The organism is Bacillus sp. LSHTCR4 (genome assembly GCF_057197025.1).
Genome location: NZ_JBXUNO010000004.1, coordinates 173,015 through 230,685, shown reverse-complemented (window position 1 = coordinate 230,685; position 57,671 = coordinate 173,015). Strand labels below are relative to the sequence as shown.

General features: G+C 32.6%; 47 protein-coding genes and 4 pseudogenes. 31 read left to right on the top strand and 20 right to left on the bottom strand.

Going from position 1 to position 57,671, the window contains the following annotated elements:
• Positions 1-49 precede the first annotated feature (49 nt).
• The 10 genes from AC2CGR_RS23275 to AC2CGR_RS23230 all read right to left on the bottom strand — a co-directional run bounded on the left by AC2CGR_RS23275 (position 50) and on the right by AC2CGR_RS23230 (position 13,271).
• Entirely contained in the window at positions 50-853 is an 804-nt protein-coding gene (locus AC2CGR_RS23275) for a CPBP family intramembrane glutamic endopeptidase (protein WP_484481239.1), read from the bottom strand.
• Between the two features lie 394 nt (positions 854-1,247).
• On the bottom strand, positions 1,248-1,844 hold the full coding sequence (locus AC2CGR_RS23270) for a hypothetical protein (RefSeq protein ID WP_042514480.1): 597 nt from the start codon (positions 1,842-1,844) through the stop codon (positions 1,248-1,250).
• A gap of 10 nt (positions 1,845-1,854) precedes the next feature.
• Complete coding sequence (locus AC2CGR_RS23265; RefSeq protein ID WP_484481238.1) at positions 1,855-3,066, bottom strand: bifunctional lytic transglycosylase/C40 family peptidase; 1,212 nt, start codon at positions 3,064-3,066, stop codon at positions 1,855-1,857.
• Between the two features lie 27 nt (positions 3,067-3,093).
• Complete coding sequence (locus AC2CGR_RS23260; RefSeq protein ID WP_484481237.1) at positions 3,094-5,601, bottom strand: CD3337/EF1877 family mobilome membrane protein; 2,508 nt, start codon at positions 5,599-5,601, stop codon at positions 3,094-3,096.
• Between the two features lie 31 nt (positions 5,602-5,632).
• Positions 5,633-6,115, bottom strand: a complete 483-nt coding sequence (locus tag AC2CGR_RS23255) for a hypothetical protein (protein WP_088298334.1) — start codon at positions 6,113-6,115, stop codon at positions 5,633-5,635.
• 1 nt (position 6,116) lies between these two features.
• Complete coding sequence (locus AC2CGR_RS23250) at positions 6,117-8,657, bottom strand: ATP-binding protein (RefSeq protein ID WP_088298333.1); 2,541 nt, start codon at positions 8,655-8,657, stop codon at positions 6,117-6,119.
• Positions 8,658-8,716: 59 nt separating this feature from the next.
• Complete coding sequence (locus tag AC2CGR_RS23245) at positions 8,717-9,121, bottom strand: TcpE family conjugal transfer membrane protein (RefSeq protein ID WP_000192358.1); 405 nt, start codon at positions 9,119-9,121, stop codon at positions 8,717-8,719.
• Positions 9,122-9,161: 40 nt separating this feature from the next.
• Positions 9,162-9,452, bottom strand: a complete 291-nt coding sequence (locus tag AC2CGR_RS23240; RefSeq protein WP_131370763.1) for a hypothetical protein — start codon at positions 9,450-9,452, stop codon at positions 9,162-9,164.
• A gap of 2 nt (positions 9,453-9,454) precedes the next feature.
• Entirely contained in the window at positions 9,455-10,561 is a 1,107-nt protein-coding gene (locus AC2CGR_RS23235) for a conjugal transfer protein (protein ID WP_484481236.1), read from the bottom strand.
• A 1,000-nt stretch (positions 10,562-11,561) separates the two neighbouring features.
• Positions 11,562-13,271: a hypothetical protein gene (locus tag AC2CGR_RS23230; protein WP_001118188.1), complete on the bottom strand. Its 1,710-nt coding sequence runs from the start codon at positions 13,269-13,271 to the stop codon at positions 11,562-11,564.
• A 1,826-nt stretch (positions 13,272-15,097) separates the two neighbouring features.
• Between AC2CGR_RS23230 and AC2CGR_RS23225 the strand changes: the two genes are divergently transcribed.
• Positions 15,098-16,795 (top strand): helix-turn-helix domain-containing protein, encoded by a 1,698-nt coding sequence (locus AC2CGR_RS23225; RefSeq protein WP_071680029.1) that lies wholly within the window; start codon positions 15,098-15,100, stop codon positions 16,793-16,795.
• 159 nt (positions 16,796-16,954) lie between these two features.
• The gene (locus AC2CGR_RS23220; RefSeq protein WP_001164454.1) at positions 16,955-17,113 is read left to right on the top strand and encodes a hypothetical protein; all 159 of its coding nucleotides are present in this window, start codon (positions 16,955-16,957) and stop codon (positions 17,111-17,113) included.
• Positions 17,114-17,261: 148 nt separating this feature from the next.
• Here AC2CGR_RS23220 and AC2CGR_RS23215 read toward each other — a convergent pair whose 3' ends face one another.
• The 4 genes from AC2CGR_RS23215 to AC2CGR_RS23200 all read right to left on the bottom strand — a co-directional run bounded on the left by AC2CGR_RS23215 (position 17,262) and on the right by AC2CGR_RS23200 (position 24,120).
• Entirely contained in the window at positions 17,262-17,852 is a 591-nt protein-coding gene (locus tag AC2CGR_RS23215) for a hypothetical protein (RefSeq protein WP_061402393.1), read from the bottom strand.
• A 252-nt stretch (positions 17,853-18,104) separates the two neighbouring features.
• Positions 18,105-19,238: an IS200/IS605 family element RNA-guided endonuclease TnpB gene (tnpB, locus tag AC2CGR_RS23210; RefSeq protein ID WP_042996137.1), complete on the bottom strand. Its 1,134-nt coding sequence runs from the start codon at positions 19,236-19,238 to the stop codon at positions 18,105-18,107.
• Positions 19,239-19,520: 282 nt separating this feature from the next.
• On the bottom strand, positions 19,521-22,598 hold the full coding sequence (locus AC2CGR_RS23205; RefSeq protein ID WP_484481235.1) for a type IV secretory system conjugative DNA transfer family protein: 3,078 nt from the start codon (positions 22,596-22,598) through the stop codon (positions 19,521-19,523).
• A complete protein-coding gene (locus AC2CGR_RS23200) occupies positions 22,570-24,120 on the bottom strand; it encodes a replication-relaxation family protein (protein ID WP_071680031.1) in 1,551 nt (516 codons plus the stop codon). Before AC2CGR_RS23200 ends, AC2CGR_RS23205 begins: the two co-directional genes overlap by 29 nt.
• A 537-nt stretch (positions 24,121-24,657) precedes the next feature.
• On the opposite strand from AC2CGR_RS23200, the gene AC2CGR_RS23195 reads away from it, so the two are divergent.
• The 3 genes from AC2CGR_RS23195 to AC2CGR_RS23185 all read left to right on the top strand — a co-directional run bounded on the left by AC2CGR_RS23195 (position 24,658) and on the right by AC2CGR_RS23185 (position 27,806).
• Entirely contained in the window at positions 24,658-25,344 is a 687-nt protein-coding gene (locus tag AC2CGR_RS23195; protein ID WP_061402396.1) for a hypothetical protein, read from the top strand.
• Between the two features lie 579 nt (positions 25,345-25,923).
• On the top strand, positions 25,924-26,358 hold the full coding sequence (locus tag AC2CGR_RS23190) for a hypothetical protein (RefSeq protein WP_001006721.1): 435 nt from the start codon (positions 25,924-25,926) through the stop codon (positions 26,356-26,358).
• Positions 26,358-27,806, top strand: a complete 1,449-nt coding sequence (locus AC2CGR_RS23185; RefSeq protein WP_484481234.1) for an FtsZ/tubulin family protein — start codon at positions 26,358-26,360, stop codon at positions 27,804-27,806. The genes AC2CGR_RS23190 and AC2CGR_RS23185 overlap by 1 nt, the downstream gene beginning before the upstream one ends.
• A 25-nt stretch (positions 27,807-27,831) precedes the next feature.
• Here the strand turns inward: AC2CGR_RS23185 and AC2CGR_RS23180 are convergent, their stop codons facing one another.
• A complete protein-coding gene (locus tag AC2CGR_RS23180) occupies positions 27,832-28,581 on the bottom strand; it encodes a MerR family transcriptional regulator (protein WP_071680032.1) in 750 nt (249 codons plus the stop codon).
• A 2,951-nt stretch (positions 28,582-31,532) separates the two neighbouring features.
• Here AC2CGR_RS23180 and AC2CGR_RS23175 point away from each other — a divergent pair.
• The 5 genes from AC2CGR_RS23175 (at position 31,533) to AC2CGR_RS23155 (ending at position 38,788) form a co-directional block, all read left to right on the top strand.
• On the top strand, positions 31,533-32,846 hold the full coding sequence (locus AC2CGR_RS23175) for a DNA primase (RefSeq protein WP_484481233.1): 1,314 nt from the start codon (positions 31,533-31,535) through the stop codon (positions 32,844-32,846).
• A gap of 496 nt (positions 32,847-33,342) precedes the next feature.
• Positions 33,343-33,573, top strand: a complete 231-nt coding sequence (locus tag AC2CGR_RS23170) for a hypothetical protein (RefSeq protein WP_000533687.1) — start codon at positions 33,343-33,345, stop codon at positions 33,571-33,573.
• A 22-nt stretch (positions 33,574-33,595) separates the two neighbouring features.
• Positions 33,596-34,567, top strand: coding sequence for a sigma-70 family RNA polymerase sigma factor (locus AC2CGR_RS23165; protein WP_484481232.1), 972 nt, complete (start codon positions 33,596-33,598; stop codon positions 34,565-34,567).
• A 313-nt stretch (positions 34,568-34,880) separates the two neighbouring features.
• A complete protein-coding gene (locus AC2CGR_RS23160) occupies positions 34,881-36,512 on the top strand; it encodes a hypothetical protein (RefSeq protein ID WP_484481231.1) in 1,632 nt (543 codons plus the stop codon).
• A 20-nt stretch (positions 36,513-36,532) separates the two neighbouring features.
• Positions 36,533-38,788, top strand: coding sequence for an adhesin (locus tag AC2CGR_RS23155; protein WP_484481230.1), 2,256 nt, complete (start codon positions 36,533-36,535; stop codon positions 38,786-38,788).
• A gap of 147 nt (positions 38,789-38,935) precedes the next feature.
• Here the strand turns inward: AC2CGR_RS23155 and lepB are convergent, their stop codons facing one another.
• Positions 38,936-39,490 carry a signal peptidase I gene (lepB, locus tag AC2CGR_RS23150; RefSeq protein ID WP_080333915.1) on the bottom strand — a complete coding sequence of 185 codons (555 nt, stop codon included), beginning with the start codon at positions 39,488-39,490 and terminating at the stop codon, positions 38,936-38,938.
• 269 nt (positions 39,491-39,759) lie between these two features.
• Between lepB and AC2CGR_RS23145 the strand changes: the two are divergent.
• The 11 genes and pseudogenes from AC2CGR_RS23145 to AC2CGR_RS23095 all read left to right on the top strand — a co-directional run.
• Positions 39,760-40,083 (top strand): annotated as a pseudogene (locus AC2CGR_RS23145) (peptide ABC transporter ATP-binding protein); the annotation flags it as partial.
• Between the two features lie 173 nt (positions 40,084-40,256).
• A complete protein-coding gene (gene tnpA / locus AC2CGR_RS23140; RefSeq protein WP_484481229.1) occupies positions 40,257-40,658 on the top strand; it encodes an IS200/IS605 family transposase in 402 nt (133 codons plus the stop codon).
• 5 nt (positions 40,659-40,663) lie between these two features.
• Complete coding sequence (locus AC2CGR_RS23135) at positions 40,664-41,743, top strand: RNA-guided endonuclease InsQ/TnpB family protein (protein WP_088015628.1); 1,080 nt, start codon at positions 40,664-40,666, stop codon at positions 41,741-41,743.
• A 150-nt stretch (positions 41,744-41,893) separates the two neighbouring features.
• A pseudogene (locus AC2CGR_RS23130) lies at positions 41,894-42,061 on the top strand (peptide ABC transporter ATP-binding protein); the annotation flags it as partial.
• A gap of 23 nt (positions 42,062-42,084) precedes the next feature.
• Positions 42,085-42,294, top strand: coding sequence for a hypothetical protein (locus AC2CGR_RS23125; RefSeq protein ID WP_484481228.1), 210 nt, complete (start codon positions 42,085-42,087; stop codon positions 42,292-42,294).
• A gap of 64 nt (positions 42,295-42,358) precedes the next feature.
• On the top strand, positions 42,359-42,706 hold the full coding sequence (locus AC2CGR_RS23120; protein WP_098364328.1) for a hypothetical protein: 348 nt from the start codon (positions 42,359-42,361) through the stop codon (positions 42,704-42,706).
• A 306-nt stretch (positions 42,707-43,012) separates the two neighbouring features.
• Positions 43,013-43,354, top strand: a complete 342-nt coding sequence (locus tag AC2CGR_RS23115) for a DUF4257 domain-containing protein (protein ID WP_017657949.1) — start codon at positions 43,013-43,015, stop codon at positions 43,352-43,354.
• A 93-nt stretch (positions 43,355-43,447) separates the two neighbouring features.
• Positions 43,448-43,642: a hypothetical protein gene (locus tag AC2CGR_RS23110; RefSeq protein WP_074593310.1), complete on the top strand. Its 195-nt coding sequence runs from the start codon at positions 43,448-43,450 to the stop codon at positions 43,640-43,642.
• Positions 43,643-43,728: 86 nt separating this feature from the next.
• Positions 43,729-43,896, top strand: a complete 168-nt coding sequence (locus tag AC2CGR_RS23105; RefSeq protein WP_484481227.1) for a hypothetical protein — start codon at positions 43,729-43,731, stop codon at positions 43,894-43,896.
• 190 nt (positions 43,897-44,086) lie between these two features.
• Positions 44,087-45,052 carry a hypothetical protein gene (locus tag AC2CGR_RS23100; protein ID WP_484481226.1) on the top strand — a complete coding sequence of 322 codons (966 nt, stop codon included), beginning with the start codon at positions 44,087-44,089 and terminating at the stop codon, positions 45,050-45,052.
• Between the two features lie 139 nt (positions 45,053-45,191).
• Positions 45,192-46,166, top strand: coding sequence for a hypothetical protein (locus AC2CGR_RS23095; protein ID WP_484481225.1), 975 nt, complete (start codon positions 45,192-45,194; stop codon positions 46,164-46,166).
• Positions 46,167-46,489: 323 nt separating this feature from the next.
• Here AC2CGR_RS23095 and AC2CGR_RS23090 read toward each other — a convergent pair whose 3' ends face one another.
• Complete coding sequence (locus AC2CGR_RS23090; RefSeq protein WP_086390294.1) at positions 46,490-46,822, bottom strand: DUF1904 family protein; 333 nt, start codon at positions 46,820-46,822, stop codon at positions 46,490-46,492.
• 676 nt (positions 46,823-47,498) lie between these two features.
• Between AC2CGR_RS23090 and AC2CGR_RS23085 the strand changes: the two genes are divergently transcribed.
• The 4 genes from AC2CGR_RS23085 (at position 47,499) to AC2CGR_RS23070 (ending at position 49,691) form a co-directional block, all read left to right on the top strand.
• Positions 47,499-47,696, top strand: a complete 198-nt coding sequence (locus AC2CGR_RS23085; protein WP_484481224.1) for a hypothetical protein — start codon at positions 47,499-47,501, stop codon at positions 47,694-47,696.
• Between the two features lie 155 nt (positions 47,697-47,851).
• Positions 47,852-48,154 (top strand): hypothetical protein, encoded by a 303-nt coding sequence (locus AC2CGR_RS23080; protein WP_484481223.1) that lies wholly within the window; start codon positions 47,852-47,854, stop codon positions 48,152-48,154.
• Between the two features lie 510 nt (positions 48,155-48,664).
• On the top strand, positions 48,665-49,147 hold the full coding sequence (locus AC2CGR_RS23075) for a tungsten formylmethanofuran dehydrogenase (RefSeq protein WP_484481222.1): 483 nt from the start codon (positions 48,665-48,667) through the stop codon (positions 49,145-49,147).
• Between the two features lie 58 nt (positions 49,148-49,205).
• Positions 49,206-49,691: a hypothetical protein gene (locus AC2CGR_RS23070; protein WP_484481221.1), complete on the top strand. Its 486-nt coding sequence runs from the start codon at positions 49,206-49,208 to the stop codon at positions 49,689-49,691.
• Positions 49,692-49,786: 95 nt separating this feature from the next.
• On the opposite strand, the gene AC2CGR_RS23065 is transcribed toward AC2CGR_RS23070, so the two are convergent.
• On the bottom strand, positions 49,787-50,074 hold the full coding sequence (locus AC2CGR_RS23065) for a DUF960 family protein (protein WP_484481220.1): 288 nt from the start codon (positions 50,072-50,074) through the stop codon (positions 49,787-49,789).
• Complete coding sequence (locus tag AC2CGR_RS23060; RefSeq protein WP_484481219.1) at positions 50,071-50,481, bottom strand: hypothetical protein; 411 nt, start codon at positions 50,479-50,481, stop codon at positions 50,071-50,073. The genes AC2CGR_RS23065 and AC2CGR_RS23060 overlap by 4 nt, the downstream gene beginning before the upstream one ends.
• A 303-nt stretch (positions 50,482-50,784) precedes the next feature.
• On the opposite strand from AC2CGR_RS23060, the gene tnpB (AC2CGR_RS23055) reads away from it, so the two are divergent.
• The 6 genes and pseudogenes from tnpB (AC2CGR_RS23055) to AC2CGR_RS23030 all read left to right on the top strand — a co-directional run bounded on the left by tnpB (AC2CGR_RS23055) (position 50,785) and on the right by AC2CGR_RS23030 (position 56,183).
• Positions 50,785-51,906: an IS200/IS605 family element RNA-guided endonuclease TnpB gene (gene tnpB, locus AC2CGR_RS23055; protein ID WP_484481218.1), complete on the top strand. Its 1,122-nt coding sequence runs from the start codon at positions 50,785-50,787 to the stop codon at positions 51,904-51,906.
• Between the two features lie 212 nt (positions 51,907-52,118).
• Positions 52,119-52,718, top strand: a complete 600-nt coding sequence (locus AC2CGR_RS23050; protein WP_484481217.1) for a hypothetical protein — start codon at positions 52,119-52,121, stop codon at positions 52,716-52,718.
• A gap of 63 nt (positions 52,719-52,781) precedes the next feature.
• Positions 52,782-53,236, top strand: a pseudogene (locus AC2CGR_RS23045) (hypothetical protein).
• Positions 53,237-53,418: 182 nt separating this feature from the next.
• Positions 53,419-53,580 (top strand): aspartyl-phosphate phosphatase Spo0E family protein, encoded by a 162-nt coding sequence (locus tag AC2CGR_RS23040; RefSeq protein ID WP_002004035.1) that lies wholly within the window; start codon positions 53,419-53,421, stop codon positions 53,578-53,580.
• 80 nt (positions 53,581-53,660) lie between these two features.
• Positions 53,661-54,984: pseudogene (locus tag AC2CGR_RS23035) on the top strand (hypothetical protein).
• 440 nt (positions 54,985-55,424) lie between these two features.
• Entirely contained in the window at positions 55,425-56,183 is a 759-nt protein-coding gene (locus AC2CGR_RS23030) for a DUF975 family protein (protein WP_000197715.1), read from the top strand.
• Between the two features lie 481 nt (positions 56,184-56,664).
• Here AC2CGR_RS23030 and AC2CGR_RS23025 read toward each other — a convergent pair whose 3' ends face one another.
• Positions 56,665-57,561, bottom strand: coding sequence for a DMT family transporter (locus AC2CGR_RS23025; RefSeq protein ID WP_484481216.1), 897 nt, complete (start codon positions 57,559-57,561; stop codon positions 56,665-56,667).
• Positions 57,562-57,671: the final 110 nt, after the last annotated feature.

Here is a 57,671-nt window from a genome sequence, read left to right as displayed (position 1 = left end):
TACATTGTGCATCCTCATACCTTTCTGCTAATCTATCATTCTCAGGACATCATAAAGCTTTATTCCCGTATAATACTTTCTTTGGATTTAAAACTATAATTAAAATTGCAACTATCAAATAAAAAATTGCATTATACATAATTAATTCAATTAATTGTCCATTTATTATGCCAATAAATAAATTAAAGAAAAAATGGATGATCATTGGAATAATTAAATTTTGATTTAAATTATAAAATGCTGTCATGATAATTGTAGTAGATATAATTGCAATCATAAAAAACAAAACATATTTGATTAAATTACTGCCTGTAAGACCTGTAGTAAACCATATAGGTAAATGCCACATTCCCCACCAAAAACCAATAATTATTGAAGATTTTAGTGGAGAATATTTTTTTTGAAGCTCCATTAGTGCAAACCCCCTCCACCCCAATTCTTCTCCTAGTGGTCCGGACACAATGGTTTTAACAAAGTAATAAATTAACACACCCCAAGTATTTCTATTAAAAATCGAGTTTGCTTCACTGTTAATCGACACGAGAAACAACATCGTCAAAAATATAATTATTTGAATCACACTTACAGTAAGAACTATAGGGAAACTAAGTTTATTTTTAAATCTATCTTTTACGAATTGAATAAAACTCTGTCCAGGATATAGTTTTTTAAATAGCAACACAAAAGCAAAAGTGGAAGACCAAGCTGATATACAAAGTGTTACATCAAAAATCCACGTTGGAAAATCTAATAATTTTGTGATTCCTACAAGAAGAAAAAGTGGCCAAAAAATAATGTTGGTTAATAATATAAAACTTACCACCGGTTTTTTCAGTCTTTTATCTCCATTCACATACAATCCCACCTTAAACTAAATTTTAAAAATCATATAATATACCTCTTCAGCAGATCAATATAATACAAAGAATTTCTTTTAACTGCTTATAATAGGATGCTATGTTAATTTGACATATATAGAATAAAGTTTGATTATTTTTATTTTTATTTTATGTTCTTCAACTAAGGCCCTCGCTAGTGTAAGTTCATACCTTCACATCCGATTGTGACAAATAAAAAAGAGCTACCTTAGTAGCCCTCAATAAAGTAATTAAAAATGAAATTAAAGTTACTCACCATTTGTTGCAATTACGTTTTTATATCAGATGAATGACCTTTTCTTCTTACTTCTCTCTTTCTAATGTACCTCTACCATCGTCATACTTATCCACATAAATAAGTACTTTGATTTACGGCATCTGATCTCTTAAATCAGCTAATGGTATAACCTTGTCAACGAGCCATAACTTCTTATTTCCATCATAAATTAGATTGATTTGCATCAATGACATATTTTCAGATGATACACCATTGATAATCATTTTACTTTTAACCTTAGCAAGTACGTTTGCTTTGGTAGTATCTATAAATGCATAGTACAATTCGCCACCAATGTACTCTGATTTAAAGGCTACCTTTTTCTTATCTTTTTCTTCTGCGGTACTTGAAGCAGGTGGATTAGGTGGGCCTGGTGGTGTCAATTCTTTCTTCGCATTTGGAGTTATATAAGCTTCAACATTCGTATGATAGGATTCCCCTTTACCAGTATCATATGTCCGGAATGCTTTCAAAAACCTCTCAGCAGCTTCCTTTACCTGTTGTTGGTTATTACTCTTTAAAGCTTGCAATTCTTTCTCGGTATCCTTATATTGTGATTCTACTTTTTGTATTTTCTTAGACAGCTTTACCTTTTCATCTTTGAGTTGGGCATTATCTGCGTTTATTTTTAAATTTAATCCTATGCTACCTATAAGCAATACGATTAAAAAAATTGTCACTTTTTTCATTTCACCCCTCCTATCTTGCCACTTTACCGTAACCGGCAAAATGCTGTTGCCAATAAGGATTACTTAAATCTGCGTAACCAATTGGATCTCCCGCATGATACATACGATTATTACCTACATAAATTCCAACGTGTGAAATACCTGGTTTATAGGTACCTTGGAAAAATATTAAATCTCCTGGTTGTGGATCATTGGTTCGCTGTGTCATTTTAAATTGTGTTTCTGCAGTACCAACTAAATTAACACCGGCTTGCCCATATACCCACTGAATGAGTCCACTACAATCAAATGATGATTGTGGTGTTCTTCCTCCCCAAACGTAAGGCCACCCCTGATATTTAATGGCTTCATCCATTACCTTTTTAAATAATTCATCTCCGCCTGCTACAGGTCCACCACCACTACCACCTTGATAATATCTTAGTACATGCGGAACATAGTCTGGATCACCATAACACCAATTATTGGCTACTGCTTCTGCACTTCGCCAAGAAGCACATTTATAACCAGTTTTTGCTGTCTGTTCTGCTGAAAATGCTCTTGCATTCGCGTGTGTATATCCACCGTTAGAAAGTGCATAGTTTGCATAACCAGTACCATAGTTATAACACTGTAGTGTAATATTTGGATCGCCGTTGGATTTTTTATGACAATCAGCAAAATGCATTAAACCATATTTAATACTTTCTTCTGGATCTGTAAAATATCCTGGACCATATCCTTGTGATTCCGAACTTTGCATTACATCCAATTGAGTCCCAGAACTTTCTTGTTGAATAAGAGCTAGTATTAATGGAGTCATCGCTTCAATTCCATGTTGCGCTGCATACTTCCTCACCAATGGTTCCCATCTCATTACTTCAGGACTAACACTTGCAGTACCTGGTGTAAAAGGACCACCAATTCCTCCAGGACTGACTTCATCCTCTCCCATTGTAGCAGTTAATAAAAATATGATTATTCCTAAACCTGCAACAACAGCCAGAATAACACCAGCTATTATTAATAATGGCTTTGCAACAGCTACTGTAGCTGCCTTCTGTGCTACTTTAACTGCTACTTTCTTACCTACTTGTGCAACTGCTTTACCCGCTATTTTGGATCCTTTACCAGCTGCCTTCCCTAAAGAATGGCCTGCCTTTTTCAAGGCAGGCTTAGCATTCCCTAGCTCAGCTTCAGGATGATGTTCATTTTCAAAGTCGCGATTTGGTTCCGCACTCAATGTATAAACCCTCCCTCACCAGCGGAATTATTTTGGTTTTATCGTTTCTTTTGCTTTTACATTTTTTAAAGCTTCTTGTTGTGTTTGCGCTTTTGCGTTAACTTTCTTAATATCTGCTCCTTCTTTTACATGTTGTTGATTAATTTGTTTTACCTCTACTTGTTTTGGTGGTGTACTCACATGGGAAGTAGTGACTGGCTTACTCTCAACCGGATTCGATGGTGTTGGTGTCGTTCCTGACTGTGGTGTTGTGATTGGTTTACTCTCAATTGGATTCGCTGGTGATGGTATCGTTCCTGACTGTGGTGTTGTGATTGGTTTACTCTCAACCGGATTCGATTGTAATGGTGTTGTTCCTGACTGTGGTGTTGTGATTGGTTTACTCTCAACCGGATTCGATTGTAACGGTGTTGTTCCTGATTGTGGTGTTGTGATTGGTTTACTCTCAACCGGATTCGATTGTAACGGTGTTGTTCCTGATTGTGGTGTTGTGATCGGTTTACTCTCAATTGGATTCGATTGTAACGGTGTTGTTCCTGATTGTGGTGGTGTGATTGGTTTACTCTCAATTGGATTCGATTGTGTTGGTGTTGTTCCTGATTGTGGTGTTGTGATTGGCTTTGTTTGACCCGTTGGCGTTTTAATTGGTGCTACTGGTTTTGCTTCCGTCTTTACATCTTCTTGCTTATTCTCAAGTCCACCATTATTTTGATTTGCTACCGGTCTAACATGAGCTTTCACATCTTCTTTATTATTTAGTTCATCGTTTGATTGCGCTACTGGTTTAACATCCGCTTTTACATCCTCTTCTTTATCTTTTAGTTCTGCTTGTTGTATTTCAGGATCATTATCTTGATGTTTCCCTCGTACTGCTAATTCTGGATTCTCCTTAGTTGCAGCTACTTCTTCCTTAACCCTTTCTTGCTCCTGATTTCCTTTTCTATCGCGAACACCCAAATTTTCTTCTTTTTTCATTTGATTTATATTTTTTTCTTTTTCTGCTTGCATTTGTTCTTTTTCTTTGCGTTTACCATCCGCTACCTTTTCTTTTCTATCAGCATAGTTTTCTTTCAACTGTTTAAACTTACTATAGCCTGATTTACCCACTTTCCCAGCCATTGCCGCACTTGCAACACCCACGGCTCCAGCTACTGCTACACCTCTTCCAACTGACTTAGATCCACGTCTAACATCTCGATATTTCTGCCTAATATTACTCATAGCATCTGATGCGCGTGCTACTCCTGCACTTGCTGGTACTGTAGTAATAGCATCAAAAATTGTTTTACGGTATAACCAAACACCTAAGAATGAAAGTACTTGTAATGCAGCAACTACTAAATAACCATACTTATCAGTTGCGCTATATAAGATTGAAGAAACCCAAAACATTAAAGTTATTAGAAAGCCAATTGCAACTTTCATAAGCAGTGTTCGGAACAATTCAGATAAAAATTTCTTAGCTGTCCCAGTCCATGCAGGTACTAAAGCCATCAATAACATTACTGGTGACATTAGCGCTACAATGATAAACATTAATTGGTAGAACAACATCGCCATACTACATAAGCCTAAAACAACCCATAATGGTCCATTGATTAGGAAAAGTAATAATACTAAAGCGCCACGCTCAAAAGTAGCGTCTAACACCAGAATTTTATTGTTTTCATCTTTCACTTCATGTTCTAAAAGTTTTTGCCTTTCATCTGCATTAGTTGTTGTTAACATTTTCTTAATTCTCTCATCACCGATTTTTTTTATATCCGTTGTACCAAACTGCAGTAATGTATACGGTTGTTTTATTAACAGAGTGTGTGTTAAATCAGTAATAGAATCGACACCACTTAAATATCCTTCACTCGCTCCACTGATACTCTGAGTGGAATCAAGAACCGTTTTATTTACTTGTTCAGAGAAAGTGTTCAATCCTTTGATAATATAACTTGAATTTGCGAAAAAACCTAAAGTAAAAACTAAGATACCTAATGCCTTTAACAATCCTCCTAGCATCTCTGACTGGCGTCGTTGTACAAAACCTACCCAGATAACCCAGCAGGCTAATAAAGCTAACATAAGTCCAATCAATTCACTATATATTCCATTACCCCAAGAACCATTGAACCCTGCTGCTTTAGAAATTACATCGCCTAATTTATCTCCTACATCAGCTACAATATTGAGACTCATAGATTGGCCAACCATACTTGTAACAAAAGTACTAACTCCAAGATTAATAGTCCATCCAATACTTATAAGACTAAATAATACAGCAACCATTTGTTCTTTAACTTTATCCCCCCATTTCCAAAACTTAAGGGATTCACCAAATCCACCTTCTGGTGTATAAATATCAATCCCATAGCTACTTGGAGGGTATTCTTCATATTTTAATTTTTCCTTACTCTTTGGAATAATATCGTCTATAAGTGAAGGTCTGGGTTCTTCCTCTGCATATACTGGAGCAGCTTTAAAGAGTAAATTAAATGCTAAAAGAAATGAACAGACCAATAAAAATAGGGTAATAAACTTTTTCATTACATATTACTCCCCCTTTTATGGGAACCTATTAATCTTTTGAACTAAACTCATTTGTCGGTTTAGTATTTGCTACTTCATCGATTTCATTTCGATAAGGGGCAGCATAACTACGTACTTTAAAACCTTTATCTGTTCGAACCACCCTTACCCACTTTATTTCTTTATCAATATTTTTAGGGGGTTTTTTTGATATAAAGTTATACATAATTGTATCCTTATCGACTACATACTCTTTTACTTTATAATCTTTGTAAGACAAATTATTTTTAGGACCTTGATTTTTATCTAATATAGTATCTTTTTCTCCATCCACTACAAGCTTAAGTATTGTTTTATGATCCCTTTGTAAATCGGCTTTTACAAAATCTAGCATTATTTCTCTAGGAGTGTGCCCCTGTTTATCTTTTTCTTCTCCTACATTTGTTTCGCTATTTCCACATGCCGCGCTCAAAATTAGAGCGCCAGCACAAAGGCTAGATAGCATTAATTTTTTTAGTTTAGTTTTTACCATGTTAACTCACTCCTACATTTATTTTTTCTCCCCCTTCTTCGACAAAGGTTGCATTAACTTCCTGCTTTTCATCATCATTTGACTTTCTATAATTCTTCCTTGCATTTGGTCTAGTATCAAATGCATCGTATAAATCCTTAAACACTACATCCATTGTGACAACACCTGTTCTTCCTTGGATATCTTGGAACAAGCATTGTCCTGTTTCTAAATTAGTAACAATCGCATGATTTTCCTCATTATCAGGTAATCCAAAGAAATCTAAGATTGAAGAAATCTCTTTACTGTCGGTATTACGGAATGAGAACTTCATACCGATATTATTCTTAAATGTCTCATCTCCAAGGTCACTTGCACTTTGAGTTGCAAAGTATACTGCAGAGTTTAAAGCACGACCTTCACGAACTAGCTTACGAGCTAACTCTCGCCCTTGAGAAGTTCCCATGATTGCCCATGCTTCATCTAATAGAACAATTTTGAATTTAGTAGGGTCCTTTTGAAAGAATTTTCTTGCAAAAGAAGATAGAGACATCAGCATACTAACCGATAAGTTTTCTTGTAAGGTATAATCTTTCGGATCTTTTTGAATGTCTGGCATATCAAGATGCTGAATTTGTATGATATTTACTGCTGTATCAAGTTCAATATCTCTATTTGTTCCATCACCAAAGATTAAGTGTGCAAAGGATAAATTCTCAAATGCTTGAATATGTGCGGCTAATTGTTGATCCACTTTATCCTCACTATCTTCAAGATATTGAGATACAGCTGTTAAGCACGGTTCTTCCATTCCTGCTACGAATTCTACGGCTGAAGCTAAACGCGGGAATTTCTCCGAGTTATCTGGTTTAATACCTGTAATGAAAGTAAGAATTGTCATTGCTAACTCAATTGCATCTTTTCGGCTATGTTTATGAATGATAAATGGGTCTAGTTTCCCTTCATCTCGTCTATCAGTCCCTAGTGTAATTACATTTACCTTACCTTCTAAGCCGTGTAAATCTTCTGTCCAGTTCCCCCTCTCACCTTTTGGATCGACTATCAGTGTTTGGGCTCCTCCCAGTACCGCTAGATAAACAATTAAGTTTGTTCCAAATGATTTACCAGAACCAGTACTTCCTGTTACTGCAACTGAAAGTGCGCTCGTTTTTTGATTTGCAACGGTATTTGTCGCTGCGAGAGAAGGTGTCATATAAACTGCTTTGTTTAAAATACCAGTTGTACCTATATAAAATCCGATATTATCACCTAAATCTTGTGTTGCACCAAACATACCGGCCGCCAGAACTCCAGGCTCCATAAAGTGTATATAATCATCTACATATCTTCTAGCACCAGGGATAAATTCATTAAACAGCAGGAACTGATCTCCATATGGTCTTACTAATTCAATCATCATCTCTCTATAAATAGAAATAAGTGAATTGGTATTTCGACGCATTGTATCCAAATCTTCAGCACATATACAAAAAGATACTGAAGTCTTAACTAGTGGCATACGTGTCTTTTGTATAAGGGCTTGTAATTCAGTAGCTTCTTGAACACCTTCATACACGTTTAACCCAACAGTTTGTGCATTTTCCCTTGCATGTGCTTCTTGATCTTCTAAATCTTTTTTCTTTTTATTAAGTTTAGATAGAGCTTTACGATGGTTAATATTTTCTGTACGAACACTTAGTTCGATTGGGAAATCTATATTTTGGATCATATACATCCACTCTTGGTCTGGAAATTCCATTGTGTATGGAATCTTCGATGCCGATAAAAAACTCATATATGCTGGATACTCTAATCCATCAGAGCCGATTTGAGACATTTCTATATGCCTTCCTTTAACGTCTATTTCGGATTCTGTTAAGCGTAATAAACTCTCTTGATTTGGAAAGATAGCAGAATCATCATCAACTACTGGTGGCGTCCACCCTGCTGTAACAGGTGCTTCCAATGTACGATAGAAGTTGCGTAATACAATCCATTGTGTTTCATTTGTTTCTAAACTTCTTACGGCTAAATGTTTTCTTATTTTGTTTCTAAAGGCACTAGCTTCCCTTTTAAACATCTCCAAATCAGTTTTTAGTATTTTGGTATCACCAAGTAATCCAAACTGTTCTGCAGTGTTTTTAAAGGTATGGAATGCAGTGTAAAGCATTTCCTTAAGTCCTTCTTGTATGTGTCTTACTTTTAATTTCACACCTATAAAATAACGATATTCTACAGCGTTTTTACCAAATTTTCTTTCTAACTCATGGATAACGTCATCAGTATGATCTATTGCCAGCTCTTTTAGTTCACCACTTACTGTTTCTTTAAACTCATCGGCTTTTTCTTTGAAATTCTGATAAACAGGAATCATTAATAGATGTTTTTCTTCTTCATAATTCCAAAATAAACCGAGCTGTCGCATAAACAACGTATTTTTATCATCGTCTCCTTTAAATTCGTAAGGAATCCCGTATGCCTCATAATACGCCCAGCAAGAACCATCTTGGTTAAAAATCAAATTATCATGAAAATATTTGACTGGAAATTCAACCTGATTCATTTGTGCCTCCTTAGAGAAGAATATGAGACTAAACTAATTCTTCTGTATAGATTAATGAATTACTTTTTCTTAATTGAATCATCCTTAAATCGAACTACCGTCTTATATTGATAGCTTCCAATATTACCAGTTGTATCTTTATAACGACTCAACTTTTTTCTTTCAAATGTGAATACAAAGAATCGATATATAAATTTGTGTGGGCTTTTTCCATCTAATTCTACATTTCCAAAGAAGTACGCTATACCACCAGGTAATATTAAATATTTGAAAAAGACATTCTCGCCTAAGGGTAAAAACTGATCTAGAAATATAATTACTAAAAGTGTCCCAACAAAGATTCCTAGTTGTCTGTAAGGAACTGGGAAAGGGAGTGTTATGTCCCTTATCCCATATAAACTCTTTGGAATATCCCAAATAGAGTTATAAGTCCTTACTTCCTTACGAGTCGGTTTCTGAGTCACTTATACCAACTCCTTAAAAATTTATGAGTTTTAATAGTTATTATTTGAAAACTAAGTTATATAATTTTGTTCCAAGATCTTTAAATACGTCTGGTGAGAATACAAATACTGAAACAATTGCACAAAGTACCAGCCAACCAATTAAACCTGCCATTTGTCGTTTTACAAGTAGAACAATTACACCGATGATTGCACAAACTAAAAAGATTGGACCTAACTGAGCTACTAACCAGTTTTTAATATTTACCCCAAAATTAATGTTCCCTAGAACCGTGGCATCCGTAATAGCAGGTAATTGCTGAGTGACCATATCTAATCCCAAAAGCTCCATAATTATTTACCCTCCACTTTTTCTAATGTGTTTTCAAATTTCTTCATAGAGCTAATTGAAAACTTGTTATCTTTATTTACAAGATTTAAATCATATGTGTATGTGTACTCTAAGCTGCTATCATTGTCTTTTAATTTGGCATCCACTAAAACTCTGTATCCTTTGTCCTTACCTTCATAAATTCGTAGGTTTTCTAATTTGCTAAATGTCATAATACCTTTTAATCCATTTGTTATATTACTTTTTTCAAAGTAGTAAGCTATTTCTTCTGGTGTTCCTTCTGTATATACTTTAAATACAGATTGTAAAAATTGTTCTACTTTTTTAATTTCTACATCTGTATTAATTTCTCGTCCTTCTGATTTGAAAGTGGCTATTTTATAAGGTGCCTTTTCTCTCTCTCCATGAACGATTGTAGGATTGTTAGGGACTACCATCTTCCCTTTTTCCATTAAAATTGGTATAGAGAAGTACCTTATAACTTCTTTTGGTTCCTTTGGTGTGTCTGGAGCTTGTGTCGTTCCAGGAGCAGGATTATTTACAGGTTCTAGTTTCTGAATGATTTTCAATGTAACTTCTGCTTCATTTCCTTTTTGTCGGACCTCTACTGCTTCCGATTTAACTAAAGTACTAGAAGCGTTTTTTAAAGTATCTCTATTTAATCCACCTTGCTCATCAGATCCTTCAACTAGAAATTTTTCTAATCGTTTTCTTCGTTCTTCAGCTACATTCATATCAACTTTCCAATTAAAATAATTAGTGGCAAAATTATTTGCGTATGCAATTAATTCTGCTTCTGACATTTTAATTTTTACGGGTTTCTCCTTCTTTTCCTGAACAGCTACTGCTCTAGGAGGACCGGCAAGTTGAATAAATGAAAGGGAGCTTCCTGCAAACACAAATCCCATTACACACCAAAATGCAACCTTACCTACTTTTCTTCCTGTTATCGCCGGAACTTTCTCCCTTGTTTTACGTTTCTTCTTTTCTTTAAGTGCTTCTGAATTTTCTTGTTGCATATCTAATATTTCGTTTGTTTTATCCTTTGCTTTTTTAAAGAATGTAAATTTCTTTTTTTCGGAGTTTTTCTGGGATTTCTTTTTTACCATGTTTTCACCTCTCTTTTTATATGGTTAGGAGATTACAAATTTCATTGTAATTGCTACTAATCAACTATCTACTTTAAGTATGATTTACTTTTTTCGGAAATCTAAGAGAAATAAAAAAAATTTATGTTTTTATATCAAAGTTTTGAGAGTGATAAAAAATAAACATTATATTTATTAAAGTCCATAAAAAAACAATCCCATTAAAAAATGAAATTGGTTATACACAAGATCTATTCTTTATAGTAAGTACTACACAATATTAAAACCTAATATAATATATATCTTTAATATATATAAAGAAAAAAGATAAAACTTTTATACAGAGAGAAAATCATGTTAAAACATTGGTGTGCTAGGGGTTCGTAAGTTCTCTAGCCGTAAAAAATCATAAAAAGTAATTACTGGGAACGTACTTAATGAGCTGAATGAGGATTTAAAACTACAAAATATCGTAAAGTAGGTATATAAAAACTACATATAATCATCGTTAATTTGATGCAAGTAACTGTATATATAATACGTACATAAATTTATGACTTATGAACAAATTTTCCACATTTATAAAAAAACTACACACAATTTATTAACAAATTGGTCAAAGTTAAGAACAGAATCAACTTTTTAAACAAAATTAACAGATGTTTTTCTGATTTTAAGTAGATTAAAGGATAGAAGAGGATAAAAACAGTAATTAAGGTATTATATTATACACATCAGGTCAAAATTATTAAGATATCAACAGAATAATAAAAAATATTTATGCTTTTTTGTAGATAAAGCGCCATAAAAAGATTGAATATTCAGATTTATAAACTTGAAAATTGTGAATATCTTATTTTATTAAACGTGTAATGTATGAAATTGTATAAAAAATAGAGAGTAGTAATCATTAAGATTAAAAACTGACTCTCTATTCTGCTTGAAGTAATACACTCCACATGTTATCTCCAACACGAATAGCCCTCCACTTTTGTTTTTTCAAAAATAGAGAGCTGTATCATTACATTGCTGGAAGCAGCTGATCAACCGTATGTGGTACTTCACTTGTTGAACGGTAATATGCTTCTAAGGACTGTAGAAACTGAATTAAATTAAAGTCTTCAGGGACCTCAATTACACGAATCTTTTCCTTTGGCAATTTATCAATTTTTTCAATGAACAGTTCACGAATATCGCTAGGGATTTGACTTCCTTTATGCCCACTAGACTTTAAAAGTTCGCGAATTTCAATTTCTAATGCTGTATATGCGTTAATATTTACTCCTTGCTCATAAGCATATTTTCTAAATAGTGATTCCTCTTGATACTGCATGTAATTACGATGGTATGTATCTATAGTTACAGGTACAGCATATTTCGCATGAAGCAGGTCATGCGCTTTTCGGAATAGCTTTTGAACATTGCGTAAAGAGTATATAGCAAAATGAGTACCAAATTTAAAAATGGCCTCTTCTTGATCATGTTTAGGTACATTGTGTGTAATTAAAGGATAAATTCCAGTTTTAGCAGCTGTGTCTAATACACGATATTGAGAAGATTGCTTTAATAATTTACTTAGTGTATAAACAAGCTTTTTAGGATATCCTTCTTGTCGATCAATCATTTCTCGTAAGCCACGAACTACTTGGCGAATTTGACGGTGACAAGAGTGTTTTAAAACGTTAATGAATTGGTTCATATCCTTTGCAAATTCAGCAATATTCATTTCAACTAACAAGTTCTCAATGAATTTAACTTTACGCTTATATGTATCTCGTGGTGTAAAAGGATCACGGTATTCTGCTCCTTCTTCTTTCGCGCATAAGAAATCAGGATGTACAGATAAATGCAATGTTGTGTATTGCTTTTTATTCCTCTTCCCTTTTTCTAACTTACAAATTTTAAATAAAGGAGATCCAGTTGCAGAAAGTTTTGTTTCTAATTCCTCAAGTACAGCACGAATCTGATGTGGATATTTTTTATGTAAGTAACGATACATACCACCAAAGTGAGTTGAGTTTCCTTGTTCATCAACTTTGAATAAAGAACGTTTCAGGGTAGTTTCGCGTTTCTGCTGCATTGCTACATCCATGAATAGTTTCTTAGCTGCAATGGATAACTCAAAGAATTCTTTGGTAAATACTATCGGGCTAATAAATGTATAGGCATTTGCTTTATTCGTTTCTTTATTCATGAAATCAGTTAAGGTAATTTTATATTTACCACTGTACTCATTTTCGATTGTAATGATGTTATGGAAACTTAACTTCTTCAAAGCTACATAAAATTGTGAGTGGTGAATATGTGCAAATGCTTCTTTATAATTTTTATAATCTTCCCAAAGCATGTGGATTGATACATGTGAAAGCTCACCATATGTATTACATTTTTTATGAAGAAATAGAAATACTTCTAAATCAGCATTTGTAATTCCATATAGCTTATGTTTTCTGCCTTCGTTTTTATCAAATTCACTTACTTTATCTACAATCTTTTTCATTTTCAGTGAAAAAGATGGCTTGGCTTTTGCAACAAATCCCTCTTCATCCGCAATTCGTTCTTCATAGGACATTGACTTCACAATGTCTTCTAGATAAGTATCTTTAAAACTATAATACTTACCTTCTAAAGCTTCTACTAACCTTTGCCATGATTTAATTGTTACAATTACCGGTGTTGTTGTTTCACCATTTAAACTACGTTTGTTCTTTATAACGAAAGGTTTTGCCATCTTTTTCACCTCCTTTTATTTTAAGTTGCAGTTTTCCCCACAATTAGATATAGAATTTCATTTTTGATTATATCAAATCGAATACTGGTGAAATCTGTCCCTTTAAGAGGAAAAATTAAAAAATGAAACGTGCCTCAATCCCTTGTGGGACAAGGGATTTGACGTTTCATGAAAAAAATTTTGTTGCCACCATAGGGCTATGAAGTTTTTGGAATATGAAACGTGGTATGTAGTGGAATAAATCTTCCTAAACCATTGATTTTATAGGGTTTTACGCTAATTTCGTTTTAAAGTTGTAGCCATCATATAGCTATAACGTTTCATGTTTTAGATTGAGTAAGAAATTTCTATGGATTTCGTATAAACACTGATATATAGAGGGTTATCGCTGTTTTTAAATGAAAAGTTGTAGCCATCATACCGCTATAAACGTTTCATTTCGTTTCATGTTTCCTACCATCATATAGCTATAACGTTTCATGTTTTTAAAACAAGTTGAATTTAATAAGAAATAGCTGTAACCCTTGGTATATATGGATTTGTTTGGGTTTTTAAAGTGAAAGTTGTAGCCATCATATAGCTATAATGATTTTAGTGTGTTTTCTTTCATATTTAATGAAATGGCTTTATCTCAACGTTTATTACTAAATTACATAGAAAAAAATTTTTTTTAGGTGAATGATTTTCAGGATATTCTCGTTTCATTTTTTTAAAGTTGTAGCCATCATATAGCTATAACGTTTCATAAATTACGAAATTGTAACCACAATATAGCTATTCACTATTAAAAGCAAGAAGTAATAGCCATGATAAGGCTATGTAGTTTCAAATAAGAGTTAATAGCCATGATAAGGCTATGTAGTTTCAAATAAGAGCTAATAGCCAGGATAAAGCTGTGGAGTTTCAAATAAGAGTTAATAGCCATGATAAGGCTATATAGTTTCAAGTAAGAAGTAATAGCCATGATAGAGCTATGCAGTTTCAAATAAGAGCTAATAGCCAAGATAAAGCTATATAGTTTCAAGTAAGAAGTAATAGCCAAGATAAAGCTATGCAGTTTCAAATAAGAGCTAATAGCCAAGATAAAGCTATATAGTTTCAAATAAGAGCTAATAGCCAAGATAAAGCTATATAGTTTCAAATAAGAGTTAATAGCCAAGATAAAGCTGTGAAGTTTCAAATAAGAGTTAATAGCCATGATAAGGCTGTGGAGTTTCAAATAAGAGTTAATAGCCAAGATAAAGCTGTGAAGTTTCAAATAAGAGTTAATAGCCAAGATAAAGCTATATAGTTTCAAGTAAGAAGTAATAGCCAGGATAAAGCTGTGGAGTTTCAAATAAGAGTTAATAGCCATGATAAGGCTATATAGTTTCAAATAAGAAGTAATAGCCATGATAAGGCTATATAGTTTCAAGTAAGAAGTAATAGCCATGATAGAGCTATGCAGTTTCAAATAAGAAGTAATAGCCAAGATAAAGCTGTGGAGTTTCAAGTAAGAAGCAGCTGGGGTATTAAAGTTGTGACTTAAAGTAACAAGATTTCTAGATATTAATAAAAAAATCAGTGTGTTTAACTAAATTACTTTTAAAAATTGAAATTGTATTGTAAAGTAGTGATTTTACAAATAGAAGCAGTTTTATATAATTAAAGACAAGTAAAGAGAATTTAAATAATCCACAATAGAACGAGTAAAAATCAGTAATTGTGCGAATTATTCAGATAACATTTCAACTTAAAGGTTATATAGCCATCATATAGCTATGACGTTTCACATTTTTACGATTCAAATTATATTTGTAATTAACATTGTTAGGAGGTATTTAAATATGGAGAAAGTGTTAGCATTGTTCAGTGATGCCCTCCTACTTGCTGCTCCAATTTATGAAGAAAACAAGCAGTTATGGGCCAAATGGAATAAATATTATAAAGAAGTACAAGAGAATCACGATAAATTAGTAACATCAGCTAATATGTCCCCTTCCTTTTCGACATTAGTTTCTTGGTTAGGTCAGAAACAAGAACAAGGAATATCGTTGTTAAACATTTATGCCAATTTGGATAAATATAAAATTGAGATTCAAAATGTACTAGATAAGATCATTGAACAAGAATTCGGAGAAAAAGTTGAAACAGTTGAACCAACTCAAATTTCAATTTTTGAAGATAGTCAGGTAACAGAACATATAGAAGATATATCTGATGATTACTATCCTGTAACCAATGACGCAATGTATTATCAACTACGTGATGGAATAGCAAAAAATCATTTTGAGGAAGATGAAACAGTAGCAAAACCAGTATTACCATTAGAAACGAAAAATTCAAGTGGAGTTGCACAACTATCCTCACACAAGGATGAGGATTTGAGACTAGTTAACACAAACGAAGCAGAAAGATGGTCTATATTGGTTGATGGAGTAATTAGTAATATGGATGATCTTACAGCAGACTGTTTGGATACCATTACAATACAATGGTTAAATCAAGCTAAATCACCGGATGAATTCATAGATTTTAGTTATGAAAATGTATTGGAATTGTGCAATATGCCAAAAGCATCTGCAAATGGTGTAGAGTATTATCGAGCAGAAGATAAAATAAAAATAGCACAACGTATAGCAGCTTTAGCTAGTATCTTTATTTATTTGAATGATGATAATGAAGTTGTAGTACTGAACGATCAAGCAGAAACTGGACAACAATTCGAAGTAAAACGTGAAGTAATCAAAAGGCTATTCGTACTCGATTCAGTAGTGTTATGGAGAGATAAGAATACTAATGAATATATGGGAATAGAATCCTGTAAGATTAAACCAGGTAGTTTCTTATCAGGCTATTTGTATGGCTCTAATAGTACAACTGCTTTATTATCGAAAAAAGCACTAGAGTATAATAGCTATAGACATAAGTTTCATAAACGTTTAATTCGTTATTTATCATGGCAGTGGAGAATTCGTCAGCAATACAGTACTTTAAAAAGACCATACTCCATTGGTGGAGAAAAAGGTTTACTATCTGTAATGGGTATTACAACTACAAAGGGTCGTCCAACTCGAATTCGTGAACAACTAGAAAATGTTTTAATTGATTTAGAAAAAGAAAACGTAATTTCACATTGGGCGTATGCTGAGGAATTGGATGAAACAAAGATAGGAGAACGTAATTGGTTTAAGAATTACTATTCAAAATTAGGAATCATTATCTTACCACCAAAAGAATTGATGAATAATATAGATAGTATGGTAAAGAAAAAAGCAATAGGTATGCAAGAGAATCCGGAGGACCATTATATTGCAGAGACTGTAAAACAAACTCCTGAAGGGTCAGAAGATATGATACGAGAAAAAATTATGTATCAGCATATGCATCAAAATAAAACAATGCGTGAAATAGCTGATGAAATAGGCCTATCCCCTGCTACGCTATCAAGATTCTGTAATAACAAAATGAAGCGTATTTCAAAAAGTGTTAATGAAAAACTAAACAAGTGGTATGAAAGACAAATGATTATAGAATCTATGTAAAGAGAAGCAGATACCTTTAAATGGAGAGGTACCTGCTTCTTTTTAGTTTGTTTATATTCTGCCTGTATTACTCTATGAACGTCCTCGAACGCTCGATGGATATCATGTGTACTTTTACACATAATAAGATTGTTAAATGTTAAAGTCAGGAGGGTTTGTATGCAACATAATAAAAAAGCTGTAGAAAAGTCTAGTTCTATTATGAAACCAAATTTTGCAGAAACTGATGCGCAAAAAGTGAAACAAGAAATTCAAAATGATGTAAGAGAAGGACAAGGAGCAATGACTTCCCGAGAAGCAGGTGCAATGCGGGATTAAGAAACCACTCCTTACTGTTATTATTTTATTTTTCTAGTGAAATTTTAACCAGTAAGGAGCCATTCCATAATCTGCTTTTGTTTCTTAAAAAGTCGTTTTACACTTTGAAATAACGTTATTTCATGTAAGTATCTCAATTAGAGATAATCTATATTCCCTTTGACTTTTTCAAAAAAAAGTTTAACTTGCCGTGATATAAGGAATTCCAAAATTGTCTATTGTAGTCATCATCATTTATTAATATGTTAGTATCAAACTCCGCTAATTTGTTCTTTAGTTCGTAAAAATTGTTTGTTAGGTCATGACTTATGTAGTGTTCTTGCTCTATTAGTTGAACCAAATACTTTTTAAAGTAATTGAAGCAGCAATACATTTTCTCTATAGAAGAATTAACAAAATATCTTTCTACTCTTTCCGTAATCTCATGTTCTAGCTCATATATTTCTCCTGTGGGTTGGTAGATAGTAATTAGATTACCTGAGTCTATATTGCTCCCAATAACAAGGTATGGTTTAAACTTTTCTAAACTCGCTAAAAACTTTTCTGTATATTCTTTATCCAATATCGATAAAGAAAAATCATTTTGTTTTGTCCATTCCACTACATCTAAAAGAAAACCATTTGAATAGGTGTAAAATTCTACATTGAGCCATTCGAATTCGTTTCCTTTAATTTGATGATTAAGTAAAAAGTGCATACTATCAATGGACAAATTTAATTTGGCTATTTCCAATGTCATTCCTCCAACCCTTAATATTTAATCCGTTTTCTCTTTCTACACAAACTCAATTAAATTTTAGCATAAAGAAATGATCCCCTTAGTGAAAGTTACATATGAAATATTGAACTACCCCCACTTATCGACCTTACGGTCTGATTGAAGTGGGAGATTCTTGGGAACAGAGCATACTTGTTGATGTATTTCTTTACCAACAGCGGTTTCTCTTATTTACCAAGCTATCTCCGTAGATTCCTACGGTTCTATGATTTTTCAAACGAAGGCTAATGTTCGTAAGCCTTCGGCTAGAATATTTTTACTAGCATTAATATCTCTATCGTGGTTTGCATGACAAATAGGACAAGTCCAGTCTCTTATTTCAAGAGATTTCTTGCCATCATGATGTCCACAATCAGAACATATTTGACTAGATGGAAACCATCTGCTTACTTTGACGATTGTTTTGCCATACCAAGTTGCTTTGTATTCTAATTTAGATACAAAAGCAGACCAAGATACATCAGAGATTGATTTAGCTAATTTATGATTACGCAACATTCCTTTTGTGTTCAAGTCTTCGATGCAGATGATATCGTGGTTTTTGATAATCTCTGTACTCAACTTGTTTAAGAAGTCGTCACGTTGATTTATGACTCTTTCATGTAATCTAGCAACTTTACGCTTTTGCTTCTGATAGTTTTTCGCATCAAGAAGATGAATACCTTTATTTTTAGCAATTAATGCACGTTTTGATAATTTACGTTGTTCACGTTTTAACTTCTTCTCCATTTTAGAAGTGAACTTATTATTGTCAATCTTGTGACCATCAGAAAGGATAGCAAAGTCAGTAATTCCTAGGTCGATGCCGATGGCAGAATCAGCTTTTTCAAGTGGTTGTATTTCAACCTCTGTAAGAATTGACACAAAGTATTTTCCACTGGAATTTCGTCTAACAGTAGCATTCATAATACGTCCATCTATCTCACGGCTTTTTGCAAATTTAACAAAACCAAGCTTTGGTAGCTTGATCTTATTATCTACAATAGCAATATTGCCATTTGTATGCTTAGTCGTATAAGATTGAACATTGTTTTTCTTAGATTTAAAGCGTGGTTTGTCATTCTGCTTTTTGAAAAAGCGTTTATATGCATCTGCGAGGTTTTTAAGTGCTGATTGAATAGCAGTACTGTCAACTTCTTTCAACCACTCTAGCTCTATTTTGAGCTGCGGCAGTTGAGCAGAACAAGCGTTGTAAGTCAGACCTTTACCAGTTTCTTTGTATGTGTCATTCCACATACCTAAGAAGTGATTAAAGACAAAACGAGAACAACCAATTGTTTTCGCAATCAGTATTTCCTGTTCTTTATTTGGGTAGATTCTGAACTTATAAGCCTTATTGACTAACAATGCTTTCACCTCACTTCATTCCTTGATTTTCGATGTGTTTTCTAACTACATTAATGGGAGAACCACCATTAGTTAACATTGATACGCCTGATTATACTATAAGGCATGATGTGTTTAAATACCTTTGGCTAACGCCAACCGCAATTCATCTCCCACCTATCACTGGGCTACGTCCTGCACGTGATTGAGGAAGGAGTCTTCTTGCGGAAAAACGATAAAAAGGTATGAGTTTACGCCCCACACCTTTTTATCAGTAGAAATATTCGTTATATGCTTAGTGTATCAATCACGATCAATGTCACCTTCGATATATTGACTAAGTTTATCCTTAATTGCCGCACTTTCTGGAGTTACTTGTGCTACTTTACGATTGTGAAGACGAGAGCCACCATCCATTTCATCTAAAGGTAATGTATTTTCATCATCTTGAGGAACAGTAGCAGCCATTTGTTGCTGTAACCATTGCATTGTTAAGTTAGATGTTGTATTTTTACCATTGATTTCTGCGGTTCGTTGAATTTCCTGTTCTTGCTGATTATGAGTTACAGTCGATGTGTAAGCAGGCTCTCTATATTGTGGTGTATGCTTCGCCCTTGGCACTTCTATTGGAGTTTCAGTAATCACTGGTGCTGTTTTGTTAAGTTCAATAGGTTCTCTATGTTTACTTGTATCTCGTACATTTTCTTTCTGAACATCGATTAATTCATTAGTTTTTGCGGATTCTGTTGTATTAGAAGTAGCAATTGATGCTGTAGCACCTTCTTTTTCTAGCGTAGGAGCAGAATTCCTTGAGTAATCTTGAACAGACTGATTATTTGTTAACTCCCCTCCATTGTCAGTATCATCTTCATTACTATAAAAATCGTAAGTATCAGAATTTAACGTTTGTAACCAACCTTCTATTGCAGTAGGTGCTGTTTTAGGTGTACTTAATTCTTCAATTACAGTTTCTTCACTATCAACATCTGTATCTGTGACATAATCATTATATTTAATTTCCGTATTCAATGACTCTTCACGAATTTTTAACCAATAAGCAGCTGCTTCTGCATCAACTTGAATCTTAGCTGTTTTAAACTCAGAGGCAGGAACAAAGTTCGCATTTACTTGTATTCCTCCTTGAGGAGCATTATCTTTTACAATTTTAGCAGCACACTGGAATGCTTTTTGAATTAAAATGTCATTTTCAGAAAGAATAGGTACCTCAGTTTTCGAATAAGAGTAGGATGTTCTACGAGTACTTTGTGTTTTTGTTTCTGCTGTTACCATATCAATTTCTTGATCACCTTCACGTGCCTCATAAATTGTTTTCGTACCCATTAGCTTACTAAATAATTTAGCGTCTTCATTTGTAACATCACCATAAACAAGTTTATTACGAAATGTACCTAACAGTATATCCATGAATCTTGGGCCATGTTCAATTGCTAATTGACTAATGGTTTGTGCAATAACAATTAAAGGTGCTTTATATTTACGTGATTGAGCAGGAAAACTTTTAAATGCTTTGTAAATGTAATCCGCAAACTCATCGACTAAAACCGGATGGTAAGGAGATACGTTAGGCTTACGACGGAAAACAGCATTCTGCACGGCATATAAACATAATTTACCGAATACATCAGATAGATCAGAAAGTTCCCCTTTTGCTGTATTGATTAAAAGGATACCTCCAAATTCCAGGTGTTTCTCGAAATCAAAATCCGATGGACCACATAAAACACGTCGGAGCAGAGGTTGAGCAGAAATATCATTTAATGTGTTTCGTAAACCGCGAACAAAGGTTTCTTGTTTATCAATTATCTTTGGTTGCCCATAGTATTTCCCTTCAGTATGATAAACAACTTCCCCTCCCCCACGGCCACCAGAAATTTCAGGAACATAATTTAAATCAAACCATTCATCAACTTGTTTCATGATGCGAAAATGGTTTCGTTCATCTCTATCTGGAATAGATTCAATATCATTTGGAAGTCGTTCTTTTAATTTGAGATGCATCTCAAAAACGAGATTAGCATCATTATACATATCAATTAAATGCTCAAATCTAGCTTCAAATCTAGAATCATGGAGTTTTAACAAATAAATATGTTGTTTAAGATGGGAACGCTCAGATTGAACGAAGAACGGATTTCCTGCCCCATTATCAGAGAGACCCGTTAATACTGAACATAACATCTCAGCAACTTTATCAACTGGACCACGTACAAAATTTATTGAAGGGGTATCAGGATTTGTTGGGTCTAAATAGAAAATAACACTTTCGGGAATCTTGTGTGCTAATACCAATTTATATACTTTTTCGCAGAAGTCATTAGATGGCTCGATAACTGTAAGACCATTAACCTGTGTTCCTTTTACATCCTCTGAATGATAATCTTTTCTTTCATATAAGGTTTTAAAGTTATTAATCATTAATGCCATATAGTCAAGAATTTGATTGGCAATTGGTAATCCAAGTGCAGCTGATTTACCTGTACCAATGTTACCGATGATCATTATATTAAGCGTTAGAGACTTGCCCTGTATAACTGCCATTTCCCGTGTAGCACTGTTAGGACCAAGAAAGATATCGGGTTCTGGCAATTTTGATGGATTTTTCTCAGTGAAAAATTTGTGTAATGAAGTAGCAAGTTTTCGTTGACGATCATCATTCAAAAAGGAAAGCATCCAACCAGGTATTTTAAATACGTATTCCCATTTTCCGAATTCATCTAAAAGCTCTTTTTTATGTTCATAAAAAATCTTAAAGAGCCATAAGAGTACGAGAATAATAATAATTACAGGTATTGCAAATACAAGGTGCATGATATTACTAAAATTTGAAAGTATAGTATCCTCTAATCCTTTGTCATTTAGTGAAACTTCTCCAGCTTTCGAATGTAAGAATGGAATAAATATCTTAGCTAATGGAACACTAAACGCCCATAAGTACTGGGCAACTATACCAATTAACATCATCGAGAATATAAACCATCTACGCTTTATCTCCTGGTAGGTCTTAACCTTGGTTGATAGTTGCCAAGTATAAATTAAAATCCAAAAACTAAAAAAGGTTTCAAGGTAATAATTAGTTTCAAACGGATTACCGAAGATACTTAAAGTAGGTAACGGAGCCCCCATTTGTATGGACCAGAAAGAAGCGTATTTATATATTCCTCTAAAAGCAAAATACCAAGCTAGCAGAAGTAGTAATGTTATAACATAGTAAGATGAGCGGGCTGCTAAACGATATTTCCAGCTTTTTGTAATGTCGATTGTAACTGTATAGGAATTTTTTTTACTCTTTCCGGCTTTTGGATCCTCCCCATTACCTGGTGCATTATTGAGTTCAGCATTCTTTTGAACTGCATTCTCCAAATTCTTGTTTCACCCTCTCTTTTAACGAATAAAAAGCAGCGGTGAAATTAAGCAATTCAGCAGAAGTAGCCAATAATATATTCTCTGGTGCTATGGAATTGTGATACAAATCAGTAAATATGGCTTGCTGTCCATGCTCTAATTCATCCGCTTCATATATCCCCAAAATCTTTATTGGGTTTAGTGTTCGGTGTTGATTTTGCATGGCCAAAAATCCTGATAATTGCTGTAATTTATAGTGTGTGTTAACCTCCCCTACCTTAAGTATTGTTAATATACATAATATTTCTAAGTAATCTAAAGATTTTTTTTCTTCATCAGGTGCTTTTTTTCGTAATACCAAAATGTCATCTGTTAGCTCAAGTAGTTTAGAATGTTGAATCCCTTTCGCTTGAATTTCATTTTTATTAGAAATCCACTCTACCGAATAAGGGAAAGAAGAATTTATGTTTAAACGTTCAGCGATTTTTTTGAGCAAATGACTTTTGTTTAAACTATTAATTTCGCGAATTTCATGAAGAATATTATTTATTACAAGTGCAGATCCACCCATATTGCTTACGTAAACATTTAGGTTATTCACTACACTTAAACGTGGTATATTGCTGAAAGCCTTTTTTAAATTTGTTACACGAGTAGTTCTTTTTTTGTAAGTAGAAATTGTGTGATAGGAATCATCGATTACTGAAAATAATACGTAAAACTGTTTAGACGGATTAGAAGCAGCGATATCAAGATATTTTTTTAGCTTGTTTTCTAGAAATGGAATGTTTTCTGTTCCCGTATCAACTTCAATATTGATAATAGAATCGTTACATGTAAGAACCCAATCAGGAATGATTAATGGGTTTTCCTTTGAATCTAGGTAAAACTCTTTAGATGGACGAAATGAATAAACGAGTTGAGGTAGATCTGGTTGGAAGGAAACGGGTTGAAGTTCTGGCTGAAACATTTCGCGATACTCTTCATCTTCGTATAAGAAGTAAACATCATTTGAATTGGAATACATTAGGTTAGGTAAATGTAAGTTTTGCTTCACAATTGAGTTTAATGGAAAAAGATAATCGCCGTTACCCCCTACAATTGCACCGGTATGTTCATTTTGGGATTCTGCTTCAAGTAGATTTAGCACAAATTGTGTAATAGCTATATTGTGTTCATATTGCCTTTTGGTAACAAACGAGGTGGTATAATCAGTAATTAATTTTAAACGATATAATACTTCTGTTCCCTTTGAAGCTATAGAAACGAAATCCAATGTAAAGCCACGCTTTTTTCTCACACTTATATTTTCTTTTTTTATTAATTTCATTTTTGCCCACTTAGTTAACTTTGATGAAAATGTAGTTCGACTTATTGGCTCCCCACTTATCAATTCATAAAATTTTCTTAATTGAATTTGAGATACTGTTCGTTGTTCATATAAAAATAAGACTGTAAAAATATCAGAACGATTAAAATAAACTCCACGATCATTCTCTCCGACGATATATTTAACGGCATGATCAAATGATTTTTTCAATTTTAAACACTCCCTTGATATGGAAATAAAATACGGAAATCTGCATAAAATCAGGTACAATTGTCATGAAATGAAAGTAATTAATGTTGGATAAATTAAGCAGTTCAGTACATAAAAATGATTAGTGTATATTTTAACTGAAATTTACAAAAAAGTAATTCATTATCCCTATGGGCTCTCGGTTTAAAAACACATGTTATTTCGTCAGGTGTAGGTAATTAAAATCAATGATATCAAGTGGGAATTTACTATTAAAGTTCGTCATTTATACTTCGACATAGATAAAAGAACATATGACGAACTCTAATGATGAAAAAAGGGTTCATCATATGTATCTCGTCATATATGAGTAGAGTAACAAAAATAAATAAAATGTACAGTGAATATTCTTTTGCATAGATGATATTAAGTATTAAACAAAATTGTATTTAATTCTGTAGAGCTATTTGTTTATCAGAAGGAAAAATCACATCATAAAAGAAATAAGTAAATAAACATAATAAAGTAAATGAAAATTGTGTATATTTCATATTTTGCATGTTAAAATCTGATTTAAGGGGTGAAAAAATGCGGAATTTGAACACAGAATATGGGCTAATAAAAACAATTATACAAAGTGAATTTGAAACAGACGTTCTTTATAACATGGTAACTAACACATTAAATAACGAATATGAGATAATTCCATTACAGTTTGCTGCTCTAGATCCTTATAAAATCTACAATACTTCACAAGTTAGTAGACTATTGAGACTGAAACCTAATAAATTAAGGTATTTAATTAACAGATACGGTGAATACATCCAGTTAATAAAAAAAGGAACTAAATATGTTATTTCATTTAAAGCTGTATACAAGATTTATTTAGTACATCTATGTTTAACAAAGAAATTAATTAGTTTATCAGAGTTTAATCGCTTTATGGCTTTACATGTGAGTTATAGTGATTATATTGACATGAAATTGACAAGTTATACTGACAAGTTTGTAGAACTTAATTTCAGAGAAAAACAAATGAATGAAAATGAATCACAATTTTATGTGTTATTTCTGCAAATCTCAGAAATAACTACGGAATTAATAAAAGAAATGACGAAATATAACATGACATTGACATCCCCTTTCCTTTCTGTAGACAACCAACAGAAAAATGAGTTATTGAAAAAGAAGCAGGATCATAAAAATCTTTTTAATAAACTAAGTGTTTTATATAAAACTATATAGTTAAAAGAGTAATACTTAAGAAGTATTACTCTTTTTTTATAGGGTTATATACACGTCTTATTAATAAGTCTTTCATATAAGACCTTTAAATAGGGTGTGTAATAATTCGCGGTAATATTATATTGACATGAGATTAATATAAAAGCATATAAAACCTTTAATAATAAGTGTTTATATATACGTCTTATATGTAGTTCGTATATATAAAGTGTATAAATGAAATGACCATGATAATAGTACGTTATTTTAGGAGTATTATATATCGGAATTATAATTCTAGATAAAAATATACATAAATACTGCACTCATATTTATTATTTAATAGTTATTGTTAGTTATATGAAACCTGATATTAACATGTTTTGTTCACTGCTTATATGAACGACTTTCATGTACGTCTTATATATTTGGCGTTGATATATAGGACACTGTTTCAATTTTACATTTTGTAAACATTATATACGTCTTGTATATAACAATTTAATATAAGGCTTATATATAATGACTTGATATACGTCTTACAATGATGTAATATATTTTTAGGAATAATTAACCAACGTTTTAAGGGGGGGAGACAACTTGAACGAGGTATTAAGTGAAAAATATAAACAAAACAAATTCACTGAAGAAGTTGTGGAAATGTTTGCAGACATTATTGAAGGAGACGAAATACTCTACAATGTATTTCATTACATAGGATCTCAAGTAAACAAACAATACCAAGAGACAAAGTATATGAGAGGAATCTCAATAAATGAAATAGTAGAAAGTGTTGTTATTGATAGGAGAGTAAAGAAACCTAAGGGTAAATCCTATTCATTAGAACTTGAAAGAACTAATATTTCAAGAAGATCGGCAGAAGGTAGTGTTGCTACTTTAGCTTCAATGTCATTAATAACAGAAAAAATTATGCATCCGTATAAGTTTTTAATTTCAACTATTAGGGGACAACAAGTATTAGTTGAATTAGGGAAACGTAAAAAAAGTAATGAGAATAAGGGAGAGATAAAATAATGGCAAAAAACTTTCTGAAAAACGAAGTAGCTGTGAAAATGACTATGGTTGGTTTTGGTCAAGCTGGAACTAGAATGGTAGATAAGTTTGCTGAGTATAAGCATACAGACGGTACAGCAGTTTATAATTGCCTAGCGTTGAATAGTAATGATGGGGATTTAGCTGAACTGAAAAATGTGCCGAAAAGTAACCAAGTTTCACTAAAATTAGGTGGTTTAGGTAAGAATCCTGAGCGTGCTGTAAAGGTGTTAGAATCTAATGAAGAAGCTAAAGATAAACTAAAAGAATTTATAACGGAACGTGTTAGACCAACTGATGAATTAGTACTATTTTTTGCAGGTTTAGGCGGTGGTACAGGTACATCTACAATTATTCAAGCAATTGAAGAATTCTCTGCTTTTCATAATAAACCTGTAATTGCTGAAGAACTTAAAAGTATGGCAATGAAAATTCCTAGAGAAGAATTAATAAAAAATCAACAAAAGTATGCAAAAATTGCTTTCAATAATGCAATTGAACGTAAGGATTTCATTAAAATGGGTATTGTGGTTACACTTCCAGTAAGAGCAGATGGACCTGATGTACTGCGACAAGTAAATAAGTTCTCACAAGAAATTTGGAAGTTAGCAAATGATCCGGCTAAAGGCGTAGCATTTGTTGTATTTGCGGATAATCAACACTTCTATGATGAGTTTAAGGGATTAAACGAAAATGAGAAAAAAGGCATTGGAAACTCACGAGACTATGCAAACCAACGCATTGGAGATATTATTCATGAGTTAAATACAGCTGCTAATGGTTCAGGAACATCAGTAATTCTAGATTCTCAGGACTTTAAACGAATTTTACTAGAAAAGACAGGCTGTTTAGTAATTAATAAGGTTTCACGTAATATGAACCAAATTGAAAATAGTAAAGAAATTGTAGATATGTTCTCAGAATCATTGAAAGGAAGCTCATTCCATCACCCTATTGACCTGATGAAGACAAATGAAAATGGAGATTTAGAGGCATCAAAGGTACATCATTTTGGGATGTTAGCAATTTTAGATGAACAGAAGAACATTGATGATTCATTTATGGATGATGCAAAAGTAGAAGTAACAAATAAACTACCAATCAATGGAACTGTTTTTAATGGTTATTTAGTGAGTAAAAATGATTTTATGGGTAGCGTGTATACTTTCTATAAGACAGATGCATTACCATCTCGATTATCAAAAGGATTAGTTGAAGAATATAATGAATTTAAGGAAAAACAAAGTCAGATTCAATATACAAAGTCTCAAATTACTACTATTGAAGCGCAAGACTCGGACGATGATTTCAATATTAACTTTGGTGATTACTTTGAATTAGAATCAGATAAAGATGAAAAACCACAAGTGCAAGATGATGAAGAATTAGCGGCATTTATGGATCCTGATAAGATGTTCGGAACTAAATAAAAAATAAGCCTGGAATTGTCCAGGCTTATTTTTCTGTTTTCATTACATTTTTCATATATTCAATCATGTTCTCATCAATATAGTTTTCTATGAAAAGTTGTTTTCTCGCAAGATCTTCCTCTTTTTTAAACCAACCAACTTTTTTAATACGAGTTTCTTCTGGCTGTGTATTCCACTCTTTTTCAGCTTGTTTTCTTAACTCTGTACGCGCCCTATGTTGAATAATTATATTATCTAGTCTTTCTTGTCTTTGGCGCTCTTTTAACTTCTCAGGGTCTTCTGGTTCAGGTAGCACTGCACGTATAGCCTCTTCAAACTTTCCTTGATACTCTAATTCAATGTTTTGTAAATGCATTTGAATCTTTTGCTCTACTATTTTTTCAATAGTCGCTGCAGCTTCCTGCATGTTTAATTGGGCTGAGACTTCACTGGTTTGATTTTCTGGAGAAACTGGTCTTAGTTCAAATTGATGTGGTAAAAGCTCAATAATTGCATCTAGCGACCACTTTTCATCCCTCTTTAGCTTGATAAATAAAGCTATGTCTAAATCCAGTGTGTTATATAGCTTTTCATTTGTATTATTGGTTCTTAATGTTCCGTGTAACCCCTTTTCCTCTAGGATATTGAACCAATTGTATACAGTGTTATGATGTCGGCCTACTAGTTTTGAAAACTCTGTTATTCGCCAAGCTTTTTCAAAAGTATCTTCATGACTAGAGTTTGTATTATTGGACTCCATATGTTCATTTGTATTTTTGTTATCTTGTTCAATCATCGTTATACCTCCTTGAAATATAATGGCCATAGCAAAATGTAATTAACATATAAAGTGAGATTAACATGTTAAGTGTCTTTCGACGATATAAACCTCAATACCTTTATTGATTGACATTCACATGAAATGTGTCATTGATATATAAAGCATCACTTGTTAACATGAAATTGATAAATCAGGCTTTTGAATTAACTATTGTTAATGTCCTGTTAATAATCCGTTAGCTATTAATGATTATTGTTGCTATGAAATTAACAAATTAGTCTACAATATATTAATGATAAGAAAATATTAGGGATTTGTAAATAAATTATAAGGATATAGCATTAAACTTAAAGATTTAAAAGCTAAAAAGTATGTATAAATCTAAAGAGAAAAGCCTATACTAATAGTAAATAAAGGCCTATATTTATTATAATTTTTGATACCCGGTAGTAGAAAACCAAGAACTGTATAGCTAATTGGTTTCAGTAGATCTTTAGAATGCACGTGAAGGTTATTGAAGTACTTTTATGTGGTTTAATGTAGACTTACTTTTTTAAGGGGTATCACCCTTTACAAGTGATCTCTATATAATCAAAATTGATTTATACAATTACTATTTTTAAATCGGAAGTAATAAAAAGCGATTCATTGTTTTTTATTACTATCAAAATGTTTTCAAGAATGGTATCTTCCGCGGTTTATGCAGTGAATTTTACTATATAAAAAGTCCTTTAATAGATGTAGAATTTAAAACTCTATCTGTATGTATATTCCCAACTTTAGAATCAACAATTATTAATGTCATGTCAATATTAATTAACGATTGTTGATATGAAACTACTATTAATTAATAACTAGCCCTATTAACATGTCAATCTCAGGTAATATATCAATGATAAATAAAGTGAAAACTGTTAATGTTCGTGTGTTATTAATAAGAAATGATCAACTGTATGGATCACTTGTTTATGTCTATCCACAATTATAGTTCTTTTAGGGTGTTTTCCTTTTTATTTTTCGATAGAAATCTGTTGTGGTAGATAAAACTTTTAACTAATGTGGATTTTAAAAAAACGAAATCTGTTTCTACGTGCATTTCTACTATTTAATTGTCAATGTCATATTAATGTTAAATGCAAATTGTTGATATAACATTAATAATTAAATAGTATGTCTCTTTACATTTTGCTTTTAGACTATATGTCAATGCGATTAAATTTCAACTATGCTTTGATAGTGTGAAAACATCTTTTAGGATAGATCATCACTAAATTTGCCTCGAGCAAACCTCCACAGAAGAAAATTTTCACCAATATAGATTTTGAAATCCCGAAATTCATAAACACTGTCACTTTTTGACGCCTTATTGTTAATGTCTTATCAACATCAATTAGAATAATGTTGATAACAAAAGAAAGTAAGTACTTAACATGTTAATCTCAGGTTATATATCAATGATAAATGAAAAGGAAGCTGTTATTTTTTTGATGTCACTAATAAGAAACCATCAATTGTATGGATTCCTTGTTAGCTTCTAACCACAATTACAGTTCTTTTAAAGTGTTTTTTGGTTTTTCGATAGAAATCTGTTGTGGTAGATGAATTTATAACTAATACAGATCTCAAAGACTTAAGATCTATATTTATGCGTATTTTAACTACTTAATTGTTAATGTCATATTAATGTTAAACGCAAATTGTTGATATGAGATTAACAATATAGACAGTATTCCTTTCTATGTGTTGTTTTTAGATTATATGTCAATGAAAAATAAAGGGTAAAATGCTGTCATCATTTATTATCACGTTTAAATTTCCAACTATGTTTTAATGGTGTCGAGACATTTTCTAGAATAGATCGTTACTAGATTCACTTCAAGAAAACTGCCGCAGAAGAAAAAATCAACCGATATAGATTTTAAAATCTTGAAAGCTATAAACGATGCTTCTTTTTTGAAACCTTATTGTTAATGTTATGTCAATCTTATTCAAAATGATATTGATAACAAAAGAAAATAATCACTTAACATGTTAATTTCAGTTAACATGTTAATGACAAATGAGAGATTGAAAACCAGTTATCTTTTCATCGGTATCAACATGCGATTGATAGTTTCATGATGTTTCTTTTTATGTCTTACTAGCATTGGGGAATTTTTGAAGTTTATTTTGTTAATTAACCCACTTCCGTACAATTTGTCGCAATGGACTATTGTTCAATTAATATAAATCTTGAAGTTTAGATAGGCGCAAATATTTTTGGAAAGCTTCCATTTGTTAATGTTCTGTCAATGTCAATCTGATGATACTAGCGATAATGCCGATGCGCACTAGTTTATATGTTAATCTCAGTTGATATGTCAATGTCAAATGTGGATGAGATGTATTAATTTTTTGTTAATATCAACATGCGATTGATAATTATATGAGTGTTTTATGGTCCGTGGTCTAAAATGTTAAAAAGTAGGACTAATTAATTTTGGACAAAATATAAAATTATAATGCTTGTTTACAGGTAATATTTTATGGTTAACAAGAATGCGCTTGATAGTGCCATTAATTAGTTAGTAGAGTATATACTGTATTAAAAAAATCAGCAGAGAAACATTAGTGAACCGTTAATAACGGGGATCCTTATATCTTGGTAAATATAGATTGCTAGAATAGTATCTAATTCTGAAGAAGTTCTAGCTTCAAAAAGAGTTAAGTAGTGAAATGCTCATGTCTCATAATAGTGTGGGGTTTAATAATATTTAGAATATTATTTGATTAAATAAAGAATATTATGATTAATCACTAGATTTAAATGAGAATTTTTAGTATATTCTTTATTATAAAATGTAAATTTTTTTCTAATGATTACATAAAGCCCTTCGGGTTACGGATTAAATTACACGTTTGTGTGGTATTTAACCTCCGTATTCCAAAGGGCTTTTTTATTTGATTAAGGGAAAAGGAGAGATGTGATGTCAATTGAAAAGTTAGCAGCAAATAGAATATTAAGACCAGTGAGAAGCATGGATAAGGGAAGCAATGAGAGATGGTTTGAATTTTATAGAACAACATGCCCTATATGTGGTAAGCAAGGATGGTGCATGGTTAATGATTCTGAAACTAAAATAATATGTGGGCGAATTTCATCAGAAACAGTATTCGGGGAAGCGGGCTATTTACATAAATTAGCTGAAGAGCAAAAAAGGGGATATGACTTTTCTCAAGATCAGATGATTAAGGAACATAGGAAGAAAAGTGATTACACCCTTGATATTATTTACACTTTATTCCTAGAATCTTTAGACGTGCGAGATGAACATATTAAAATGTTAAGCGGATCAAAACGTAGGATTACAAAGGAAGTAATAAATGTTAGAAATTACAAAAGTTTTCCTATTAAACCTTGGGATACTACGAAAGAGTTAATAAAAAAAGTAGGAGGGAAAACAAGCTATATTGTTGGAATCCCAGGATTTTATGAAAAAGAAACGAAGGGGAGAAGATATTTCACGTTTGCAGGAAGGAGAGATTCTTTATTAATACCGCAGAGAAATATATATAATCAGATATGCGGTTTTCAATGTAGAATTGATGATCCTGAATATATGACAGTTGTAAAAAATCATAAACCAAGCCTTAAGGCAGAAGTTATTGAGCAACCCAATACTATAGAAGTGACCTATAAAATCAATGGGAAGATAGAGTCTGTATTTAAAGGTAAAGTCGATTTTAAAGAATGGTATGAAATTAATTATGAGGGTGAAAAATTAGGTGAAGTACAATTAAAGTTAGAAAGTAAATATTTTTGGGTTAGCTCAGGTGGGAGATTTCATGGCACAGGAGCAGGGAACCCATTGCCAATACATGTAGCAGTACCTAGTCGGGAGCTGAAAAACTGGGAACGTGGAGAATTAATACAAAAGGATAATGTATGGATTTCAGAAGGCGCTCTAAAGTCTGATATTGCTGCAGAAAATTTAGACGAGCTTCTAACAAATGAGGAAAAAGTATTGTATGGTATCACAGTTGTATCAATACCAGGGGTTAAAGTATGGAGAATATTAATTGAACCATTGAAAAAAATGGGAGTTAGACAGGCGACGTTCGCTTTAGATATGGATATGATTACAAATTCAGATGTTCAGCGGTCGTTATTAGAATGTGCCCAAACGTTGTATCAAGAAGGGATAAGTATTAATTATGCAAGTTGGGATATTACTCTTGGAAAGGGACTAGATGATTTACTGTTAAACGATTATATTCCAGCAATAGAGAAAGTGAGATAAACGCTATTTTAATTGAAATAAGTTAAAAAACATATTAATAGGGGGATATAAATGATTAATTACTTTTCTATAGTATAACTAGAATGAGTGAATTTTTTAAAATCGAAATTTCTATGTTAATTATACAAAAATTACATATGAGATTCGAAGAATATAAATTTGGAAGATTTAAAAGTAAATTTATTTTTTTCTCTTTCTAAACGGATGTTTTGTATAGAAGAATACAAAACATCTATTATTTTAGACGTGTTCTTGATAGTCATCATGATTTATATAAATATAATTAGTTTAATCATAAGGGAATGATGGATATTTTAATATCTCGGTAATTTTTTTAATTTTTAGAATGATTTATTTTACATTTTGTTATAATCCTATATCATATATATACAGGAGAAATTTGGAAGAGATTTAGGGCGGAGTTTCGTATCTATGTAATATCAATAGTAGTTTTTAATTACTAAATAATACTATTCATGTATACGAGGTGAAACAAATGGGGAGACGAGTAAACGAGAAGAAAACGAAAGAGCAGTTTTTATATGAAAGAAGAAGACAATTAGAAATAATGGAAGGTATTAGTAGCATCTGCAAAGGATGCGATACTTATATAGAATTGAGAAAAACGAAAGCACATAAAGAAGTGGCCAATACATGCGCAAGGAATTGTAAGTTGATTAGTAAGTTACAAAAGGAGACAAAGATGTTTTTAGAAACAATTCGTTAAAAATGAGAAGGGAGGAATAAGTATGAATCAATCATATAGCAGCTTGAATCGTGATGAGTCATTAAATAAAACTATAACACAAGGTTCTAATGCAAGAAGTATTAAGCCAATGGCTTATCCAGAAGGTAACACTTTTGAAATTAAGGAAATAGGAAATTATCAGGTACTTTCAAAGCAAGAAAGTTTAAATTTATTTCAGCGGTACAAACATGGTGAAAAGGATCTACGTGATTATTTGTTTCATGTGAATGTAGGGTTAGTATTATCTATTGCAAGAAAGTACAAAAACAAGCACCCTGATATAGAGTTTGATGATCTGGTTCAAGAAGGAAATGAGGGAATGTTACGGGCAATGGAAGATTTTAATCCAGCTTTAGGCTATTGCTTTTCCACATACGCTTTTTGGTGGATACAAAAAAGGATGTTAGGAATTATATGTAAAAAAAGGTCGGGACCTTTTAAAATACCTAACTATGTGAATCAATTTAATTTAAAATATGTCGAATTAGAAGATAAATATTTACAAATGTACAACAGACCCCCTTCGGTGGAGGAAGTTGTAAAAGAGTTAGATGTAACTAGCGAAATAGTCATTAGGCACAACGTATATTATAAGCGAGCTACTACTATGACTTTGGATATAGATACAATAAATGAAGATATAGGTATATCAAATTCATCCCATGATGATAAATCAACAATTCCTTCAATAAATGAGATGGTAATTGAAGACTTAAATTACGAGATATGGTTAATATTTGATGAAGTATTAAACCCAAAACAAAAGATGGTACTAAATCTATGTTTTGGTCTTTTAGATGGTAAAGTGTATTTGCATAAAGAAATTGCAAAAGCACTTATGATAACAACTGAAAGAGTGTCACAAATAAAGGAAGAAGCAATTAAAAAATTGAAGAAATGTGACTATAAAGATGAAATTTTTAATCTACTACATGAAAAGTTGAAAGTTATGGATGAACTTAATATGGTGTGAAAATATAAACTCATATATCCCTGAATATTCAATGCAGTAAGTGTGTAGTATCTTTTTTTATCTAAAATTTGGAAACAAAGTGATGCATTAAGAGGAGAACATGTACTATGAATTCAATAGATGTAAAGTAAAAAGAAGGATAAATGGGTGTAGACCATTTATCCTTTTTTAATTTATCATGCTTAAAAAATAATATTATCACTAATTTTCCTTAGTTTTTTTGTGGAAATATCTAATGATTAATTATGAAGGATGAATAATTTAATTACTCTCATTAATGAGGTACTGATAGAAAGGAGGCTGTTGTTGTTTTATGCAAAATAATAGAAAAAGAAACGTAATTAAAGAAAGAATTAGACAAGAAAAAGAACGACGTGAGCGATTACTAGCAGAGGAAGAAGAACAATATGAGGATGTCTACAAAGATCCAATAAGTGAGCAAATACAACAAGAGCATTCAGAACAGCCACGGAACCAACGTGAAGAAAGTGTAAATGTAAATTTACCTAAAAATGAATCTTCAAATAGTAACACAGCTCTTGCTTGGATCACTACAATTCAAAAACAGGCAGGCACTTCTGAAAATGATTTAAAAATAGAAGAAGCAAGGGAACGTGAAGAAGTAGAAGCACGTAGAAAGGCAGAAGAAGAAGCAAGGGAACGTGAAGAAGTAGAAGCACGTAGAAAGGCAGAAGAAGAAGCAAGGGAACGTGAAGAAGTAGAAGCACGTAGAAAGGCAGAAGAAAAAGCAAGAAAACGTGAAGAAGTGGAAGCACGTAGAAAGGCAGAAGAAGAAGCAAGAAAACGTGAAGAAGTGGAAGCACGTAGAAAGGCAGAAGAAGCAAGAAAACGTGAAGAAGTGGAAGCGCGTAGAAAAGTAGAGGAAGAAGCAAGGGAACGTGAAGAAGTGGAAGCACGTAGAAAGGCAGAAGAAGCAAGAAAACGTGAAGAAGTGGAAGCACGTAGAAAGGCAGAAGAAGAAGCAAGAAAACGTGAAGAAGTGGAAGCACGTAGAAAGGCAGAAGAAGAAGCAAGAAAACGAGCAGAAGCGGAAGCGCGTAGAAGGGCGGAAGAAGAAGCAAGAAAAGAAGCAGAAGCACGACGGAAGGAAGAAGAGAAAAAACTTGAAGAAGTAAGAAAAAGAAGATTAGAGGAAGAAAAGAAAATAAAAGAAGCACAAAAGAGACAAAAAATAGCTGTGGTGAAAAGGGAGCCCGATAGTGATGAAATTAATTTAAATAATGAAAGAAATCTACCAAATGAAACTAAATTTGAACAAGAAGAGAAAGTCGCAATCGATAAAAAAGGAATCTTAAATAATATGAAAAAATATAAGTACGCTATTATAGGAGTCGCATCAATTGTTTTATTAGTAGTAGCAGGTTTTGCCTTTAGCAATATGAAAAATTCACAGGCTGCATCTGCAAATAATGTAAATAGTTTAGAAGTTAATGCGAATTTAATAAGTGGGTTAAGATTATCTGCAGTTCAAAAATATCAAGATGCTGCCTTGGAATTTGATAAAGTCGATTATAAAAAGTTAGGAAAAGAAGATAAAAAGGCAGTTTTATTTACGTATCTATTAAGCGGTAAAGCACAAAGAGCAATTGACTTAGAACAAGATTTTGCAGAATCAGTAGTTTCATATTATATAGCTGTTGATAACTTGAAAAAGGTAAAAGAACTTAAAACTAAAAATTCACTAATTAATTTTGAAATTGCTGCGTTAGATAACAAACATGAAGAAGTTATCAAGTTAAGAGATCAAGTGCCACTAGATGGTAGAAGAGAAGGAATTATTGTTAATAGTTATTTGAAATTAAATAAATCTGAGGAAGCTAAAAAGTTTGCTCAAAAGGTTGGAAATAAGGATTTACTCGAAAAAATTAATAATTCTACACCTAATAGTTCTGCTACATCTGTAGCAACTATAAGTGCAGGTTAGGTAATGAGGAGGAATTGATTGTGCCTTTAGATTATTCGAAAATTTTAAAGAAAGTGTTACTTACGACTACTGTAACTACCTTAAGTGTTGGGGTAGTTACAGGCTGCTCGCTGTTTTCTTCTGAAAAAAAGAGCACTAAAACGGCATCAGTATCTAAAAAGAAAAAGGATAGTGAAAAAGAAAAGAAAAAAGATGAGAAGAAAGATGAAAGTAAGAATGAAACAACTGAAAATCTAAATACTAATGATTTTGATGAAATCATTGATAATGCAAAGCGTAGCTCAGATCAAAATTTAGCCGGAATTATTGAAAATAACAAAACCAAAAAGAAATATGATGATTTATCTGATTCAATTGCGACCGCAGCTATAAATTCAGATAGAAATCTAGCATCAGTTATTGACGGTGATAAATCAAATAATCGTTTTTCAGATTTAAATACTTCAATAGCATCGGCAACAAACAATCCTTCTGTCTCGGATAATAAGGATAGTAAGAACTTTGTATTTGGTGGCGATTTAAATATTAATGATGGAGTTGCTATTGCAGATAACTCAATACCTCCAATTAATATTGATAAAAAACCACCAACTTCTGGTGATACAAGTGGCGGGGAAGTGAAAACGCCAACTGGTGGTGAAGGTAATAATGGAGGTAGCACAAAACCACCAACAGGCGGAGATGGTAACGATGGTGGAGGCGGTACAAAACCACCAACAGGCGGAGATGGTAACGATGGTGGAGGCGGTACAAAACCACCAACAGGCGGAGATGGTAACGATGGTGGAGGCGGTACAAAACCACCGACAGGCGGAGATGGTAATGATGGTGGTACAACAAAACCAGAAAAGGATACAGTGTCACCAGTAATTACAGCAAAGCAAGGTGTAACTGTACATGTAGGAGATAGTTTAAATGCAAGTGATTTAGTAGAAGTAAAAGATAATAAAGACCCAAACCTAGTAGTAACAGTAGGAGCGCACGATACAAGTAAGGCAGGAGAAATTCAAGTAACAGTAACGGCAACAGATGCATCAGGAAATAGCTCAAGTACAACAGTAACTGTCAATGTAGTCGAAAAAGAAGAAGAAAGAGATACAGAAGCGCCAGTAATTACAGCGAAGCAAGGTGTGACAGTGCATGTAGGAGATAGTTTAAATGTAGGAGACTTGGTAGAAGTAAGAGATAATAAAGATCCAAATCCAGTAGTATCGATGGGAGAGTATGATACAAGTAAAGCAGGAGAAATCCAAGTAACAGTAACGGCAACAGATGCATCAGGAAATAGCTCAAGTACAACAGTAACCGTTAACGTAGTCGAAAAAGAGGAAGAAAAAGACACAGAAGCACCAGTAATAACAGCGAAGCAAGGTGTAACCGTACATGTAGGAGATAGCTTAAATGCAGGTGATTTAGTAGTGGTAAAAGATAATAAAGACCCAAATCCAGTAGTGACAGTAGGTGCATATGATACAAGCAAGGCAGGAGAAATTCAAGTAACAGTAACGGCGACAGATGCATCAGGAAATAGCTCAAGTACAACGGTAACTGTCACCGTAGTCGAGAAAGAAGAGGAGAAAGATACAGAAGCACCAGTAATTACAGTAAAACAAGGTGTAACCGTACATGTAGGAGATAGCTTAAATGCAGGTGATTTAGTAGAAGTAAAAGATAATAAAGATCCAAACCCAGTAGTAACAGTTGGAGTGTATGATACAAGTAAACCAGGTACAATATCAGTTCAAGTAACGGCAACTGATAAGGCGGGTAACAGCTCAACTGCAACGGTAACAGTAAAAGTAGTGGAAAAGGAAGAAGAGAAGGATACGGAAGCACCAGTGATAACACCAAAACAAGGTGTAACCGTACATGTAGGGGATAAATTGAGTCCAGGAAGTTTAGTGAGTGTAAAAGATAATAAAGATTCAAATCCAGTAGTAACAGTGGGAGCGTATGATACAAGTAAGCCATGTACAATATCAGTTCAAGTAACGGCAACTGATAAGGCAGGAAACAGCTCAACTGAAACAGTGAATGTGGTAGTTCTTGAGAAAGAAAAACCAGAACAGAAGCCAGAACAGAAACCAGAACAGAAGCCAGAACAGAAGCCAGAACAGAAACCAGAACAGAAGCCAGAACAGAAGCCAGAACAGAAGCCAGAACAGAAACCAGAACAAAAGCCAGAACAAAAGCCAAAACAGAAAAATGCAGGAACAACTTCTAAAGAGCAGGATAATGGATTACTTGCATCAAATTCTAATGATGTAGCTAAATAAGATTTTAGCGGAAATTTATAATAGCGAAGATTTTAGAAGGTTCATCTATAAGTTTTTTATCAGTCGAACTTAACTAATCAAAATCATATTGTAAAAAGGTCCGACTGTCCTACAGTTGGACCTTTTTTATATATTTAATTAATTGTATTAAAATTTCATAAATTTATTTAATGGTTTATAGCGTAAAATTACCTTACCTTCAATATCATTCAAAGATATAAATCCTATTTCTTTAAATCTACTGTCTAAGCTTTCTTCGCGATTATCTCCTAATACAAAAATTGTATCATTCGGAACCTTATCGAAACCGGAAATACTTTTTAATGAAAAATCAGCTGTATTACCTTTTGCGTATAGATCTTTTACCACAAGTCCATTTATATAAAGCTGCTGTGATTTATATTCTATTGTATCTCCAGGTAAACCAATTACTCTTTTTATAATTGTTTTATTATTAGAAGTGTATTCTAGGTGGGGATTAACAACAACTATATCAAATCTTTGCAGATCGTCTATTGAATGGGTGAGGTGATTAATTAAAACCTTGTCATTATTAAATAAGGTATTTTCCATAGAGACTCCAGAAACCTTATATGGAAAAAAAACGAACTGTCTTAGTAAAAGTAAGGTAACGCCAATTATAAATATTAATATTGGAAAAACAGAAATTAGACGTTTTTTCAATTGTAAATCAAACTCCATTCTGAGGGTTTATAATATTCATCATAACATAAAATTGATGGATTAAATATTCTGAATATTGTTGTTTTTATAGATGCAATTTGTTAAAATTAAGTATACCTTTTTTAAATTTCAATTTTTTATATCTATAACCACTATAGCCCTTTCGGGGTTTCGATTTTCAAAGATAGTTTAAGTTTTTTACTTTTACTTTCTTTTTAAATATAACTCCGAAAAGGGCTTTTTTGCGTTTTTTGGAGAACATCACATTGTGAAAGGATGAAGAATTTATGAAGATTAAGAGATTGTTTTTAGTGTTAGGCGTTTTAGCTATGATGTTTGTTTTTTATAACACCTTTATAAAGGATGAACCTCAAACAGATGCTTTAACTCCAATCAAAGTAGAAGATTTGAAACAAAAAATTCAATACGATTATTTGTTTGAAGATGAATTATCACAAAATGTGATTAATGACTTAGGAGGGCAATTCAAATTAATATTTGATGATATTGATAAGAACGGCCACTTAACCATTTATCAAAATCAAAAAGAGCTAGAAATGTTTTTAGGAAATCATGTAACTACTGCAGAATTAGCTGATGAATTTACAGCCCTTCCCGAACGAGAAAGCCCCTCGCGTTTAGGCAGGGGATGAAAGTGAGGTTGGATAAGGAGTGCTACTAAAAGCCGCAAGGTTTGTGGCACTCTAAGTATCCAAAATGTTGGTATCTTTTATTTTTTTATCTTCGTGTTGCAGTTTTATAATCCAACTGACACAATGCAAACATGACGAATGATTATAGAAGAACCAAAACAACCGTGTCATTAATTAACTATCATTTTGTGTTTTGCCCACGATACAGAGGAAAGATTTTTCTTAATACACAAGTAGAAGAACGTTTCAAAGAGTTGGTTCAAGAAATATGCGGAGAATTGGATGTTTCTATTGTTGCAATGGAATGCGACAAAGACCACGTTCACTTGTTCTTAAATACACCACCAACACTTAGTCCTGCTGATACAATGGCAAAAATTAAAGGAGTGACATCAAAACGTTTGAGAGAAGAGTTTCCTCATCTTCAACACTTGCCGAGCCTATGGACGCGTTCTTATTTTGTTTCTACTGCTGGAAATGTATCAAGTGAGACAATAAAACATTATGTTGAAAATCAAAAAACGAGGGGGTGAAACTTGTGCCACAAACCATCACAGTTAAAGTTAAATTGCTTCCAACAAAACAACAAATCATGCTATTGGAACAAAGTAGCCACGAGTATATAAAAGTCATTAATGCCCTTGTATCTGAAATGGTTGAATCAAAGAAAAGCACGAAGAAAAGTACAAAGGATATTGAAGCCAATATTCCAAGTGCGGTGAAAAATCAAGCAATTAAAGATGCGAAAAGTGTGTTTTCTACAAAGGTGAAAAAGAGTAAATACAAAATCGTTCCGATTCTAAAAAGACCTGTTTGTGTATGGAATAACCAAAACTATTCATTTGACTTCACGCACATTTCAATTCCGTTTATGGTAAACGGAAAGTCAACTCGTATAAAGGTTCGCGCTTTATTAATAGACAAATATAATCGCAATTTCGAATTGTTGAAGCACAAGTTAGGTACACTCCGTATCACGAAGAAATCTGCTAAATGGATTGCTCAAATATCTGTCACGATTCCTACAAACGAAAAAACGGGAACAAAGATTTTAGGAGTAGACTTAGGTCTTAAAGTTCCTGCGGTAGCCATCACAGATGATGATAAAGTTCGTTTCTTCGGGAACGGTAGGCAAAACAAATTTATGAAACGTAAGTTTCGCAGTGTTCGCAAGAAGTTAGGAGAAGCTAAGAAACTGAATGCCCTTCGTCAACTTGATGATAAAGAACAAAGATGGATGCAAGACCAAGACCACAAAGTAAGTCGTGTAATCGTTGATTTTGCAACGGATAATAATATTTCTGTCATTCGACTAGAGCAACTAACGAACATTAGACAGACGGCACGAACAAGCCGTAAAAACGAAAAAAATCTACACACTTGGTCATTCCATCGTTTAGCACAATTCATCGAGTACAAAGCGACATTAGTTGGCATAAAGGTCGAATATGTGAACCCTTCTTATACAAGTCAAACATGTCCGAAATGTTCTGAAAAGAACAAGGCACAAGACAGAAAATACAAGTGCCAATGTGGATTTGAGAAACATCGTGATATCGTTGGGGCGATGAATATTCGCTACGCAACTGTGGTTGGCGGTAATAGTCAATCAGCCTAAGAACCTATATGGTCTGTCTTAGGAGGGGTGATGGCACACCCTCATCTTGAAGGCTGTTCAAAACAGAAATGGACTGCGAATGCTTAGTCATTCAAGAATCCCATCCGTTACACCGTAAGGTGTAGGACTTGCGGCTTTAGCCGTGGGAGTGTCAATTATAAAAGTAAGCCAATTCTATTTAATTATGAAAAACCAAGAACAGTTACAAAAGTAAAAAAAGGATTGTTTTTGGTAAAACAAAACGACTTAATCCTGGAATTTAAATATGCACCAGAAATAGATGGATTTCGGATTTCTGAGATTACATATTTAAAATAAAAAATTATTTGGAGGGTTTTATTATGTTGCAAATTAGAACTGTTATTGTTGATGCATTAAGAATTGATGATGAAGTGAATGATTTTTTGAAGTATTGTGATAATCATGGAAAAATAGTTGAAAAATTAACGGCAGTTATGAAAAAGACGAGGATCAATTCCTTGTCTTTTTTATTTTCTAAGAAGGGTGGATATATCGACTATGAAAATAATAAAAAAAGCGCCCGTCTTTAATTACAAAGAATTTGAGAATTGTTTGTTAGAGATGAATAATCGTGAATCAGATGTGGCTAATTAAATGGTACCTATTGATTTAGCAAAAGTTCTAAAGTTTATACTTGAAGATTCATTTTCGGTTAAAGAGCTATTGGATCAGAACTTTCAACCTGAATCTATAGTGGCAGCTGTTGATTATATGTGGACTAAAATAGTTGGAAATCATACTATTTTACACAAGATTACAAGGAATGATGCAGTGGATTTCGTTGAGGAAAAACAGGTAGCATTTGAGATACTGGAATTCTGTATTCATCAAAGTTGTAGTGTAATCTACAGCATAATTGATGGCAGATTGAAAAAAATAAATAATAACCAGGCTTTCGAATTATTAGAAAGTGTAAAAGTATCGAAGAATTTGATTTGTTAACTTGAGAAAGTTAAATAACAAAATAATTTTTCTGAATTTAAAGATAAAACAAACTTCAATGTGATATAATTTAGTTGCATTTTTTTCTTTTTCTTTTTTATATCACTAATTACTTATAACCTTTCGGGTTAATGAAATTACACAAAAAGGAACTTTATGTTACTTTATTTCATTGTGTAAACAATTCATTTTCCTGGAAGGTTATTTGTTTTTGCCTGAAAGGGGTGATGCTATGTCATAGGAACTAATTATTAAATAGAAACTGCTGCTGCAATGTCAAAAGTTTTTCGAAAAGGGGTGCATATTATGTTGGTTACAGTAATTGTGTCAGTTGTGGCTGGTATGGTCTCAGGGTTGGCTAGTCATTACATCACAAACAAAAAGTTTTTGTTGCCTCGTAAGAGCAAGCTTGCATTTCACCCGGGTTTCTTGGGAGAGATGTTTGTAGGCAGTATTGCTTCACTCGTTGGTGTCGCAATGTTTAACCCTGAAACAATGATGGAAATTCTTAAGGTGAGTATTCTTGCTGGGGTTTCAGGGCAAGCCTTCTTGCTGCACAATCGCTTGGCAACGGAACAAGTCAAAAGCAACGAGATTCAGTCGATTTCAAAGAAATTGACCGAACTCGAAAAAAAGAATAAGGAATGAAAGAGGAGTAATCTGGTATAAATAGAAATAGAGAGATGAGGAGATTTGGTTATGTAACGGCCAAATACAAAGAGTTGAGTTGAGGTGAGCCCCATGTCTCGAAAGGAAGTTTTTGATTATCTAGATGATCAAGAAAAGGAAGATTTAGCAGAATGGACAGAAGAGCTTATGAATGCTCAATCTACGAAAGCAGTTAAACTTTATTCAAGTAAGATAAAGGAACTGCTAGGAAAGATTGAACAACGAATGATTAGTTCAGGAGAGGAAGCAGCGACGATTAGCTTCTAATTGAATAGCAAGAAATAGAAAAGCTGGTGGAGGATTTATCCATCAGCTTTTCTTTATTATTAAAAAAATCATGAGGAGTGTTTACAATGAGTACAGATTTATTACAACAATTATTAGAGGTTGATCAAAAAGCAAGAGAACAAGAAAGAATTCATTTAATACAAAACTTTTTCAATTTAAGTGTTTCAATTAAAATCATAGCGGAAGCAACTTCAGTAAGTGTAGAAGATGTAAAGAGGATTGTTAATAGTTAAATAATGAATATATAAAGTTAAAAACGTTTTTAATTTTCTGTTTGAAAATATAATAACCATCTATCGTATATCAGATAGATGGTTATTAAAATTGTTTTAAAAGTTCCATCAACAATTACTAAAATAAGGTAAAATGGGTAGAGATGGAGAGACTGGTGATAAGGTCAGTGAAGGGGGATCTGTATTCGATATGTTAAAAGATGATATTATTTTGGATAAGTTACAGCAATTTGTTTCTGGGGAATCTATACAACGCCAAAGTATGAAGAGTAGCCTTGCTGATTTTATACTGTCATCTGGTGAAACGTCGAAAGCTGCAAATTGGATAGTTAGCTATATTGAGAGTTTATGTCATGACGAGCATGGTAAGGGTGTTTACACTCAAATGAACAAACCTGAATTAATTGCTGATTTGTTAGAAGTGGCTTATGAAAGTCTGAGTAGGGATGCTGATCTACAACCATACGTTACGAAAATCGTACGATTATTGTATATTGACAAGAAGGAACGAGATAAGTTAGATTCTGAACGATATGTTCAGTACTGGGCAGCTGTAATGTTGGATGAATTAATTTCGTTAAACGTTTCGTTGCCACCGGAAGTAGTAGAGCTGATGTTATCGGATTATTATAGACAAGATATACCGACAAATGAGTTCATTTGTAGTATATGGAGGAGATTAGCTGAAAGAGGCATTAATATATCCAATCGTATAAGTTCACTTGTCATAAATGTTAATAACCACGAATCTTCTACTCTCACTAATAATAGTATACTAGCTTTATGGGCATGCATTCGCAGGGGATACTTTGATACACCTATCCCTGATAGTAATCAAACTTACCACGTATGGCTTTGGCATATGACTACAAGCTGTGTAGGTAAACTGAAGAAAACTTACGAGGAACTTACCCGCTCAGTGGCAGTTGGCTGTCTTCTTGAAACTGCAAGGATATACCCGGAGACTCAATCTTTGATTCTAGAGTGCATGAATCAATGGGTAATTGCAGAACCAAAGCGTCCACGTAGTGATTTTCAACGAGATTTAAAAGAGCTTTTTTCACGTTGTGAAAATCATCCAGGCATAAATTGCTTACCAGAGAATTATGTTATTACTAAAAGAGGAATCATGTCGAGATCTAAATCAAACTCGTAATTTAAATAACGTAAGCATCGTACGAATCAAGTTTGGTTCTTGAATTACTTACACTCATTTGAGAAACCTAATTTAAGTAAGCGTTTGTTTTAAGTTGTAACCGATAGTATAGTTTTAATATTGCAAAGATGGTGGGGAAATGGAAGAAAAAAACATGAAAAGTAAGAAGTATTATAGAATTGCTTTTCTTGTATCAACAAGTTACATTTGGTTTTTGATTTTAGCAGCATACAGTATAGGTATTCCGCGATATATCGAGTTACTCGGGGGGATTTTTCTAATTACAGCCTTTACATTTTACTTTTCAGTACCTATTTTTTACATCGCTTTGCCTTTAGTGTATATTCGTGTTGTGCTTGCCTGTTTCCGGATATATACTACAGAGCGAATGTTGGCTTATTATGCACTTTCTTGTATCGTTTTAGGGTTTGCTTTATTCGTTCCTTTAGCAATGTATCATTTTTATGAGGAGAATTACATATTCGCGAAACAGGTTCGGGAACAACGTATTGAAGAAAAAGTAAAACATGAGGTTGAAAAAACTAATGGTCCTATAAAGATTACATATGTGACAAAGGAAAGTAGGGTGCAAGCGAATGAAGGTACAGGAAGTCCGGAATATTCCAAAATAAATATTCATTTTGAGTTAGTTAGCTGTGATGCACAAAATGAAGGAAAGAGCGGCTTTTCATGCAAATCCTCTGTCGAAGCGTATTACAAAGATAAAAAGTGGCTGGTAGATTATAACTCGGAAAAAAATACAGGAGCTCTAAATCTATCTAAAGATAACCAACATGCCGTAGAATTAGAAAAGCAGTTGGCTCTTACACCAGAAGAAGAAATGAATATCCGTAATATTTCTGAATGGAAAGCAATTCAGTATATGAAAAATGAGTATAACTTTGATTTAACAATTGTTGAAAAAGTCTTTGACAAGCATACGAGTTCCTATAAAAAAGAAAATAGACCATCAAATGCGATTCATGCCCTAACGATTGAAGGATATGTAAATACAGATGCTCAAAAGGATGTCACTGTTAGGGTAGAATACGATCCCATTACAATGAAGTATTGGACTCATATCACTGAAATGAGTGATGAAGCTAAAAAGTAGACAGAAAACTTTTTAGCGGATTTTGGAAATGTGATTTGAGACATGGCCAGCAATATTACTCCAATTCTTTGGGCGAGCTGGCATATTGCAACTCATGTCTCTGGTTGATTATTGGGGTGTTGATATAGCAGCTTTTAGGGGTCACCATACATATCCATCAAGCTAATATTTTGATGTCCCCCAAAACAAAAATTTTATATTTTCACATTTAGTTGTCTATGAGAATTGAGTTCATTTTTGGGTTATTAAATATTCGCTTTTCTTAGCTTGATGGTAATGTGGTTCTACTCCTTATAAATGTTACAAAAATCTTTCAAATAGCTCTAATTTGCACAATGCTTCCCGTTAATATAATACGCTGATTCTGTGAAAACCGTAAATACAACCTCTACTTCTGGAAGTCCAAAATCCATTACATATGTAGTAATGACCTTGGCAAATCGATCACGAATTTCCTGTCCACGCTCGAACCATTTCACTTCAATAAGAGGAAACGCTTCTACTTCTTCTCCGTTGAATACAAACGTAGAACTTGGTAGTTCCAATGTAAAATTATCCGTACCACACTCACAAATCTCTGCAAGCTCTTCTACTAATGGCTTGCTTATGCTTTTTAATTGTTCAGTAGTAATTCCACGAAACACAACATGCGGCATATGAATTCCTCCGTTAGATAGCTTTATATTTGCTCACATCATAACACAATTTATTTTGCTACACTAACATCTATTGATACATTTCAATGACATTCTTAAGAATAATCATATGTTATTGAAGCAATTCATGTATTGTAACTATTTAAAACATTTGAGAGCTTGGTAATTGGGTAAATAAAAAAAACTTATCATTCTCCCTGTAAGGAGGTATGAGGGGAGGCCTCTATTAGGAAAGGGATGGCGTGCTTATATATTTTAAAAGAAAAGACACCCTAAGGTGCCTTCCTCCGACTTGATAACCACTTTAATTTTAATAACATTGGATTCCCATCCGAATATTATTTTACCACGTTAAATAATGTTGGTCATTGAGAAAGTCAAATACGCAGTGTTCATATATAGTGACCCCTAGGAGTATGCAAGATTTAATACAGTTCTTTGTTGATTCAACAAAAAAAAGAACCCTAAAAACGTGTCAGGATAGGAATGTATAAAAAAATGCATAGGTCGATAGAACAAAGAAAGGAGGTTCCCTTGTAAGGGGAAGATTCCTCCTTGTCCTTGCTACTTATAATAGGACGTTATGTTAACCTCACATGTATAGAATATACAAGAAAAACACGACACATCACTTTTTGTAAGTGGTATAATAAGGAAAAATAGAGGTGGAAAACTAATGGAAGACTCTATATTTGCGTTTCGAGTTGTTTTCAATGCACTAACATCATTCTTTTCCAACGGGGTCTGGGTCGTTTTGTTCTTCTTCTTGTTAAATAAAGCGTATGAAAACAAAACTTTCAGAACAGCATCGAGTATTATTACTGTTGTTGTCTTAGTATTTTATTTGTTTTATTGCATTCGGAATAGCATGTAGTGCCTTTCTTTGAATAAGGTAGGGAAATCCCCCAGTATCCAAGACTAAATTTTACCCATACATCATTTTTTTGATGTAGCTCTTGAAGATAAAAACTATTTAATTTTCAAGGAACAGTTATTAACTTAAAACTTATTATACGAGGAGGGTGTATCATGAAAAAAATATGCTTTGTATTAATTGTCGATGCTGGTATAAATTATGGTTCAATATTTTCTCTACCATTTTTAAGGAATCAGGATGATTTGAAGGGATATTTTTCTGAGTATTATGATGTTTCAATTAATTATATTGGGGATAAAAACTCAGTTGACTATTTGGTAGTTCCCAAACCGTGTCCACCTTTTGATAATGAAAATAATCTTCCAATAATTGAAGTACCAGCAATCTTATTTATGGAAAAGGATTTTGAAAAAATAAAGACTTATATAGACAATTATTTTTCTAATAACTCATAAAGAAAATAAAAGTACAGTAAAAAGAAGTCCGATAAAAAACGAGTAGCGTAGAATATTTCTATTAATCATTCGTTTTTTATTATATTTACATATATTTTTTAAAAGAGGATTATAGACGTTCTGAAAAAAATTAATTATAACAAGAACAGTGTTCGTGCCCCAATAAGAGGGGTTTACTTTACTTCCAATAACGATAATTATGTAAATCAGCTGTCCGCTTGGGCAGCTGATTATATTTTTCCGCATATCATAGATTATTTTGAAAAACGCTGACAGTATCCTAGGGAGCATAAAAAGCAACAAAATACTAAACTCTAGAAGTTGAATAAAGAATTATTAAAAAAGTATATGGAACCAGATACTATATAATTGTGATGCAAATTTTAAAGTTGTTAGAACACTCGAAATTTACCGTAAGAATCGCTATTTTTTTATAGTCTATTTACGTAATTTATGTTATGGTTTCATATGTTAATTACTTACAATTTTTTTTGGGAGGGGAATAGGGATTTGAAGGTAAAGAATCTAATATTATTAGCATTTTCACTTATGTTTGTAGCAGGGGGAGCAGCAGGGTGTACTACAAAAGAAAAACAAGTAGACAGTACAATTTCTATTGAGCAAAATAAGAAAGAAGACTATGAAGAAAACTTAGCCTATCTGATGAAAGATGTTTCTGAACAGTCTAAGGTCGTAAGTGACATATTAGCAGGTCAAAAGTCAGTAGAAGAGAAGAAGAAAGAATTTGATTTAGTTTCTAAGGACTTACTTGAAACATCTGAAAAGGTTAAAAAGTTAAAGCATGACGAAAAGTATAAAGATGTGCAGTTTACAATGGATACTGCTATGGGTTTACTAGATATGTCACTTAAATCAATTGGAGACGGTCTAGAATTAAAAGATAGAAAATTAATAGAAATAGGTAATGATGCAGTAGTCAAAGCTTCTAAGAAGATAGATGAAGCCAACGAGATGATGAAAGACATTAAATAGATGGAAACTAATAAATAAGTTAGAAGAATAGAAAAAGCATTCTAAAACAAAGGGGTATATGTTAATGAAACGTAAGATTTTATCTTTTTTAGTAGTTCCAATGTTAATGTTAACTGGAGTTGGATGTGAGACTAAGGTTAAGAAAGATGAAGCAATGGAAGCTTCTGTTAAACAGAATAAAAAAGAAGACTTCAGTAAGAACCTAGAATATTTAATGAAAGATTTCTCCGAACAATCTAAGGAAATAGATGGTATTGTAAAAAGTAGCAAGTCAATGAAGAAAAAGTCAGAAAAGTTAAAAGAAGTATCTAAACCTTATTTAGAGTTAGTGGACAAAATAAGTAAGTTAGAGTATGAAGAAAAAGATCATCCAGTACAACATAATGTAGGTGTAGCGATGATTCATGTAAAAGATGGAGTAGCAATCATACAAGAAGGTTTAGATAAGAGTAAAGAAAATGAAGTTGATGCTGGGGTTGAAAGATTAGAGACTGCTTCTAAGTTAATTGATAAAGCAAACAAAGAATTGAAAAAATCTAAGTAACCTAACTATAGGGGGGTGTTATATCTATAGGCTATCCTATAATTAATGGTATTACTTTGAAGCACTTATTTTACTAAGTAAAATAAGTGTATAGTCTAATTACTATCAATAATCCATATACGGTGTGCTAATGGAAGTTTATCCACTTTTAAATTTGTTTTGGAACGTATCTTAAAATCTGGACTTTCTTGTTTATAATTTAATACCAAATAATTATCTTCCAATTTTAAATCAAAGATGTGTCTATAACTTAATAAAAAATTGTTTTTTAAAAGTATTTGTGTTTTGAAGAAATCCCAGATACTTTTAGTTATTATAGGAGGAAGCATTTTATCTATACTTGCCGTTCCATAACATTGACGGTAAATATTACGTATTTTCATATTGTATCCTCCTTTTCAAAACCAAAGGAGATTGAAACATTTAAGGATAAATCTAATGATGGTACATGTAAATTACCCCATGTATCTAATGGATCATGCCCATCTATAACATATCTTCCCTCAATTCTCGCTAAATAATAGTTTTCATTTCCAATGCAATTTAGCCAATAAAATAATAGTAAAATAGATTCGCTATTTTTAGTAACGTTTATGTTTTCTCCTAGTTCCTCTGGCATATCCCACTTAAAATCCGTCCAATGCCATAACAGTCCGTGTGGCAGTGTATTTTTGGTTTTTGCCTTATTCAGTAATTCGTGTACTTTTTCTACTGATTCAGAATTAGTTAATATTTCATTCATAGATCTTAATAAATCTGAATGCCTTATAATTAACACAACATTTGCCATGTGCTTAATACCTCCTAAAGTGTTCTTAATAAAATTTCACGTACCATATGTTTAATATATTTTTAAACATATGGTAATCAAGGGAATGCTGTTCCTTGAAAGGACAGAAATATCATTTTGAATTTCACAAGTAATTACGTAAAACATAATCACAATCGCTACATATATCCTCATATGATTTTCCGTGTATGGTTTTCTTTTCAAATAGTCCAATTGTCTCGACATACATAAAGTGTTATTCCACTACATATCGAATATATGTTCGTTGCATAATAGTCATATACCGAAATGGAGGTGAATTAAATGATGATTAATAAAGCCTATAAGTTTCGTATCTATCCAAATAAAGCACAAGCAATTCTAATCAACAAAACGATTGGTTGTTCTCGTTTTGTATTCAATCATTTCCTATCCTTATGGGATCACGCATACAAAGAGACTGGAAAAGGCTTGACCTATGGTACATGCTCTGCCAAACTACCTGCCATAAAGAAAGAGTTTGTTTGGCTAAAAGAAGTGGATAGTATTGCGATTCAGTCGTCTGTTCGCAACCTTGCGGATGCCTATACACGTTTTATCAAAAAACAAAACAGCGCCCCGCGCTTTAAATCTAAGAAAAACAACGTACAATCTTATACCACAAAACAAACAAATGAAAACATTGCTGTTATTGAAAACAAAATTAAATTGCCAAAACTAGGGCTTGTTCGATTTGCCAAAAGTCGTGAAGTAAAGGGACGTATTGTAAATGCTACAGTTAGACGGAACCCTTCTGGTAGATATTTTGTGTCATTGTTAGTTGAAACAGAAGTACAAGAACTTCCGAAAACACATTCTTACATTGGAATAGATGTAGGACTAAAAGATTTCGCTATTTTGTCAGATGGAAGACCCTATAAAAATCCGAAGTTTTTCCGATCATTAGAAGCTAAGTTGGCGAAAGCACAGCGTGTTCTTTCCAGAAGAGTGAAAGGATCTTCTCGCTGGAATAAGCAACGAGTAAAGGTAGCTAGAATTCATGAATACATTTCAAATGCTAGAAAAGATTACTTAGACAAAATCTCAACTGAAATCATCAAAAACCACGATGTTATCGGTATTGAGGATTTGCAAGTATCGAATATGTTAAAGAATCATAAGTTAGCAAAAGCAATTAGTGAAGTATCGTGGTCGCAGTTTCGATCCATGTTAGAATACAAAGCAAAATGGTACGGAAAACAAGTCATTGTCGTATCGAAAACATTTGCTTCCAGCCAATTATGTTCTTGTTGTGGATATCAAAACAAAGACGTTAAAAATCTAAACTTACGTAAATGGGACTGCCCTTCTTGTCTTACACACCATGATAGAGATATTAACGCAAGTATCAATCTAAAGAATGAAGCGATAAGGCTTCTAACCGCAAGGACTGTGGAGATAGTCTAATAAATTAGAGTTCGATAGAACTCTTTACTTAGGAATCCCCTCTTCTAAACGAAGTGAAAGTGGGGGTAGTTCAAAGGAAGTAAATATGAAAAAGTTAGAGAATTATCTTAGTTATTAAATAGATTCTGCCTATACTTTAAGTAGAGCCCAATTTATTAAATTTAAATAGTTTATATGTTCATATATAGAATTTTGAAGGGGGTAAATTGTAAATGATTCCAACGTCAACATATGTGGCTAAATGGTTATTAGATGACTTAACACTTGCATCAAGACCGAATCAGGGGATCAAACTAAGTACATTTAAAAAATTAGAGAAACTTTATGTAGAATACAGAGAAATGATTGAGGGGGATACTAGCTTTGAAATTACGCATTATTTGCTAGAGTTTATCAATCCGCATAATCTCTTTGTAGTAAGAGAGGGTTACTATATATTTGATAATAAAACGATGAAATTTATTAAAGTATCGGATGACATCCATTTTTCAAATCAAAGCTTAGCGTACTGTAATAATGGAGTTGCAGTGGATTTAATAAACGGAAAAATGCATTTTTTAGAAGGCCATTATTATAAAGTTAAGACCTCATATGTTGATTTATTAAAAGGAGAAACTATACCAGTAATGGTATTAAGTCATTTAGATAATAATGTTGGAGTATCAGTTCCTTTGACAATGTTTAATGAGGAAAGAACTTTTAAAATTTCAGAGAGTTATATAGTGGATCTCTCCTCGAAAAATTGTAACAATGAGAGTGAATTTAGTGAAAAAGGAAACGTATTACGATTTCTAAAACCATCTATTGTGTAGTTAAGTATATATGTTAATTAAATTCATAATGAATTTAAGAAGGTGATAAAATTGTCTTTTGAAATGTATACAGCCTTTCGAGGTAAAGTAATTATAAAGGATGAATATAAAGAATTGGTGGAATTAATAAATACAGGAAGCTGGGAAGAAGCAGCCTTAAAGTTTCCATTGTTAAAGAATATATAAAAGTTAATCGTAGTAAAGACATTCCATTTACAAAGGAACAGATAAATGAAGCATTAGCAGAAGATGATTTTCTATATATGAGGTGGCACGTAGGAAACTGGGAAGAAGAGAATGACTATTATACAAATTTAAAAGATAATGAATGGTCATTTATAGCCAATCTAAAGAACTACAGAGATACAGAATATAATGTGATACCTATTTCATTATTTATGAATGTGATATAAAAATAAGTAGCAGAACATATTATAAAGCTGGAAGCTTGGTATGGTGAAGCTGATGAACCAGAAGAATATGTTTTCATTAATAACGAATTTATAAAGAAGAAGTAGAAGTAATGAAATATTGCTGCTTTTTATTTATACACTAGAAATTATTGTTGTTAGCTTTATATATATTCATTTATAATAGAATATGGAAAATTTTACACTGCAATAATAAAGATTTTTATTATACAAGAGCTGGAAGCAGCTCTTTTTATTTTGCTCAGGGGGAGTGTGAAATAAAAAAGTTTATGTTTGTAGCGAAGTTAAATGATCTAATAGAAAATAAAAAAATGGAATTAGTTGAACTGGTAAATAAACACGGCTTTAGCCATACGAAAGTTCTCTATTTAAGTCAGGAAATTGATAAGTTAATTAATAAATATATGGTTATAAAAAAAGGAACCCTATAATAGTAGGGTTCAAAGGGAACAGATACATAAAATAAATAAAGAGAATAATTTAATTATATAAGAAATTTCATACTGTAATATTGAGAAAGTGTAAAACCTTAATTAAATATTTTCATTTGAAAAGTAATGTGATTACTATTTTAAAATTAAGAACAGATTTAATAGAGAAAGCCCTTAAACTAACTCATATAAAAGAAGACACCAATGTTAGTAAACAGGAAGTCAATATTGCATTTAATTTATATGAAGAGTTAAAAAAAATAGATGAACCTAAGAAATTTAATTTTTATACTTATAATGAAAAGCAAGCCAGTGAATTGTCACTATCTGATTTCTCGAAAGACGCTAAATTAATTACTTGTTTAAGAAACTGGGTTTTAGAAGTGCTGCCTATCATTGAATTATATAAGGAGGTGGGAAAGTTACCTCTAACTAGGGAGAATGATGATTTTATAGAGTATCTTGAAGATTGCTTCACCACTTATATCTCAGGGTTAGAAAGCATCTGCAGTGCAACAAAAGAAACAGTGATTACAAAAAAAGGATTTGGAACTTGTAAAGGATTTGTGTAATGGGATTATTAATTCTTTAAAAGAATATTATAAAGGTTTTCCGTCAAAGGCTTTTATAGAATTTCGTAGAGTTTTAATAAATAACGTGTCTATACCAAATCATTTCAATGATATAAAAACACTTCAAAACTTTGACAATGAATGCCTCTATAAAATGCGAGTCGGTACGGATCATGTATTTACAAGTAAAGAAATGTTTCATATTCCGTTAGAACTTCGGGGAATAGTCAGCACAAATAGATACAGTATTCCTGGGTTACCTTGTATCTATTTAGGAAGCTCACCTTTAACCTGCTGGGAAGAACTTAATAAACCTGATTTAAATACGGTCCAGACTTCAGTATTTAAATCAGATGATATAAGTTATATAGATTTATCTACATCACCTGTTGTTTTTATAGAGAAGATAATTAATAAATTTTATGAATTCGGTACAATTATGAAAAAACGTTTATTTGCGGAGGAGTTAAATGAACCAAATGAAGTAGTTTCTTATCTAATTATTTGGCCTTTAATGGCAGCATGTTCTGTACGTGTAAAAAATACGACTGACACATTCAAACCAGAATATATTATCCCACAACTATTATTGCAGTTTATAAGATATGATGGATTTTTTGATGGCGTATGCTACTTCTCAACTAAAGTGGATAACTACTCTGCTGCAACAGCCGTACTTTATAAAAACTTTGCCTTTCCTGTTCAAGATGGAGCAACTAAAGGTCTTTGTCCAGAACTACTAAATAAATTTGAGGTTTCAGATGCTGTACCGTGGAATATGTTTCAGTTGTATAAAGATTCACATCATTGTGATCCCCAGGTGGGAGTTTGACCGATTTGTAGATTCAAATGTTTAGGATGCTAGATGAATTTGTGATATATTTTTAAAGTAGTGCACAAGTGCAAAATCACAAAAAAGATCACCTGTTAAATTTTATAGGTGGTCTTTTCATGTTTATTAAATAATCTTTTTATTGAAATAGTGCAGAGGTTTTATACTTTTTTCAATAGATAAAACTACATGAAAATAAAAAATAAGTAAAAAAGTGGATAATAATTTGTCTAAATATATAGAATTTTTAACAAAATTTCATAATTATGTTATATAATGATGTTAACAAACCATATTTTAGGCATTACCCCCGATTGTGTAGAATAAATAATTTTTCGATGAGCTAAAGTATTTGACTAAAAGAACTTGTAGCGGGGCCTGCTACAAGTTCTTTTATGTTTTTAGTAAGGAAAAATAAGAAAAAAGGAGGGAATACAAGTATGACAAGAAATTTTAAGAAAGCAGCACTTAATTCGTTAGATGGGAAATGGGGAGTAGGTATAGGAGTATCAGCCTTATTCTATTTTGTACCAACCTTAAGTGCATCAGCAATCGCCACTTTCATGTATTTAATATTTGCACTGTTTATCGGGATAATTGGCCCGGATGTGTTATTTATTTATTCAATTGGTGGGGAACCACAAGTAGATCCAACAGCACTTGCTGTACTTATTCTAAGTTATATTGGTTTAGGTGGGGTTTGTTTCCTAATTTATAGTGTCATACAAGGTATCTTCAATTATGGATATTCTGTTTTCACTTTACACTTAGGGAAAAAAGAAGATGCAAAGGTAGACGATGTATTTTCGGGATTTAAAAAGAAGAATGTGTTTAAATCAATGAAATTGGGGCTGTTGCAAGCTATTTTTCTTTTTTTATGGAGTCTCTTATTAATTGTTCCAGGTATTATTAAATATTTTTCTTATTCCATGTCGTATTACATATTAGTAGAGAATCCTGATTATACAGCAAGTAAAGCATTGAGAGAAAGTAAAAGAATAATGAAAGGACAAAAGCTAAAGTTATTTGTTCTTTGGTTATCATTTATAGGATGGTTTTTATTAGCCGCATTTATCGGAATGTTTACATTTAATCTATCATTTATTTTTATTTCTCCTTATTACAACACAACTGTCTCACATTTTTACTTAGATTTAATTAAAAAGCAGGATATTGGAGAAGCGAAGGTAAGTATATAATGGGAAAAAAGTATGTTTAAGGTAAAAAATATACGTACTTAACAGTGGATATGCGTTCAAGTATATCCACTTTTTAATATCATATTAAAAGACTGAAGCTGCTGGATATATCATGATTATTATGATTTGAGTAAGAATACCGCAAACATGTTGCAAGTTGGAGTGAATAGGGTAAGAATAACGTAAACGTGTTGCAAGCAAGATGGAATGGAGTAAGGAATATAAACAAAACATGTTATTGTTGGGTTGAAATAAAGTTTGATTATACACGCTCTGAAAATCTTTATTGAATGAGCACTAAAAAGAATCCAATTTGAAAAAAGATTAATCAAAATGGATTCCCATGTTGAAAATTTGAATGTAGATTTAAAAAAGATTGATCAAAATTCATAAACATATCAATTACAAAAGCTTACTTACTTGTACTAGAATTTTATCTTTAACAAAAAATTCTTATAGGTAGGAACTTAGATTAATAGTACTACTCTGTGCATTCCATATCTCTCTTTTTTGCTTTAAATGTAGATTTTCGTTTTACTTTTATCTCAGCAAGTATAACACCGCTTAGAATAAGTAATGCTCCGATATACCCTTGGGTTGACAATAATTCGTTCATGAACAGGTATGCAAACAGTGCAGAAAATACAGGTTCTAATGAAAAAATGAGTCCTGTATGTGTCGGTGTTGTGTATTTCTGTGCCATCGCCTGAATGATGTAGGCAAAAGCACTGCAGAAAATACTTAACACCAGTACAGCGATCCAACTCTCTTTAGTGGATGGAAGTTGCGGCTCTTCGAAAATCAGGGCAGAGAGTAAGCCCAACCCTCCTGCAAATCCCAACTGAAGAATCCCAAGCTGCAATGTATTGGCAACTTTAGCCGCCCTTCCGGTGACAATAATATGAAAAGCATAAAAGAGAGCAGCGAGTATACAGAGTAAATCTCCAGAATTGAGTGTCAATTGATTATTCAAAGTCAGTAAACCAATTCCAGTCATTGCAACAAGGGAACTAATGATCAGCCTGTAACTCAGTCGATCTTTGAACAGAACGATAGATAATAAAGGGATAAAGATTACGGTCAAACTGGCTAGAAAACCAGCATTTGAAGCTGATGTCGTTTTTAAACCTAAGATGACTGAAGCAGATACAACAAAAAGTAAAAATCCTAGAATAAATCCGTATTTTAGGGTGACAAAATGAATTGAACGAAATTGTTTAAAAAAAACAGCAGCACAAACCAAAAAAGCAATACCAAAGCGTAATGCAACAAGAGAAAATGAAGGGACAGTTTCCAATCCGATTTTCATAAAAAGGTAGGAAGTACCCCAGGTCATTGTAACAAGTAAAATCATAAGATTAGCCTTTATTGGTTTCATTTTTAGCTCTCCTTTACAATTTTTATGTACTTAGTTTAATTGTGATTCAAGTATTAGTAAAACGAATATATGTAATGATATACTTGAACAAAATTCATACATGAGAAAGT

Bases quoted from the DNA above. Each gene is read 5' to 3' on its own strand.
- AC2CGR_RS23120 (WP_098364328.1), top strand. From the start codon at position 42,359: ATGGTACCTATTGATTTAGCAAAAGTTCTAAAGTTTATACTTGAAGAT.
- AC2CGR_RS23185 (WP_484481234.1), top strand. From the start codon at position 26,358: ATGGCAAAAAACTTTCTGAAAAACGAAGTAGCTGTGAAAATGACTATG.
- AC2CGR_RS23160 (WP_484481231.1), top strand. From the start codon at position 34,881: ATGCAAAATAATAGAAAAAGAAACGTAATTAAAGAAAGAATTAGACAA.
- AC2CGR_RS23105 (WP_484481227.1), top strand. From the start codon at position 43,729: ATGAGTACAGATTTATTACAACAATTATTAGAGGTTGATCAAAAAGCA.
- tnpB (WP_484481218.1), top strand. From the start codon at position 50,785: ATGATGATTAATAAAGCCTATAAGTTTCGTATCTATCCAAATAAAGCA.
- AC2CGR_RS23090 (WP_086390294.1), bottom strand. From the start codon at position 46,822: ATGCCGCATGTTGTGTTTCGTGGAATTACTACTGAACAATTAAAAAGC.
- AC2CGR_RS23260 (WP_484481237.1), bottom strand. From the start codon at position 5,601: ATGAAAAAGTTTATTACCCTATTTTTATTGGTCTGTTCATTTCTTTTA.
- AC2CGR_RS23175 (WP_484481233.1), top strand. From the start codon at position 31,533: ATGTCAATTGAAAAGTTAGCAGCAAATAGAATATTAAGACCAGTGAGA.
- AC2CGR_RS23060 (WP_484481219.1), bottom strand. From the start codon at position 50,481: ATGGCAAATGTTGTGTTAATTATAAGGCATTCAGATTTATTAAGATCT.
- AC2CGR_RS23215 (WP_061402393.1), bottom strand. From the start codon at position 17,852: ATGACATTGGAAATAGCCAAATTAAATTTGTCCATTGATAGTATGCAC.
- AC2CGR_RS23065 (WP_484481220.1), bottom strand. From the start codon at position 50,074: ATGAAAATACGTAATATTTACCGTCAATGTTATGGAACGGCAAGTATA.
- AC2CGR_RS23100 (WP_484481226.1), top strand. From the start codon at position 44,087: ATGTTAAAAGATGATATTATTTTGGATAAGTTACAGCAATTTGTTTCT.
- AC2CGR_RS23195 (WP_061402396.1), top strand. From the start codon at position 24,658: ATGTTAAAATCTGATTTAAGGGGTGAAAAAATGCGGAATTTGAACACA.
- AC2CGR_RS23255 (WP_088298334.1), bottom strand. From the start codon at position 6,115: ATGGTAAAAACTAAACTAAAAAAATTAATGCTATCTAGCCTTTGTGCT.
- AC2CGR_RS23070 (WP_484481221.1), top strand. From the start codon at position 49,206: ATGTTAATGAAACGTAAGATTTTATCTTTTTTAGTAGTTCCAATGTTA.
- AC2CGR_RS23040 (WP_002004035.1), top strand. From the start codon at position 53,419: ATGTTTGTAGCGAAGTTAAATGATCTAATAGAAAATAAAAAAATGGAA.
- AC2CGR_RS23250 (WP_088298333.1), bottom strand. From the start codon at position 8,657: ATGAATCAGGTTGAATTTCCAGTCAAATATTTTCATGATAATTTGATT.
- AC2CGR_RS23115 (WP_017657949.1), top strand. From the start codon at position 43,013: ATGTTGGTTACAGTAATTGTGTCAGTTGTGGCTGGTATGGTCTCAGGG.
- AC2CGR_RS23170 (WP_000533687.1), top strand. From the start codon at position 33,343: ATGGGGAGACGAGTAAACGAGAAGAAAACGAAAGAGCAGTTTTTATAT.
- AC2CGR_RS23270 (WP_042514480.1), bottom strand. From the start codon at position 1,844: ATGAAAAAAGTGACAATTTTTTTAATCGTATTGCTTATAGGTAGCATA.
- AC2CGR_RS23095 (WP_484481225.1), top strand. From the start codon at position 45,192: ATGGAAGAAAAAAACATGAAAAGTAAGAAGTATTATAGAATTGCTTTT.
- AC2CGR_RS23030 (WP_000197715.1), top strand. From the start codon at position 55,425: ATGACAAGAAATTTTAAGAAAGCAGCACTTAATTCGTTAGATGGGAAA.
- AC2CGR_RS23110 (WP_074593310.1), top strand. From the start codon at position 43,448: ATGTCTCGAAAGGAAGTTTTTGATTATCTAGATGATCAAGAAAAGGAA.
- AC2CGR_RS23165 (WP_484481232.1), top strand. From the start codon at position 33,596: ATGAATCAATCATATAGCAGCTTGAATCGTGATGAGTCATTAAATAAA.
- AC2CGR_RS23220 (WP_001164454.1), top strand. From the start codon at position 16,955: ATGCAACATAATAAAAAAGCTGTAGAAAAGTCTAGTTCTATTATGAAA.
- AC2CGR_RS23025 (WP_484481216.1), bottom strand. From the start codon at position 57,561: ATGAAACCAATAAAGGCTAATCTTATGATTTTACTTGTTACAATGACC.
- AC2CGR_RS23235 (WP_484481236.1), bottom strand. From the start codon at position 10,561: ATGGTAAAAAAGAAATCCCAGAAAAACTCCGAAAAAAAGAAATTTACA.
- AC2CGR_RS23180 (WP_071680032.1), bottom strand. From the start codon at position 28,581: ATGATTGAACAAGATAACAAAAATACAAATGAACATATGGAGTCCAAT.
- lepB (WP_080333915.1), bottom strand. From the start codon at position 39,490: ATGGAGTTTGATTTACAATTGAAAAAACGTCTAATTTCTGTTTTTCCA.
- AC2CGR_RS23050 (WP_484481217.1), top strand. From the start codon at position 52,119: ATGATTCCAACGTCAACATATGTGGCTAAATGGTTATTAGATGACTTA.
- AC2CGR_RS23125 (WP_484481228.1), top strand. From the start codon at position 42,085: ATGTTGCAAATTAGAACTGTTATTGTTGATGCATTAAGAATTGATGAT.
- AC2CGR_RS23085 (WP_484481224.1), top strand. From the start codon at position 47,499: ATGGAAGACTCTATATTTGCGTTTCGAGTTGTTTTCAATGCACTAACA.
- AC2CGR_RS23240 (WP_131370763.1), bottom strand. From the start codon at position 9,452: ATGGAGCTTTTGGGATTAGATATGGTCACTCAGCAATTACCTGCTATT.
- AC2CGR_RS23080 (WP_484481223.1), top strand. From the start codon at position 47,852: ATGAAAAAAATATGCTTTGTATTAATTGTCGATGCTGGTATAAATTAT.
- tnpA (WP_484481229.1), top strand. From the start codon at position 40,257: ATGACGAATGATTATAGAAGAACCAAAACAACCGTGTCATTAATTAAC.
- AC2CGR_RS23225 (WP_071680029.1), top strand. From the start codon at position 15,098: ATGGAGAAAGTGTTAGCATTGTTCAGTGATGCCCTCCTACTTGCTGCT.
- AC2CGR_RS23230 (WP_001118188.1), bottom strand. From the start codon at position 13,271: ATGGCAAAACCTTTCGTTATAAAGAACAAACGTAGTTTAAATGGTGAA.